Raw genomic sequence first — 45,137 nt, 5'->3', positions numbered from 1 at the left:
TGGTCGGTCGTAGTGACCGGGCTCGCCCGCCCGGTCACCGACCCCGAACGCATCGCCCGCTACGAGCAACTGCTCCACCCCTGGGTAGACCAGGTGACCGACACCGTCATCGAAATCGAGCCCTCCATCGTCACCGGTATCCGGCTCGTCGACAAGGCCACGTAAGCGGCCGGTGAGACGGCACCCGGTGTCCGCCGGTTCGGTGGTGCAGGTTTACCGCTGGTGACAGCGGCGCGAACGCCACCTGGCAGGACCGGGATCCGAGCGTCGGTCAGTCCCTGGGGCGGGCGATGATCACGGGGCAGTCGGCCGCATGCAGGACGGCCTGGCTGTTGGAACCGAGGGTCATGCCGGCGAAGCCGCCGTTGCCGTGGCTGCCGACCACGATCAGTTGCGCGCGTGCGGCGGTGGCGAGGATGCGCTTGGCGGGGCGATCCTCGGTGACCACTCGCTGGACGCGGACATCCGGGTAGTTCTCGGTGTAGCCCGCCAGGCTTTCGGCGAGCAGTTCCTCGGCCTCGTTCGCCATATCGGTGCGGGGGATATAGCGATTGAACTCGGACCAGGTGTGCACCGCTACCAGAGCCGCGCGGCGCCGCGACGCCTCATCGAAGGCGACGTCAAGGGCACGAGTGCCGCCCGGGGAGCCATCGACCCCAACCACGACCGGGCCGAGCGCCCGCTCGGGCGCCACGGTCTCCGGGATCACCGCGACCGGGCTGTGTGCATGCCGGGCCAGCGAGGTACTGACCGAGCCGAGCAGTCCGCGCCGGAACGCACCGAGGCCGCGAGTGCCGACGACCAGCAGCCTGGCCTCCTTCGATCGGTCGCACAGTACAGGGATGGGCGGTGCCTCGACGACGAATGTCTCGATATCGAGCGGGTGGATCGAATCCGATACGGCGACAGCGGTTTTGCGTGCGAGCGCTACCGAGGCCGCACCGGCTTCGCGATAGACGTCGTAGTCGATTCGATTGAAGGCGATACCCGGTCCATAGTCGACCGGTGCGCCGATCGCATAGATGATGTGCAGGGGCGCGCCATGCCGGGCCGCGTCGATGGCAGCCCACCGCACGGCTTCGATGGAATCGGCGGATCCGTCGGCGCCGACGAGGACGGGCGGATTGACGGTATTGGTGGACATGTGATTCTCGGCTTTCTGAAGCGGGACCAGCGCGGGCGAACGATCACGTCGACACCGACAACCACTGCGGCCGAGGCGATTCGGTGCGGATCGCTGCTGAGCGGGGTGGTCATGGGCTATCCCTCGGGTCCGACGATCGGTACCCGTAGGTTAGGAACTCCGCGGGGTCCCGCACGCCTGTCCAAAGTCACGAACCCTAGGGCCCAAAGGCGGTGGCTGCTCGACCCAGCGCGAAATATGCCAGCTTCGAAATATGCCTGTTTCGAAATATCTCAGGGCAGCGGCGCCGACCAGCGCAGCACCGCGCCACCACCGGGGCGGTTCTCGATGCTGAACGTGCCGCCCGCCTCCTTCGCCCGCGCCGCCATATTGGCCAATCCGCTGCGCCGGGCGATGTCATCGGGGACGCCGACGCCATTGTCGTTCACTTCGATGCTGACATCGTCACGCACCTTCAACTCGACCGACAAGGTGCTCGCCGACGCATGCCGCACCACATTGCTCACCGCCTCGCGCAATACCGCCTCGACATCGTCGGACAGCGGCGGCGCGAGCACTGTCACCGGACCGGCCAATCGCACCGTGGTGCGCAGCCCGGTATCCGCGGTCATATCGACGATGATCCCGTGCAGGTGCTTGCGATATTTGGACGAATCCGCGGCGGTATTGCTCTGCAGATCGAAGATCGAATGGCGGATATCCTGCACGATCGCCTGCACGTCGTCGATCGTCTCCAGCAGCCGAGACCGCACCTCGGGCGCTCGGGCCCGCTGCGCGGTGCCCTGCAGGGACAGCCCGACGGCGAACAGTCGCTGGATGACGTGATCGTGCAGGCCCCTGGCGATCCGATCGCGGTCGGAGAGCACGTCGAGTTCGCGCATACGCTCCTGGGTATCGGCCAGCCGCAAGGCAAGGGCGGCTTGGTCGGCGATGGCGGCCATCATCGTCTGCGCCGCGGTATCGAGCGGGGGCGCAGCGGCCGGACGCAGGGTGGCGAGCACTCCGATAACCGAACGTCCGGCTCGCAGCGGAAGTATCAGCGCCGGGCCGAATTCAGGGAAATCGCTGACCGGGTTGAATGACAGTTTCTGGACCGACAGCACCCGCCCTTGGCGAAATACCTCACCGGAATTCGATGCCGCGACCGGCAGCCGTTCGCCGGTGAGTGCTTCGGCGTCGATGCCCGCAGCCGCGACCACCACCAACTCGGTCACTTCTTCGGCCGGGACATCGGGATCCTCGGGCAGGGCGATGAAGGTGCACGCCGATTCGGTCAGGTCCAGGGCTCGCTGGACGACGAGTGCGAGAACCTCGCCCGATTCACTGGCGACCAGCAGTTCGGTAGCCACATCCCGGGTCGCTTCGAGCCACTGTTGGCGGGCGCGGGACAGCTCGTAGAGCCGGGCGTTCTCGATGGCGATGCCCGCGGCCGCGGCCAGCGCCTGCACCACTACTTCGTCGTCCTCGGTGAACTCCAGCCCGCCCGCTTTCTCGGTGAGGTAGAGGTTGCCGAACACTTCGCCACGGACCTGGACCGGAACGCCGAGGAAGGTGTGCATCGGCGGATGGTGTTCGGGAAAGCCGACCGATGAGGGGTGATCCGAAAGATTGGCCAGCCGAATGGGTTTCGGTTGCTCGATGAGCAGGCCCAGCACACCGTGTCCGCGTGGCAGATCGCCGATCAGGACGCGGGTGCGGTCATCGATGCCCTCGTACACGAATTCGGCCAGCTGATGGCTCATCGGGTCGGTCTCCCGGACACCCAGCGCGCCGTATTCCGCGTCGACCAGTTCGATGGCGGTATGCACGATCGTGCGCAGCGTGTTGTCGAGGTCCAGGCCGGCCGTGACGACCAGCATGGCCTCCATCAACCGGTCCATCCGGTCGCGCACATCGACGATCTGCGCGATGCGGTCCTGGACCTCGATCAGCAGTTCGCGCAACCGCAACTGAGACAATGTCTCCGTTACTGGTGGCCTACTACCGTGAGCCGCTCCGGATTCCAGGCCTTCCATAACAGACATTCTTTCACGATCGGCCCGCCGAGTCCGATCAGTGACCACGAATCGACCGTTCGCCTACTGTTCGTGCTCGTTCAGTTTCGAAGCCAACACAGCCGCCTGCGTGCGGCGTTCGACGCCGAGTTTGGTCAACAGCCGCGAAACGTAATTCTTGACCGTTTTCTCGGCCAGGAACATCCGGCTCGCGATCTGCCGATTCGTCAACCCCTCGCCGAGCAGGGACAAGAGCGTGCGTTCCTGTTCGGTAAGGCTCGCGAGCGGCCCGGTCTTCGCCTCGGCCTCCGCCCGTAGTTTGGCCATCAGCGCCGCGGCGGCCCGGTTGTCGAGCAGTGATTTACCAGCGCCGACCTCACGGATCGCATCGATCAGCTCGAGGCTCGTGATGTCCTTGACGACATAGCCGCTGGCTCCGGCCAGAATGGCGTTGAGCATGGCCTGCTCGTCGGTGAACGAGGTCAGGATCAGACAGCGCAGCGCCGGATTGGCGGACAGCAGTTCACGACACAGTTCGATACCGTTGCCATCCGGGAGGCGGACGTCGAGAACGGCGACATCGGGTCGCAGCGCGGGAATCCGGGCGAGTGCCTGCGAGAACGTACTCGCTTCGCCGACCACCTCGAGGTCTTCTTCGAGGGCGATGAGGTCGCCGATACCGCGGCGGACGATCTCGTGATCGTCGACCAAGAACACCCTGATCATGTCTTACACCTCTCCCGGAAACCGAATTCACTCAGCGTACGTAGCAGTCCGATCCAGTGGATCGGCATCGGACCCCACCTTGGTGACCAAAGGCCCTTGACCCGTTCGATTCGGCTGCTGCGCGGTCGTCGGTCCCCATTCTGCGCCGATTCGCCACGCACGGCATGCCGCATCGAGGGTGTCGGCGAGGGGCAGGCCGGTGTCCAGGGCGATAGCGTCCGGCCAAGGCGCATCGACGGTGGACATGGCGGCGGCGATGGCAGGGGTCGCATCCGAATCCCCGGCCGGGCGCTGCCGGATGCGCTCGTTCGCCAGCGATCGCGGGCAGTGGCATCGCAGTTGTACCAGCTCGGCACACACCTCCTCGGCGAGCACGGCGGCGAATCGTCGTTCGTCCGGATCGATCCAGCTCGCATCGAGGATCACCGAGCGGCCGGATTCGAGCAGTGCCCGAGCGCGCAGGCGCAATTCGGCGTAGACGCGGGCCTTGTCGGCCGGAGAGTACAGTCCGACGCCATATCCGCCGACCGGGCCGGTCACCTCGCCGACCGCGGACAATTCCCTGCGCACCGTATCGGTGCCGAGCGCCACCGCATCGGTGGCCAGCGAAAGGTGTTCGGCGACTGTTGATTTCCCGGTTCCGGGCAGTCCGCCGACCAGCGTGAGGCGGACCGCGGCCCGATCCAGATGGTGTGCCACGATCCGCAGATGGCGCCGGGTATGGTCGCGGGCCGTCGCATCGCCCTGCCCGAAGCGGATCACATTCACCTTGGCGCGGACGAGCGCGCGGTACGCGATGTAGTGATCTCGCAGGGACGGAGGCGCCGAATCCCCGGTCACGCGTTGATAATCGTCGAGCAGGCGAGTGCCCAGGTCGTCGTGGCCGAGGAATTCGAGATCCATCGCCAGGAAGGCGATATCGTCCAGGCAGTCGACGTGGCGCAGCCGATCGTCGAAGTCGAGGCAGTCGAGCACCCGGAAGCCATCGGGCAGATCGAAGATGTCCTGGGCTTGGAGGTCGCCATGTCCGTCCATAATGCGACCCTCGGCGATTCTGCGGGTGAGCAGCGATTTTCGGCCCTCCAGGTAGCGCATCGCATGCGCTTCGATCCGCGCGAGCAGCTCCGGCGCCACGAGATCGGCAGGTTGCTCCCGCAGGGTGCGCAGTAGCGCCAGCCATCGGTCGCGCAGCGCCTCCGGGGTTCCGGCCCGGTCGATCTCCGCGCCGCGGCGGGCCGAGTGGTGGAACTGCGCCAGCACTCCGACCAGCGCTGAGATTTCCGAGCTGGCCCCTGGATCGGCCAGGATGTTGGTGAGCCTGCGGTCGTCCGGCATTCGACGCATCACGAGCACCGGTTCGCTCGTGCCGCCGGTCGGGTCGCTCAGGTGAGCGACGCCGAGATACACGTCAGGGGCCATGCGGCGATTGAGCTCCAGTTCGCGCACACAGGCCCGCTCGCGCAGTTCCGGCGTGCTGAAGTCGAGGAAGTCGGTAGCGATCGGCTTCTTCACCTTGTATGCACGATCGCCACACAGCACCACGAGGCCGGTATGGGTTTCGCGCAGATCGGCGGGCGACCCTTCGGGCATGACGATCGGATCCTCTCGGGTGGGTACTGCTCCCAGAGTTGCGCACCGACCAGGTGTGCGGTGATGGCCGAAGGTCCTCGATCCGCAGAGTCCTCCGGTTTCGGTTTTCTCGCCTGGCACACACCTATAGGCGCCCGAAGTCCCGTCAAGAGGGGCCGTCGTGCTCTTATCGGTGGAGTGTGTCGGTGGGACCGTTGGTCGAAATCGACGAAGGAAGCGATATGAACCACGGACTGCCCGATTACAGCACCGTCAAGGCAGCACTGGCGCTCGCCGTGCGGGCGCCGTCGGTACACAATGTTCAGCCGTGGCGGTGGCGGATCGGTGACCGTTCCATCCACCTGTACCTCGACCCCGCGCGCGCACTGGCCGCGACCGATCCGGATCAGCGCGATCTGGTGCTGAGTTGTGGTGCGGCACTGCATCATCTGCGCATAGCGTGCGCGGCGCTCGGCTGGTCCGCGGTGGTGCATCGGCTGCCGAATCCGGCGGATCCGAACCACTTGGCCGCGGTCGAGTTGGTGCGGCATCGGCCGACACAACTGGATATCGCACTGAGCGCTGCCATTTCCAGACGCCAGACCGACCGCAGGCATTACTCGTCGTGGCCGATTCCGCACGGATATCTGGGGCTGGTGACCGAACGCGCCGCGGCACTGGGCGCCATCGTCACGCAGGCCAGTGACCAGCCACGCGAGGTGCTGATCGAGACAATGCGGACCGCTGCCGCCCGGCACGCCGGAGATCCGGAGTACCGCTTCGAATTGGCGAATTGGTCTGGTAGGCACAGCTCGGACGACGGGGTGCCCGCCAGGAATGTGCCACGCGTGCGGCCGCATGACGAACTGCCGGCCCGCGAGTTCGCGGCGCCCGCATTGGCCGACGGTGCACACGAACCCGACTACGCCGAACTGCTGGTGCTCAGCACCTCGGCCGACGACCGGCTGTCGCGGTTGCGCGCGGGCGAGGCGATGAGTGCGGTGCTGCTGACAGCCACCAATATCGGCCTGGCCACCTGCCTGCTCACCGAACCGCTGGAGCTACCGGACCTGCGCCGCAAGGTGCGTCTCGAGGTGCTCGACGATGTCGCCCAACCACAGGCGATCCTGCGAATCGGCTGGCTGCCGACCAGTGCACTGCCGTTGCCGGTGACGCCGCGACGGTCGGTGGATGATGTGCTCGATCCGTTCGAGTCGGCCGCCGCCAGCTGATCCCATTCGGGCCAGTAGATACCGCTCAAGCCGGTGCGGCGCAACGCTTGACGACCGCCTCCAAGGCGGCGGCCAAACCGGCGCGGGCTTCCTCTGCGATCGGCCGTAATGCGGGCTGTTGGGTATGGGCGACGAGGATATCGGGGTCGACGGCTTCGACGACGGTGGCATCGTTGTCGGTGCGCACCACCACATTGCAGGGCAGCAATAGGCCGATCTGCCGGTGGATGCTCAGCGCCCGGTGCGCGAGCTTCGGGTTGCAGGCGCCGAGGATGAGGTAGTCCTCCATTCCGACATCGAGTTTCGCCCGCAGGGTGGCGCGCACGTCGATTTCGGTCAGGACGCCGAAACCCTGCTCGGCCAATGCCGCGCGTACGGTGGCCACGGTGTCGGCGAACGGGGTCGGCACCCGCACGCAGAGTTCGGCGGATGCGACCGGAATGCGGATCTCGGTGATCAGGTCACGCGCATCGACGACCTCGTCGGGAGCGACCAGGTACACCTCGGTTGGCGGTCCGACGGGTTGGAACGACGAGGTGCGCAACCAATTCTCCAACGCTCGGTACGCATCGCCGATGTGCTGATAGTCGCCGCGATGGGTCGTGCGGGCGTAGTACCCCGGCTCGGTTCTGCGCACTGTCGCCTGGTCGCCGCCGTCGTCGACGGGCCCGACGGTGACCGGCAGGCCGAAGTCGACCTCGGTCGAGGTGTCCGCGCGGAAGTCACCGAGGTAGGTGGTCGACGGCGGCCCGATCGGTGCCAGTCCGGTGGCAGCCGCCAGTTCGTACAGCGCCCGCATCCCGGCGCCGATATCGTCGCCCGCATGGTCGGCGCGGATGGCGCGCCGCAGTTCGAGAACGGTCTGCGGGCGCGCTTCATCGATCAGGATGCGGTAGGGCATCGTCGTATCCTCCGATCTCAGACCCGACGCGTGATGCGATCGAGTTCGGTGTGTGCCAAGCGCTCGGCCCAAGCTCGAGCGCGTTCCAGCTCGCCTCGGGCAAGTGGGCCCTGCATGCCATCGACGAGAAAGTCCATCGGATCGTCGGCGAGTTCATAACCCAAGCGCCGCAATCGTTTTCCGGCGCCACGTGCGGCTGAGCCCGGCAGCCACCGCGGTTTGGCGGCCCTTGTGCCGAAGGCCGCGGCCCGGGAGCCCCTGGGCACCGGCAGCGCCGCGTCGAGCCATTCGCGGATTCCGATACCGACCGCGATCGGCGCGTCGGTCTGCTCGGCGGCAGCGCGGCGGGTTCGCGTGCGGCTCAGCCCGAAGGCGTGGGTGGGTCCGCCGACCACCAGCAGATTGAATGTCGGCTCCGGCATCTCTGCGGCGACGACGACGCTGAGCACCTCCACTTCGCTGTGTGCGCGCAAGCCGTCCGCGATGGCCCGGGCGATGGCGGCGGTATTGCCGAACATCGATTCGTATACGACCCGTGCCCGCATCTCGATCTCCTGAGATTCCTATGACCTGCGGAAACGATCACAACGATACGTCCGGGCCGCGGCGGCGCACAGAGCCGAACCGACGCTTCCCGAGTGACCTTCGACCGTTGGTGATCACCTGCGAACGCCGCCGCGTCGCAGCGGTGCGCCGCCGAGCAGCAGCACGGCGAGTCCGAAAGCGACACAGATCGGCTGCAACCAGCTGAATTCGCGAATAACAATGAGCTGCACCATGATCCAGCCGACGAGGTCGAGCACCCCAGTGATCAGGCCGAGCGCGCCAGCGACCACCCAGGTCGCCACGAGGCCGGACAGCAGGCCAGTACGGCCCGGCGGGCACCGAGTCCGCGGACATACTTGGCGATCATGTGTCGAGCCGACCACCCCGGACAGGGGCCGACGGCCCATAAGGTGGGATGGAAGTCGTGAAGGCCGCGGTCCTGGCCTCCTGGTCGGCGGATTGTTCCTGGCTTTCGGCTGCCTCACGCGGTGCTCTCCCCGCAATCCGCCGAGTCTCGCGGCGGTGCCGTTACCGTCCAGGTCCAGACGTGCTGGTTCGGCGCGGGCGATGTGGTGGTCAACGCGACTGAATAGGTGGGTAGTTTCGCGGCGAGCACCGCGAACTCGTCGGAGGTGGGCTCGGAAGCCACTGGTAGGCTTGCCGTTTCGCGTACGCTGATGCGCAAGTCGCTATCCGCGATGACGGTGACCTGGATTTCGTGGGCCACTTCGCGTGCGATGATCGTGGTCAGGATCGCACTCAGGGCCGACAGGCTGACATCGACAACTGCCGCCTCGACCCGGTCGGCGGGACCGTCGAAGGTGACCTCGGATACCACCCCCAACACCTCGGCCGCATCGCCGACCATATCTTGCACCTGCACCCGGAAACCGTCCGGCACCCCGGTTTCGGTTTCGAGTCCGGCGACGGTCGTGCGGATCTGCGCCATCACGGCATCGAGTTCGGCGATGGTCCCGTCGATGCGGGACGCCACGGCAGCCACACGCGCAAGCGGACGAACCGCACCCATTTTCAAACTGATATCGAACAGACGGCGCAGCACGGTCTTGTGCAGTTCTCGAGCGATACGCTCGCGTTCGTCGATCAATCGCACGGCCCGCACCTGCTCTTCGGCTCGTCGTAACCGCACCAGATTGTCGACGCGCGCACGGAGTTCGGCGACATCGAATGGCTTCTGGAGGTAGTCGTTGGCTCCGGCGTGCACCAATTCCAGTCGCGACTGGTCATCGGCGCGGGCGCTGATGATGAGTATCGGAGTATTCGCCAGATCAGGGTCGGAACGCACTCGACCCAGCAGCTCATCTCCGCTCATCCGCGGCATCATGATGTCGCACACGATCAGCTCCGGCCTACTGGCCTTCGCCAGTTCCAGCCCGGATTCTCCATCGAAGGCCGAGGCCACCTGGTAATTGTCCGAAAGTGATTCGCGGACAAGCTTGTTCAGGTCGGGATTGTCCTCGATCACCAGGATCGAGGACAGCTGGCCGGTACTCGGGGGCGGTCGGCTCGCCGCGGATACGTGCGTGTCGCCAACCGAGGTTGCCACCGCGGCGAGCACATTCGCCGCAGCGCCGGCTGTGTGCGCCGGCGCCCCGGTCCCGAGCACGGGCGTACCTGCCGGCGCGGCGCGCGGTATCTCGACGACGATGAGAGCGCCGCCCTCTGGTGCGTCGGCGATCGTGACGGCACCTCTGTGCAGCTGGGCCAGGTCTCGGACAATGCTCAGCCCCAGCCCGGTGCCACCCACCAACCGACTCGCACCACCATCGACCTGACGAAATCGCTCGAATACAGCATCGCGCTGGGCGACCGGTATGCCGGGTCCGCTATCGGCGATCTCGACAACGATACGGTCTTCGACACCACGAATCGTGCACCGGACGCTGCCGCCGTCCGAGGTGAACTTGAAGGCATTCGACAGCAGATTGACCAGAATCCGCTGTACGTGCTCCGGATCGACGTCGGCCCACACCGGCTGGTCCGCTGCCTCGACCCGGAACTCGATTCTCCGGTCCAGGGCGATCGTTTCGAAGAATGCCGCGGAAAGCCGCACCAAATCGACCACGTCGACACGGGCATATTCCAGCCGCAGCGCACCCGCCTCGAGCTGTGCGGCATCGAGCAAATCGTTGACCTGGCCGAGGAGCACCTGTGCGTTGCGCACGATCACCTCGAGGTCGTCATGTGACGGTTCATCGAGTGCGGCGTGCTCGAGCAACTTTCGCGCGGGTGCCAGGATGAGCATCAGCTGTGTGCGCAACTCGTGGCTGACATTGGCGAAGAATTGGCTCTTGAGGTCGTCGAGTTCCTTTGCTCGCGCATACATATGTGCGAGTTCGGCATTGGCTTCCTTGAGTTGGCGACTCGTCTCGGCCACCTCGCGAGCCCTCGCGAATACCTCCTGCTCCATTTGCCGCGCTGACGCGCGCAGCACCGAGCTTTCCTCCTGTTGCGCCGCGCCCGCGGCCTGTAACCGCATGAATTCCGTGACGTCTTCGACCCGATGGATGATGTATAGCAGCCGACCTGTTTCGTCGAGCACCGGCGAGTTGGTGGGACTCCAGAACCGCTGTTCGAATGAACCGTCGCGGCGGCGAATATCGTAGCGTTGTACGGGCATGGCATCGGCGATGCGATCGTGCACGACCCGTTCGAGGGATACACGCAGATTGCGCACACCCTCGGCTTCCGGGTCGTTCGGATCGTCCGGAAAGACGTCGAAAATTTCTCGGCCGAGGATATCCCGCCGTTCGGTCATCGTGGCCTGCACATATGCGTCGGTTACCGCGATAATCCGCAAAGAAGGGTCGAGCGCCAGATAAAGACCCGGTGCCGCCTCGAACAGGGCACGATAGTCGACAACCTCGTCCACAGCGGCATTACCCCGATTCGCGATGGGAAACGACGTACTTGGTACCGATGCGCCGTTGCAATCTTCCCATTCAAAATAACCTGCGCGAAAGACCTACACCGTATGTCCGACCGTCGTGGATACCGTCTGAACATCGGATCAGCCAATCGGTCGATCGCCGGCTTCCGGCGGAGGTCCTGTGGTGTCGAGTGGCATCGGTACCAGTGCCCGGCTATCTTTGCGCCACCCATCTGAGTCGAATGGTTTCGGCGTGTTCCTGTTCGTCGAGCTCGAGTTCCACTCGCCGGAGTTCGGTGCGCAGGGTGGGTATCCGGCGGCGGCGCAGGCCCTGCGCCCGTATTCGTGTCGCGGTGAGCTCGTCCTCGAGGGCGCGGACCGCCGCGACCGCCACGGCATGCTGTGCGGCGGCGGTTACGGCCGACCGGTACGCGGTCCGTGCGTGCGCCACGGCGGCGCTGTCGATGATCGCGGTGTCGTCGGGGCACGAAGGCAGTCGGCATTCGACGGTGCTGGGGTAGCTGATGCCGGTGCTGGTGGCGTTGCTGATGGTGATGTCGGCACCGCCGCTCGGCATGGCGTGCGACAGCGACAGTTGGCCGCCGAGCAGATTCGCGCACAGGAGCCGGTCTTGCGCCCGGATGCAGGACGCCTGCCAAACGTCGCGGGTCGCGTCGGCGCGGGCCTGTCCGCGCTCGAGTTCCTGTTCCAAGATGTGCCGCTTCTGCTCGAGCAGTGACAGTCCGCGCTCGGCGACCGCGAGCCGATCCCGAAGCCACATCCGGCCCGCCCTTCCCGGGGGTATTCGCAATGCCGCCAACCTGATTCACCTGGCCTCGTCGACCCGGGGCGGATGGTATCTCGCGATCAGTTCATCGGGCAGCATCGCGAGGGAGCCGCGGGGCAGCCGGTCGAGCACGCGCCAAGTTCGCTCGAGTGTCGATTCGAGATCGCGGACCTCATCGAGGCGTTGATCGACGAGGTCGGCGGCGAAGGCATTCGCGAGATCGAGGTGGGCGCGGTCGGTCGCGGTCAACGTATCGGCGCCGATCAGGTCGACCAGATCGCGGACCTGGCGGGCCCTGGCCAAGGTCGCCAGCAGTTGGGTCGCCAGCGGCAGATGGTCGGCACGAGTGCGTCCTGGGCCGGCACCGTGTCGCATCAGCCGCGACAGCGAGGACAGCACGTCGACAGGCGGATACACCCCGCGGGCATGCATATCGCCGGACAGCATGATCTGGCCTTCGGTGATGTAGCCGGTGAGATCCGGTACCGGGTGGGTGATATCGCCGCCGGGCATGGTCACGACCGGCACAAGGGTAATCGAACCCGGCTGGCCGGAAATCCGTCCACACCGTTCATACACCGTGGCCAGATCGCTGTAGAGGTAGCCGGGATAGGCACGGCGGGCCGGGATTTCGCGGCGCGCGGCCGAGACCTCCCGCAACGCTTCGGCATAGCTGGTCATATCGTCGAGCACGACGAGCACGTGTCGGCCGCCATCGTCGCCGAATGCGAGGTGTTCGGCGATCGTCAAGGCCAACCGCGGAGTCAACAGTCGCTCGATCACCGGGTCGTCGGCCAGATTGCGTAGCAGCACCAATTCGCCTGCGGCACTGCGCTCATCGAGCACCTCGGCGACATAGGCGGCATCGGTGTGGGTGAGACCCATGCCCGCGAAAACCACGTTGAACGGCTCGCCGCCAACCGTTGCCTGTGCCGCGATCTGGCAGGCCAGTTCGAGGTGCGGCAGGCCGGGCAGTGAGAACACCGGTAGTTTCTGGCCGCGTACCAGGGTGGTGAGCGCGTCTATGACCGAGATACCGGTCAGCACCGGGTCCGCCGGCGGGTCACGGCGGATCGGGTTCAGCGGCGCACCCGATACGGCCATCGGCTTTCCGGTGATCGGCGGGCCGCCGTCAACCGGCTCGCCGCGGCCGTTGCAGACGCGGCCGAGCCAACCGTCACCCACCGGGATTCGCAACGGCGCGCCGGTGAATTCGATCCGCAGGTGGTCGGGGTCGATACCCGCCGTACCCTCCAGCACCTCGACCACGGCGACGTCGCGGTCCACCTCGAGCACCAGGCCGTGCCGGAGCGTGCCGTCATCGAGCTCGAGTACGACGAATTCGTCCCAGCCCACCTCCGCGACGCCCGCTACCACGGCGAGCGGTCCGCGCAATTCACGTGCTTCGGTGTAATGGATCCAGCGGATCCCGCTGTCGTGGTTCATTTCCGCACCCCGGCCGATATTTCGTCCAGTTGAGCCAGCGTACTGTCGCGGATGCGGCGAGCGGCATCGCCATCGTAGGGTCCGGACGCTTCCCTGGCCCTGATGAGTGGCCCGAAATCCAGCTCCTCGATCAGTCCGGGGGGCGCACCGGCCTCGACCACCGCCAGACACTGGTCGATCACCGCAAGCACGGCGTCCACCAGGGCCGCGGTCTTCTCCGCCGAGCAGTAGGCGTCGTTGTCCGAGAGCGAGTTCTGCTGCAGGACCGCTTCGCGCAGCAGCTGTCCGGCCAGCAGCAGCATGCGTTCGGGTGCGGGCAGCGCGGCCACCCCGACCAGCTCGGTCAGCGCGGTGAGCCGATCGGATTCGGCGAGGAGATCGAACACTCGGCCGCGCCGCTGCCGCCACTCGGCGTCACCGGCGGCCGCGTGGGCCGCGCCGATCGCCTCGGCATCACGGGAGAAGGATCCCGACCAGGAAACCGCGGGATAGTTTCTGGCGTAGGCCAATTCGTGATCGAGCGTCCAACGGCAGCGAACGAACCGCTCGGTGTGCGCGGTAACCGGTTCGGAAAGGTCACCGCCCGGTGGGGAGATCGCACCGATCACGCTGACCGACCCGGGCCGCCCGCTCAGCGTCGTGACCGCGCCCGCGCGCTCGTAGAAAGCCGCGAGCGCCGAGGCCAGATCGGCCGGATAGCCCTCCTCCGCGGGCAGGTCCCCGGTTCGGGATGCGAACTCCCGCAAGGCTTCCGCCCATCGCGACGTGGAATCCGCGATTACTACGACGTCATAGCCCATATCCCGGAAGTATTCGGCCACCGCGACCCCGGTGTAGATGGACGCCTCCCGCGCCATCATCGGCATATTCGAGGTGTTGGCGATCGTCACGGTACGTTCGACCAACCGGCCCCCGGTGCGCGGGTCGGTGAGCGTGGCCATCTCGGCGATGATGTCGGCCATTTCGTTGCCGCGCTCACCGCAGCCGACGTAGACGATCACGTCGGCGTCGCACCACTTCGCCAGCTGTTGCAGCAATACCGTTTTGCCGGTGCCGAATCCGCCGGGGACACCCGCCGTGGCGCCCTTGGCCAACGGGAAGAGCAGGTCCAGCACCCGCTGGCCGGTGTGCAGCGGTTCGACAGCCGAGCGGCGGCTGAGGTAGGGGGGTTCGAGCCGGATCGGACGATCCGCCGCGATCGTGATCGGCGTGCCCGCGACGGTGGCCACCGGCGCATCATCGCGATAGCGACCCACGGCCGCGATTCCGGTGACCGATCCGGCGATCCCCGTCGGTACCAGGACCCGATATTCGACTGGACCGGAGTCGGTGACCACCCCAACCGTAGCGCCTGCGTGCACCTCGGTGCCGAGCTCGACGGTCGGGCGGAATGTCCACTGCCGCCCGTCTTCCCACCGATAAGTACCAGGGCCGAGCCACGTCGGTGCGTTCGACAGCGGTCGCAGCAACCCGTCGAAGACTCCGCCGAGCAGTCCCGGCGTCAGCCGTGCGGACAATGGTCGCCGCAGCGGCAGCACCGGATCGCCGGGGCCGAGTCCGCCGGTGTCCTCGTAGGCTTGGACAGTCAGCACGCCGTCGCGGATCGCGACCACTTCTCCCAGAATCGCATTCTCCCCGAGCGTCACCATTTCGTTCATGGCGACGCCGGTGCAGCCGGTTACCTCGAGTAGTGGTCCGGCGACTCGCAGAATCGTTGTGTCCGTGGTGGTTTCCGCCGCTACCGGCGTCGGACCGGTGCGTGCGGCGCGGTCGACGGCAAGCGCGTCACCGGCGGTGTTCATTCCCACAGACCGCCGATCTCCGGTTCGACGCGCTCGAAGGCGCGAGTCGCGATCGTGGTCAGGCGGAGGTCGACCAGTCGGTGATCGGCCGTGCCGAGGATCCCGCCATCGGGAGTCTCGGTGATGACCGCGGTGGGACCGAGCAATGCGATCGCCCGCTCGCGCAGCCCGTCTCGTACGCTGGGGTAGCCCGGCTGATTTCGGATCTTCAGCACCGCAGCGGTCGCCTCGGCGCGCAACTGTTCGTACATGTCCCGTTGGGCGGCAAGGATTTTCGCCCGTTGGGCGCGGTGCACCCGAGCTTGTTCGGCGGCCGATTCGGTTTCCGCGCGCCGTCTTCCGGTGTCCCGGGCGCGCGCGATGAGGTCATCGGCGGCGTCCTGTGCGCACGCGATGCTTCGGCCCGCCTCCGTCCGCGCCTGTTCGAGGGTCCGGTCGGCGTCGGCGTGCGCGCGACGCAACAGCGCCTCGCCCGTCGTCACCAGCGCCTCGTGGGCTCGATCGATGTCCATCGTGGTCATATCGGCATCACCACCGTCAGTGGCATCTCGCGGGCCAGCTCGTCACCGAGGTGGGCAGCCGCTGCGGCCGTCAGGATGACGAGACCGGTTGTCCGCACGAGTGATTCCCAGGCTCGCCGGACCTCGTCGGCGCCCTCGGCGGGCAACAGATCGACCCCGGCCAGGGCGTAGCCTTCGATGAGCGCGGGCTCGCCGATGGCGACGATCGCGCTCATCTCACGCCTTCCCGATCAGGATGACAGCGACGATGAGTCCGTAGATCGCGATGCCCTCGGCCAGACCGACGATCACCATCGCCCGGCCGAACAGCTCGGGCCGCTCGCTCAACGCCGCCAGTGCCGCGGCCCCGGTGTAGGCGACGGCGATCGCGGCTCCGATCGATGAACCAGCCACCGCGATGGCCGCGCCGAGCAGCGCCGCCCAGCTGGCGGATGACGCGTCCTGACCGGCGGCCAGGGTTTCGGCCGACGCGGGCCCCGAAAGCATGGTCGTGATGAGTACCGCCACGCTGGCGGCCAGCACCACCAAACTGGCGGTCAAGGCCAGTCGCCGTGCGAGCTTGTCGCGCCGACGCAGCAACATTGAGCTGGCGACGCTGGCGACGGCAAGTACCGGCAGGGCCACGATCCAGATCGTCATGAGGCACGCTCCGAGGAATGAGTGGGAACCCGCGGGGGCGGGGGAGAGGGAAGCGACAATGGACGGAAGGGGCGTCCTTCATCGATGAAAAGCCGGGAAAACAGTTCGTAGTAGGCCAACCGCAGCGCCTGCACACCCGCTATCAGGGTTTCCAGCGCGAATGCCACCACATTTCCGAGCGTGAAAATGACCACGGCGGCGACGATTCCGAGACCGCCCGCGCCGACGCAGGCAGTGGTGGCCTGCCAGATGACCGCGCCGAGCGCTGCGTGGGTGAGCCCGAATGCCGCCAGGCGGGCGAATGAAACGACGTTCGACCCGAGCCGCACCACTAGGTCGAATGCGCCCACCCCGGTCTGTGCGGCACCCGTTGCTCCGCCACCGGATTCGGCGAACAAGCCGATCACCGCCAGCGAAAGCCCGGCCACGGCCAACGCCGCACCGGCCGACAACAACGGCATGACCCCGCTCAGGGCTCCGGCGACCACTGCGGCGATGCCGAGAAATACTGTGGCACCGGCGATCCCGGAGGACGCGTACAGTGCCGTGCGCAGGCCGCCCTCGCGCCACCGGTTGACGGTGCCCAGACCATAGGCGACGCCGAGCAGTGCCGCACCGACCGCGACCGCCGCGCCGAGGAGCCGCATCGGATCCGTCAGCGGCGCCAGCCACACCACCGGCAGCACACCGGTCGGACCGAAGAACTCTCCGTAGAGGACACCGAATACCGTTGCCGCGACACCCCCGCCGGCAAGGAAGGGCCACATCCGCCGTACGCCGGCGAGCCGCCGCGGTCGACCGGAGCGCAGCAATGCCGCCGCCGCGATCAGCAGCAACCCGTGGCCCGCGTCGCCGAACATCATTCCGAACATCGCCACATAGGCGATGCCGGCCGGAATCGTGGGGTCGAGGTCACGATAGGGCACCACCCCGTAGGTGCCGACCAGCGGCGCGAAGGCACGTCCCAGTCGCGTCGCCCCGCCCAGCGTGGTCGGCGGGTCGATACCGGGCGGGGACGGCAGGGTGACCACCGCCGCATCGAGCACCGTCAAGTGCCGGATGAGCGCGGCCAGATCGGACGAGGGACACCAACCAGCTACTGCCGCAACATCATTGCGCCGCACCGCGGCGGAGGCGAGTCGCTCGAGACGCGCAGCGGTATCGTCGGTGGCCGGGGTGTCGGTGACCGGGTCGTCTAGTTGCACCAACCCCGTTTCCGCCACCGCCAGCAGTACCTCGGGCACCTCGTCGGCCGGTGCGACGACCGCAACACGATGCATCCGCACCGGTGTCAACGCGTCAGACCAGCGCATCGTAGACCTCCGGCGAGGTAGCGCCCGTGGCCGCGAATTGTATTGTGGCCCTTGCCTTCCAGGCGTCAAACGACAGCGCGGCCACCGCGCCGATCGTCGCGGCGGGGCCGAATCCGGGCCTGCGCAGCAGTTCCAGCCCCTCCTGCTCGACCTGCGACCACCACCGGAATTCGGCACGCCACAGCTGGTCGAGTTCGGTGAGATCCGCGGTCACCCAGCGTGCGCGCGCGGGCAGCGCAGCCTGGAACGCATCCCAGTCCCGTGCTCGGATTGCTGCTCGACCGAGGAGTTTCGTCGCGGTGTCGGCCGCCTGCCTGGTCAGGGGCCGGTGGTCGAGCAGTTGGTGCCGGGCAACCAGTAGTGCCGCATCGCCCACGGCCCACCGCGCCGCTTCCGGTACCGCCGTCGCGATTCGATGCGCCGATGTCAGGCGGATACCGGTCGCAATGTCGGCAGGTGTGTCCGAACCGGGATCACCCCAAACCGACCCGGCCAATACCGAACGCAACTCGGCGAGCGAATCGGTGCGCCGGACCCGAGACCACGCGACACTCAGCGCGCCGAGTTCGAATACCGGCACCGGCGTCGCACCCGCCAGCATGCGGGCATGAGCGACGATATCCGCGATGTCGAATCCGCCCGCCAGTGTTCGCACGATGGCGACGCCGCTCCTCGGCTGCCAGCCGGCCAGCACACGCAGCTGCCACAGCAGGTTCGCCCCGAGCCGATATTCGGTCTCCGCGAGCGCCTGGCCGGCGACAATGCCAGGCTGATGAACGGTTTCGCCGAGTAAGCGTTGTGCGGCGACCAGCGAACCCGATAGCGCCAGTTCACGTGCCCGCCTTGCTCCGAGACGTCGCTTCAACATCCCGCGCGCGCGAACGTTGCCCGCCACCCATCCCGCACTCATGGCCGCGCCTCGCTGACGCTTGGCCGCGCCGCACACGAAGCCGCACCATGGGCCTCGTTCACTCGCCGCCGCTCGGCTGTGTCCATTGTTCGCTCGCTCACGGCGCCGCCTCACCTGGACCCGGCGTTGGTGTTGTGCCCTCGGTCAACTCCGCGAGCAGTGCATGTGCCCGCAGCACGACTCGATCGACGTAGCCGGGAATCCGCTCAGCCGCGCGTGCCCGCAGTTCGTTCACCGCCGCCGCATCATCCGGGACCGCGCGCATCCGCGCCTGGGCGTACGCGTCGGCTTCGACAGCGTCGATCCGGGCTCGGGCCTCTTCGTCGATCTTTCTGGCCCGCTCAGCGCCATCTTGCCGAATCCGGAGCCCCGACGCCGCGGCATCTGCCCGAATCCGCTCAGCCTCGGCCTGCACGTCATCGAGTACCGCGAGCACCGGCAACAGTTCGGCCGCCACATCGGCGCCCCGATCCACCGGCACCCCGGCCCCCGCCCCTGGCGCACCGGCCGGGCGGAAACGTTCGAGAAAGTCTCGCCACTGCGGCATCGGCCCACCTTTCGTTCGCACCAGCAGCGGATGGCCGCCATACCTGCCCGCCGCAGGCGTATAGGGCCTACATTGCCCGCCCGCCGCGCCGGATTACTACGGCCTGATGTCTGTGGCAGGTGGTCTGAAGGGGCGCACCGTCAGGGACTTTCGACCCTTGGAGTGCTCTGTGGACACCCTGCGTCGTGGGGAGATGCGCATGGATGATCGACCGTGTACGAATCGACCGAGACGATGATGCGGGCGGCCGGCGTCGACGTGTGCTGACGCACCGGGCTCGAGGTTCATGGCCTCGTGCAGGGGCCGGATTCCGTCCGTTCGCCCATCGGCTCGCCGACGATGTCGGATCGAGCGGCGCTGCGCGTATTCGAACTGTGCCCGGCTTGTTCGCGCGAGTACCACGACCCCGCAAATCGATGATTCCACGCCGAGCCGACCGGCCGCCCGGCCAGCGGACCTGTTGGCGTGGCACGCTGACAACGAAATGTACAGTGCGGCAGGAGAAGACGCACTGTGAGCGGCCATGTGCGGTAATCGCCGCGGGCGGCATCGTCGCGATGAAGGGCATCGGTGGCAATCAGCTGGTGTGCGATGTCGGAAACGACGTGGTCGTGGCCCGGCTCCGGAAACCAGGCCGCGCCCGGCCGAACCGCGCGCGGTCATGGTGGCCGATATCGCCTGGCCCCGCTGCACATGGCCAATGTTGTCTGGTCGCGTTCGTCGCCGCAGCCGCCGCCGAACCGGCGCCGCCGCGATGCGGTCGGTGCCCGCTGGTATGCAGAACAGGGTGATCGGCCGGGTCACCGCGCGCACGCTGATCGGCGCGGGCCGCATCGTGGTCATGATCGTCGGCGCACAGTTTCCTCGCATCTGTTAGGGCATTGGCCTGCTGTAGGAAGGACCTTCGCCCCTCGTCGCCGGTATCGCGCCCGACAAGACTCGAATGCAGAACTCCGTGCCCCTACCGAAACGAGGCCCCGATGATGTCCGGCGATACCGAGGTGATCGACCGCGCCGGTCTCGACCGTCTGGTGGACGTGCTGCGTGATAACGGGTATCGAGTAATCGGGCCCCAGCTGCGTGACAGCGCGATCGTGCTGGACGAACTGGACTCCGGGACGCAGCTACCCGGCGGTTGGGGAGTCGAAACCGCACCCGGCCGATACCGGGTGTACCGCCGCGCCGACGCTGCCGTATTCGCGCATTCGGCCGGACCGGGGTCGTGGAAGCAGTTCCTGCTTCCACCGCGGCGCAAGGTATGGGAGACCGGGCCGGACCTGAATCCGCGACCGGCCGAGCAGGTTCCGGTCCGGATGGCATTTCTCGGCGTCCGCGGCTGCGATCTCGCCGCCATCTCGGTGCTCGGGCGCGTGCTGGGCGGCGGCGCCCATCCCGACCCCGCGTACGTCGGACCGTCCGGAACGCGGGCGGCCGGGCCCGCCGACACCGCGGTGCCGGGTGCGGAGCCCCGGGATGACCGTGGCCTACCCGGCGCCGACCAGACGCCCTTCATCGTCGCGGTGAACTGTACCGAGCCGGGCGGCGTGTGCTTCTGCGCATCGATGGGCACCGGTCCGGGGGTGGCGCCGGGATACGACCTCGCCCTCACCGAGCGCCTCGATGCGGACGGTCACCGGTTCCTTGTCGATATCGGCAGCGAGGTCGGCGCCCGAATTCTCGCCCAAGTCACCACTCGTCCGGCCGATGCGACGGAGGTTTCCGAGGCGCGCGCTGCGGTATCGGCGGCCGCGGGCCGGATGGGCCGCACCATGCCGGATACCGATATCCGCACCCTGGTCCGCGATTCCCGGGAGTCGCCGCACTGGCAGGATGTCGCGAGCCGCTGCCTGGCCTGTGCCAACTGCACCATGGTGTGCCCCACCTGCTTCTGCACCAGCACCGAGGATGTCACCGACCTCACCGGCGAACACGCCGAACGCTGGGAGCGGTGGGCGTCCTGCTTCGAACTGGACTTCTCCTATCAGCACGGGGGCAGCGTGCGGCAGTCCGGCGCGGGCCGGTACCGGCAGTGGCTCAGCCATAAACTGGGCACCTGGTACGACCAGTTCGGCAGTTCGGGATGCGTCGGGTGTGGGCGGTGCATCGCCTGGTGCCCGGCCGGTATCGATCTGACCGCCGAGGTCGCCCGGCTCGCCGAACTCGCCGCAGGTGTCGGCGATGACCACGGTTGACGAGTTGTCCGAGTTCGCCCAGCTGGGTTCATTGAGCCGGGCGGAACTGACCGCGCTGGCCGCGACCGGACGCGAGGTGTCCTATCCGCGTGGACACCGACTTTTCGTGGAAGGCCAACCGGCGCAACGATGCTGGCTGATCCGCCGGGGACGGATCCTGCTGGACTCGCCGGTTCCGGGGCGCGGCGATATCGTCGTGCAGACCCTCGGCAGCGGTGATCTACTCGGTTGGTCCTGGTTGGTGCCGCCCTACCGCTGGCACTTCGGCGCGGTGGCGGGTGAACCGGTGGATGCGATCGAGTTCGATGCGGCGGCACTGATCGAATTGGCCGACGCGGACCCGAAATTCGGGCATGCGCTGACCTTGATGCTGTTCGAAGCCTTACTCGATCGGCTGCAGGCCACCCGGGCCCGACTGCTCGATCTCTACCACAATCCCGCCGAAGCGTGCGCCGACTACGCATGCCGCATAGGCGCCGGGCGGGGTGAAACATGAATCAAGCATCGTGTAGCGATTTCATGGGGGTTGGTGGTCGGGCGACGGGTGGACGCGTCGACGCGCTGGCCCGCCCGACACCGGACGGCGAGGCGATGCTGCCGTACCGGGTTACCCACCGCACCCAGCAGACACGGGACACGGTGACACTGCGGCTGGAACCGGTTGATGTTGCGGCGCAACGCTTTCAGGCCGGTCAGTTCATGATGCTGTACAGCTTCGGTGTCGGTGAGGTCGCGATGTCGGTCAGCGGAGATCCGGCTGCGAACAGCGATGTGCTGGAACACACGATCCGCGCGGTCGGCGCGGTCAGCGGGGCGTTGCACGACACCGGAATCGGCGGTGTGATCGGCGTGCGCGGGCCCTTCGGCGTCGGTTGGGATCTGGCGTCGGCGGCCGGGAACGACCTGGTCATCGTCGGTGGCGGGGTTGGGCTCGCACCATTGCGCCCAGTGGTCCTCGGCGCGCTCGCGGCCCGTGCGGACTACCGGCGCGTCATTCTCGTCACCGGCGCGCGCACGCCGTCGAACATCCTGTTCGGGCGCGAGCAGAACGATTGGGAGGCCACAGGTTCGGTCGAACTCCACCAGACCGTCGACCATCCCGAGCCCGGCTGGTCGGGGCGGATCGGTTTCGTGACCGAGCCACTTGCACAACTGCGGCTGGAACCGGGCCGCACCACCGCGTTCCTCTGCGGGCCGGAACCGATGATGCGATTCTGTGCGCAGACCCTGTTACGCAAGGGAATTACCGCGACCGACATCAGGGTGTCGCTGGAGCGCAATATGCAATGTGGCGTCGCGCGATGCGGTCACTGCCAACTCGGTCCATTGCTGGTCTGTCAAGACGGCCCGGTCGTCGACTACGCGGTGGCCGGACCATTGCTATCTATCCGGGAGTTGTGATGGCTACCCCGACCCTCGCGGTATGGAAATTCGCCTCATGCGATGGCTGTCAGCTGACGCTATTGGACTGTGAGGACGAACTGCTGACCCTGGCGGGCCGGATCCACATCACGCATTTCACCGAGGCGTCCAGCGCGGTCGAGCCGGGACCCTACGATGTGTCGCTGGTGGAGGGGTCGATCACCACCACCGAGGACGTGCGCCGGATCGCCGATATCCGTGCGCAATCCCGGATTCTGGTGACAATCGGCGCGTGCGCGACGCACGGCGGGATCCAGGCGCTGCGCAATTTCGCCGATATCGCCGAATTCACCTCGGTGGTCTACGCCAGCCCGGAGTATATTTCGACACTCGCCACCTCGACCCCGATCTCGGCGCATGTTCCGGTCGATTTCGAACTGCGCGGCTGCCCGATCGACCGCCGCCAGTTACTCGAAACCCTCGGTGCTTTCCTGGCCGGTCGCGCACCCGATATTCCGAACACCAGCGTCTGCACCGAATGCAAACGCCGCGGCACCACCTGTGTGTCGGTCGCCGACGGTATCCCGTGTCTGGGACCGGTCACGCAGGCCGGATGTGGTGCGGTGTGCCCGGCCTACCACCGCGGCTGCTTCGGCTGCTTCGGACCGATGGCGAATCCCAATATCGGTGCGCTACTTCCCATCCTGCGCATCAACGGCATGGACCAGCCCGATATCGACCGGGTTTTCACGACATTCGCGGCGGCGGCACCGGCCTTCGCGGACAGGAGCCGCGATGAGTCACCGCAGTAGGCAATTGAAGGTCAGTTCGCTGGCCCGGGTGGAAGGCGAAGGCGCGCTGCGGGTCGTCATCGCGGACGGGGTAGTCGAGCGCGCGGAGCTGAATATCTACGAGCCACCCCGGTTCTTCGAGGCATTCCTGCGTGGCCGCGCCTACACCGAGCCGCCCGATATCACCGCCCGCATCTGCGGCATCTGCCCGGTGGCCTACCAGACCAGCGCGTGCAGCGCGATCGAGCAGGTCTGCGGCATCCGGTTGGACGAACCGCTGGCCAACCTGCGGCGGCTGCTGTACTGCGGTGAGTGGATCTCCAGCCACACCCTGCACATGCACCTGCTGCACATTCCCGATTTCCTCGGCTATCCGGATGCGATCACCCTCGCCGCGGACCACCGTGAGCTCGTCGAGCAGGGCTTGGCCTTGAAGAAGGCCGGGAATATGCTGCTCGAGCTCATCGGCGGTAGGCCGATCCACCCGATCAATGTCCGGGTCGGCGGCTTCTATTCGGTTCCCGATCGCGGCGATTTCGCGCGGGTGGCCGAACAATTGCGCCGCGCACAGGACTATGCCGTGCACACCGCTCGTTGGGCCGCGGCCTTCGACTTTCCCGAAGTCGAACTCGACCACGTACTCCTGGCCACCACCGAACCGGACCGATACGCCATCGAAGGTGGCGACGTACATACCACCGACGGTCTCCACTTTCCCGCAGCCGAATTCCTGGCGCACGTCGTCGAGCAGCAAGTACCGCATTCCACCGCACTGCACGCCCGGCTGGACGGCAAACAGTATTTGACCGGACCACTAGCCAGATACACGCTAAATTCCCAGCAGCTCTCGCCGACCGCTCGGCAAGTCGCGGCGGAAATCGGGCTCGGCGCGCAATGCCGTAACCCGTTTCGCAGTATCTTGGTTCGCGCCGTGGAGGTCGTCTACGCCGTCGACGAGGCGCTGCGGCTGATCCAAGGCTACGAACGCCCGGCCCGCCCCGCCGTAGCCACCGAAGCCCGTGCGGGCGTCGGTCACGGTGTCAGCGAAGCGCCACGCGGGTTGCTCTACCACCGATACGAGGTCGACGCCGACGGGATCGTCCGTGCCGCCACCATCGTTCCGCCGACCTCCCAGAACCAGGCCGCCATCGAGGACGATCTGCGCCGCGTCGTGGCGGCCAACCTCGACCTCGACGACACCGCGCTCACCACGCTGTGCGAGCGCACCATTCGCAACTATGACCCATGCATTTCCTGTGCCGCGCACTTCCTCGAGATCAATGTGGTGCGCCGGTGAGTGGGGTGCGCGCGATTGTCATCGGCGTCGGCAACGAATTCCGCAGCGACGACGCAATCGGTCCAGCGGTGGCCACCGCCATCGCGGAACTGGGATTGCCGGGCGTGTCGGTGACCGTGTGTGACGGCGAGCCGGCCGGCTTGCTGGATGTGTGGACGGATGTGGAACTCGCGATCGTGGTCGATGCGGTGCTGTGCGAACCGTGCACTCCTGGCCGCATCTGGCGCACCACCGTCGATGCGCTGCGCGGGGTCTCCCGGGCCGCCAGCTCACATGCTCTCGGCATCCCGGACGCTCTGCCCCTGGGCCGAGCCCTTGGCCGCCTGCCCGGCGAACTCGTTGTTATCGCCGTCGAAGCGGCCGGCCTCGATCTCGGCGTCGGCATGTCCGAACCGGTCGCGGCCGCGGTGCCGCAGGTGGTCGACGCCGTGCTGACGGAGCTGGCTCGACTGGGCATCACGACCGGGCAGGTCGGCACCGCTCGCCCGCCCGCTCAGGCTGGGAGTCCTGTCCGGGATCATGGGAGCACCCCGCGCCCGGCAGGAAACTCCTGATCAAAGGCTGTACATGGATGCTTGCGGTTATCTCTAGGGCCGATCGGCCCTCGAATCCAGGGACCGGTGGCCCTGCCCGGATGTGACCACCCGGCAATACCGTTGGGAACAACGTGATCCACGAGCAAGGCAGCCGCACATGACATCGGTGAGATCCGAGCACACCACCGCCGACGACGTCGAACCGACCGATGCGGTCGAGCACCTCCGCCACGACTTTCCCGCCGTTCCGGCCGAAGCACTGTCTGCCGCGGTCAGCGGTGCCGAGCGCGAGCTGAACGGTGTGCCGCCCGAATGGCTGCCCGAACTCGCCGAACGATTGGCGTGGTGGCGGATCAGCACGGCCAACGGGGCCGCACATTCATGGACTCCGGATTTGTCCTCTAACGGCTCGGCGAGGTGATCGGCGTAGCGTGATCTGACCACGGCGGCGCATGATCCGGCCGGGTGGGTCAGTCTCGACCAGCCGAGCGGGCGTGCTCGAGTAGCAGGCGGCGTTCGGCGGCGGCGACGGCTCGGCGGGCCGTGCGGACCGCGTCGGGGGTGACCGAGATCGAGGTGATTCCGAGGCGGACGAGGTGTTCGGCGAATTCTGGGTGGTTGGATGGCGCCTGACCGCACAGCGATGAGGTGATGCCGAGCCGGCGGGCGGTGGTGACGATGCGGGCAATAGCGTCCAGGACGGCAGGGTCGGATTCGTCGAAGAGTTCGGCGCATTCTTCGGAGTCCCGGTCCACACCCAGCATGAGCTGGGTGAGGTCGTTGCTACCGATGGAGACACCGTCGATGCCGAGGCCGACGTATTCGGGGAGCCAGTGCATGACGGAGGGAACCTCGGCCATGACCCAGCGGTGCAGGCCGCGCTGGCGACCGAGGGGGCTCGCGTCGACGAGCTCGAGACACGCCACCAGTTCCCAGCGGGTGCGGACGAAGGGGATCATCAAGTGCAGGTTGGGGGTGCGCTCCCGAACCTGGGCCAAAGCGGCCAGTTCCAGTGCGAACATTTCCGGTTCGCGGATGTAGCGGTAGGCGCCGCGGTAGCCGATCATCGGATTGTGTTCCACCGGTTCATATCTGGCGCCACCGGTGAGGGCGCGGAATTCATTGGTACGGAAGTCGGTGGCGCGGTAGATGACTGGGCGCGGCTGGAATGCCGTAGTGATGCGGTGCAGCGATTCGGCCATGCGCTCGACGAAGAGGTGTTCCTCGCCGCGCGCGATCAGATCGCGGGGGTGTCGCCCGCCGAGCGCCTGGGTCAGCAGGGTTTCCGCGCGCAGTAGGCCCACGCCGTCGACGTCGGCGGCGGCGACGCGTTCGGCTGCTTCAGGAAGTCCGAGGTTGACATAGATCCGGGTTGCCGTGGCTTCGGCGCCGCCGGTCGCCGTGACGGGCGCGGTGGTTGTCGGTCTCGATTTCGGTTGTCCGGCACGGACTTCGCCCGCCGAACCGTCCACAGTGACCACGGTGCCGTCGATGAGTGTGCTGGTCGCGGTGCGCGTGCCGACCACGCACGGAACACCGAGTTCGCGGGCGACGATGGCGGCGTGACAGGTCATTCCGCCGCTGTCGGTGACCACCGCAGCCGCGCGAGTGAGGGTGGGCAGCCAGTCCGGGTTGGTCATCGGCGCGACGAGCACCTCGCCGTCGCGCAACGACTGCCCCTGCACAGGCGAGGAAAGATTGCGCACGGCCCCGGTCGCGCTGCCCGGTGCGGCGGCGAGCCCGCGCACCAGCAGCTGCAGCTGCGTGGGCATCGGGCCAGCGACGCGATGTTGGGCCGGACCGTTGGGCAGCGTCGTGATCGGGCGGGCCTGTACCAGCCAGAGATCGTTATCGTCGAAGGCCCATTCGACATCCTGGGGCTTGCCGCCGTGGTGCTCCTGTACAGCCAGCGCGAGGCGGGCGACGGCCAACGCCTGCTGTTCGTCCAGTACCGGTCCCTCGGCTTCGGAACCGGTCAATTCCACCCGACGATCCCCGTCGGGTCCCGCAACGATCGCGAAGCTCTGATGGCCGACGCGGGTTTCGAGCAGGGTCGGGCCGGCCGCGTCGAACAGGTAGGTATCGGGTTCGGTCGCACCGGAGACGACTACCTCGCCCTGACCGCGGGCGGCGTCGATCACGATCCGGTCCCTGCGTCCGGTCGCGGGGTCGGCGGTGAATGTCACGCCGGATCGCCGTGCGGTCACCATGCGCTGCACCACGACTGCCATGACCGGACGCTGACGCATGCCACGCCGCGCCCGATAGGTCACCACTCGTGGCGTGAACAGGGAAGCCCAGCAGTCGATGACCGCAGCGAGCAGTTGCGCGTCGCCGCGCACATTGGTGCGGGAGATGTTCATGCCCGCGAACGAGGATGTCGCGCTGTCCTCGCCGACGGCGGAGGAGCGCACGGCGACGGGAACCTGATCGCCGAGTGCGTGATACGCGGTCAGGATGGTGTCGCGAATGCCGCCGTCCAGGACGGCCTTGTATACGAGTTCGCGCATGCGGCGACACAATTCGGCCACCCGCGGGGTGTCGGCGCTCGACGCGAGTGCCGCACTGTGCAGGCGATCCAGCTCAGCGCCGTCGGGACCGTCCGAGATCACTTGCTCATAGCAGGCCCGCAGGATCACGAAACCCGGCGGCACCGGCAGCTTCGCCGACACCAGCTCGCCCAGGTTCGCACCCTTGCCACCGGCTCGATCCGTATCGTCGAGCCGCAGATCGTCGAATCCGGCCACATAGTCGCCCATCTCGGCTCCCGTCACTTTCGATGTCTCGAGATGTCTTTGTTCTCACCGTGTCCGGTCCGGCGGCGACGGCTATGGCCGAAGGTCCCGGCGTTGGACCCGCCGGACGGCGATCAGGCTCGGCTCCGGTTACGGGACAACGGTGTTCGACTGTGCCGCGGGCAGACCGAGTGATCGCGCGATGCTCGTGGACCAGGCGCGGATGGCGGCCCAGTCGCGCAGATCGCCGTAGCGGCCACCACCCATCAAGCGGTACAGGATTCTGGCTTTCAGCGAGACGCCGACGTGTTCGTAGTGTCCGGAGAACGCCTGGTAGTCCCGCGGCGATATCGAGTCGCGCAGCGCGGCGATCTTCTTCGGCACGATCCGGCCGATACGGCTTCCGATGGGCCCGCCGAGTGCGGGGCCAAGGCCGACGCTGAAAAGCCAGACGTTCTTGTTCCGCAATGCCTCGCGGTGCGTTCGCACGAAGGTGACGCCCGCGGGCAGGAAGTCCATATCGTGGATCGCGCTACCGAGCACGACGGTGTCGAAGTGGGACAGCTCTGGTGCGTGCTCGGCGTCACTCAGTTCCACTTCGGCGCCCTGATCCTTTAGTTCGGCGGCGATGAACTCCGCGATATCGCGGGTCGATCCCATTTCGGTCGCGTATACGACCGCGATGCGAGGTGCCTTCGATTCCATACCCTCAGCGTCGCGTAGGAGCCGGACCGGTGGTCAGAGCCGTGATGCCCGTTGGTCGGGGACCAACGTCCCCATTCAGTCTGGGTCATTCGCTGGCCGATATGGATGCGGCGGCCGGACCGGCAGGCCGAGTGCGCCGCGCAAGATGTCAGCGCGCCTGTGCGGCGGTGTGCACCGGTCCCTCGGTGAGCAGAATCCGGTGTGCCTCCTGGGCCGCGGCGGCTGTTCGGTTCGCATTCGAGGCGTCGATGGGCAGCCGCTCGAGACCGTGGGCGAGTGCGGCGACCGCATCGCCGAGCGCGCGAACCCGATTCTCCAAGGCGGTGAACCGATCGATCGGCGGATCCTCGCCGTGGGACAGCTGCGCCGATGGGGCGTCCGCAATGGGTGTTCGCCCGCCGCACAGCACCCCGTAGAGGTGCATCGGCAGTACCGCGAACACTCGGTTCAGCTGACCCGGGGCGAACAGATCCGACAGCGCGGCGGTGACGGCGCCCGCGACCGGTCCGACCTCGTCCGGATCGATGTCGGCCGCCCTGGCGAACTGGGTGACGAATTCGGAACGGCCATGGCGCACCGGCACGTGTCCCGGCACCCAGCCCTCGTAGTAGACGCCGCGCAGGATCTCCGGCAGTTGCGCGCTGAGATGAGCGGAACCGGTAACGCTGATCCGGTCGCGGATGGTGTGCATCCAGGCCCGCAACACTCGATAGGCGAAGGCGCGGTCGTCGGTGTCGAGCCCGTCCGCGACGGCGCGCACCCATGCCCGGGCGGTGTGCACGGCGGATGCGAAGGGATCATCGGAATGTGACATGGTGTGCTCCTCGGTGTTCACCTGGTGCGAGTCGGGATTGCCTACCGCCCAGCCTGCGATGTCGGCGAGCCGGGTCCAAGGGGCGAAAGTTGCCGCGATGTGGGGCGATGGTCACGGTATCGGCCCCCGAACGGCCCCAAGCATCATCTCCTGCCACTACAGAGTCGAAAGTCCCTTCGGCCGAGGACTTTCCGCCGCAGAACCGGCGACACCTGCGGGTCAGGGGACTCTGCCGCTCGGCGCGTGTGCCGCAGACGATCTGCTGGAATCGGCATCGCGCACCCACCGCCTGGTGATTGTCGACGAGGGGCTGGCGCAATGTCGGCATCGCCGCCGAAATCGCCGCGCACGCAGCCGAACAGAGGTATTGCGAACTCGATGCCCCGGTGCAGTGGGTGTGCACCGCCGAGGTCCCGATCCCCGTACGCCGATCACCGGGAAGAGGCCGCGCTACCGCAGGAAGCGGATGTGGTTGCGGCGGTGCGCCGAGTGGTGAGCTGACGCTTCCATGCAGATGTCTACGGTCGGATTCAGCGTGACGGTCAGATTCGATGACGTGGAGCGGTCTGGATTACCGGAAGCCATATCCCTCGAGGTCCGCCGATGTCGCGGCGGGATATAGGGCAATTAGGCGTTTCGACTGTCGACCTTTGTCCCTCACCCACAGCGGTACGCGCGCGCGAGGATTATCGAGTGGCAGTGCCACACTGTCCCATCCGCGGGTACCGGCTGCCACCATCGATCTGTTCGAGGTTGACCATGACCGAGCTGGGCCCGTTGGATTCAGGTTTCATGGAGTTGGAGGACACCGACCGGCATATCAGCCTGGGCATCGGCGCCGTGGCGATCGTTGCGGGCCCACCGCCGACGCGCGAAGAGTTCAGCACTGGAGTCGCCGCAGGGCTCGAGCGTAACGCCCGCCTCCGCCAGCGGGTGCGCAGGGCGCCGCTCGACCTGACCGCGCCGGTATGGGAAGACGACCCGAATTTCGATCTGGCGCACCATATTCGGTGGACCGCGCTGCCCGAGCCCGCCGACGAGTCGGCGCTGCGCGAACTGATCGCTACGGAGCTGGAGGAACGGCTCGACCGAGATCATCCGCTATGGCAGTGCGTGGTCGTCGAGCGCTTGGCCGGCGATCGCTGGGCGATGATCGTCAAGGTCCATCACAGTATGGTCGACGGCATTTCGGGGATCACGTTGTTCGAGTGTCTCTGCGACCAGCCGGGGGAGGACCACAGCGTGCGAGGCCCTCGTGCGGAGGATCGTTCAGGTAGCGGCCTCTCGGGTCTGGTGGCGAAGGGGATCCGGCTGCCGCTGGTGGCGCCGCGGTTCGCAGTCTCGGTGGTGCGTGGTCTGGTACCGGTGGTGTACGCGGCCATCGCGCCGACTACCGCGACCTCGTTGAACGGGCCGATCGGACGGCAACGACGCTATGTGGTCGCCCGCGCTTCGCTACCGGAAATCCGGGAGATCGGCGCGGCCTTCGATGCGACGGTCAACGATGTCGCACTCGCGGCCATCGCCTCGGCTTACCGAGCCGTATTGCACAAGCGCGGCGAGGAGCCCACACCGGACAAGCTCCGCATCCTGGTGCCGATATCCGTGCGCCCGTCGGACGCGAAATATGTCATGGACAACAGGGTTTCGGCCATGCTCCCATACCTGCCGATCGACATCGAGGATCCGGTGCGGCGACTCGCGGCGGTGCACGACCGGATCTCCGAGCATCGTGCGAAAGGGGAGGCCGAGGCCGAGAAGTCGATGCTGTCGATGGCCGAATGGCTGCCCTTCGCCGTCGTCGCCTGGGCATTCCGGCTGGCCGGACACTTCCCGCAGCACAGCGTCGGCGCCCTCGCCACCAATGTCCCCGGACCGCGCCGACCACTGACCGTGCACGGCCGTGAAGTACTGGAAATCCTGCCCTGCATCCCCATCGCCATGCGCCTACGCACCACGATCGCGATCCTCAGCTACCACGACCGGCTCGTCTTCGGCATCACCGGCGACTACGACACCACCCCCGACATCGACCTGATCGCGGAAGGTATCGAACAGGGTATCGCCGAACTGTTGGCCGCGTCCCGCGTCCCGCGCATCCCATGAGAAGGTGCCGCGACCGTCTCCGTCCTCCGCTGCTGCTTCTTTTCGGACAAGTATGTGGCGACGATGACCATTACCCCGATGAGTACGGCAGCGGTCGGCCAGTCCATGACAACTCCTTCGAATGCGCGGGATCCGATTCCCCTGGCGTCGTCGAGCCGTGCGGTCATGTAGGGAATTCGGACCTGCGAAGGTGCCTTTCGGCCTCGCTCGCACGGCCCACATCGGATGCGACGGTCGAAACGCCGCAAGCGATCAGGAGCGCCTACATGAGTTCTTCCACCTCCGGCCATCCCGTCCACCTGCGCGGTGACCTGGGCTGATGCTTCGGCAGGCATTGCTGGGATACGTGATCGGAGCACTGGTGGCGGCGGGGCTGGTCGCGCGACCGTTCAACACGGGCGCCGCGGATCTGCTCTGGCTGGCGGCGACCGTGATCGCACTGCTGCCGGCGTTGTGGTGGGTCGTGGTCGACCTTCGCAAAGGACGGTACGGCGCTGATCTGCTCGCCGTGGTCGCACTGATAGGTGCGGCCGCGGTCGGTGCGTACTTCGCGGGTGCGCTGATCGCGTTGATGGTGGCCACCGGCCGGGTGCTGGAGGCCTACGCCGGGCGACGGGCGGGGCGAGATCTGTCCGAGCTGTTGCGGCGGGCCCCGGTTCGTGCGCATCTGCGGCGGGCGAAGGGAATCGAGACGGTTGCGGCCGCCACGGTGGAGCCTGGCGATGTGGTCGTGGTGTTGCCGGGGGAGACCGTCCCGGTCGACGGTGTGCTGAGCACCGAGGGGGTGTTCGACGAGTCGACGTTGACCGGTGAGCCAGTGCCCGTCGTCCGCAAGGTGGGCACGGATGTGCGCAGCGGGGTGACGAATGCCGGTGCCGCTGTGGATATTCGGGCCGCCGCCACGGCAGAACAGAGCACTTATGCCGGAATCGTGACGCTGGCCGGCCAAGCGGCCGCGGCCGCGGCGCCAGTCGCGCGATTGGCCGATCGGGTCGCGGTGTGGTTCCTGCCCATCGCACTGGTCCTCGCGGGCATCGCGTGGGTGGTCACCTGGGACCCGGTCCGTGCGGTCGCCGTGATCGTCACCGCGACACCGTGTCCGCTGCTGCTCGCGGTGCCGGTGGCGGTCACCGCGGGGATGTCGCGGACGGCACGGGCGGGAGTGGTCGTCAAGGATGGTGCCGCCCTGGAAACGCTCGGGCGCGCACGGTGTCTCGCGATGGACAAGACGGGCACCGTGACCGTCGGCCACCCCGAGGTAATCGATATCGTCACCGCTCCGGGCGTGTCCGAGGAGGTGACACTGCGTCGTGCGGCTGCGGTCGAACAGTATTCGCCGCATGTGCTCGCCAAGGCCGTGCTCGGCGCTACGGCGGCGCGAGGACTGAAACCTGCTGTGGCCGTGGATATTTCCGAAGAACCCGGGCAGGGGGCAACGGGTACGGTCGAGGGAGATCGGGTGCGGGTCGGCAGGCTGCCCGCGGCTGCGCACCCTGCCCCATGGGTCGATGCCGCGTCCCGGCGCGCGCACTTGGATCTGGCTGGCATCATCTGGGTTTCGGTGAACGATGCCCCGGTCGCGGCGCTGCTGGTGCGTGACCGTATCCGTGTCGATGCGGCACGGACCATGCGCCGACTACGGGGAGCCGGCCTGCACAGGTTGCTCCTGCTCACTGGGGACCGGGTCGACAACGCGACCGAGGTCGCCCGCATGCTGGGCCTCACCGAGGTCGTCGCCGACGCCGATCCCGCCGATAAGATCGCGGCGATCCGCGCCGAACAGCACGACCGCGTCACGGTGATGGTGGGTGACGGTGTCAACGACGCACCGGCCTTGGCCGCGGCGGATGTCGGTGTCGCGCTCGGCTCACGCGGGTCTACCGCCGCGGTACAGGCCGCCGACGCGGTGATCGTGGACGACCGCATCGACCGGCTGGCCGATGCCGTGGACATCGCCCAGCGAACGCATCGGCTGGCCGTGCAGAGTGCGCTCACGGGCATGTCGCTGTCGCTGGTAGCCATGATCGCGGCGGCGTTCGGATTCTTGGTGCCCGCCGCCGGAGCGCTCGTACAGGAGGGGATCGACGTAGCGGTGATCCTGAACGCGCTGCGGGTGTTGCGCACCGGTCGTGGTCGACGCAGCGCCGCGATCGACCCGCTGGTGGCGCGCTTCGCGCGCGAACACGAACGGCTGCATGCCGCCCGTTCCTCGGTGCGCGATGCCGCCGACGCCTTATCGCGCGGGCCGGTACCCGATGCCGACGCCGCACTGCACCGGGCCCTGGATGTGCTCACCGCCGACGTTCTGCCGCATGAGCACGCCGAGGAGGCACAGCTGTATCCGGCCCTGGCGAACTATCTGCGCGACTCGGAGGCGATGGTGACCATGAGCCGCGAGCACACCGAAATCGATCGGCTGGTCGAGCGGATCCGCCGCCATCTCGCCGAGTCGCCCGACGGCATCCGCGCCGACCAGATCGATGACCTGCGCGCCACCCTGTACGGCTTGGACGCGATCCTCACGCTGCACTTCGCGCAAGAGGACGAGGCGTTGTTCACGTTGGCGCGCAATCCGGGTGAGCACGATTCGGGTGTCGCTCGCTAGCGTCGCGCTTCGTCTCGGGGCTATGACGGGTGGACCACCATGACCGCGCAATACGCCTGCTGCACAAGCCAATTGCTCGTCGAGCCGAGCAGCGGTCCCCGGAAACCGCCGCCCCCGCGGCTGCCGACGACGCTCACCTGAGCCGACTTCGACCAGACCAACAGGTGCCGGCGTGGGCCGGCGGCGAAGATTTCGACTCTGTCCACAGCGGCACTGCGCCGATGGTCTGAGGCCGAATCCGGGCGTGTGGAGAGCCAAGCCATCAGGGCGGCGGGGACCAATGTCCACGGTGGGAGGGCCGCCCGACTCTGTCCAGGCCGAAGTCCGCGCAGCACAGTTGACGGAGCCGGTTTCGGACCCCGCCGCAACCGGAAAGTCGCGCAAGGTGGTTTCGTCGATGATCGAACTGGACGGGCTTACCAAGTCCTACGGCCGCAAGCAGGCGCTCGCGGAGGTGACATTGCGTGTCCCCGCCGGAGTCGTCTTCGGCTACGTGGGCCCCAACGGTGCGGGCAAGACGACAACGATCCGTATCCTCGTTGGGCTCATGCGTCCCACCAGTGGTTCGGCGCGGGTGTGTGGTGCGGACACGGTCCGGGAGCGCGAGGCAGCGCAGCGCCATATCGGTTACCTCCCAGGACAATTCGTCGCCTATCCCGATATGACGGCGGAGCGCTATCTGACGTATCTGGCCAATTTGCGTGGCGGCGTCGATCCCACCGTCCGTGACGCACTGATCAAACGGCTGGATCTGGATCCCACCATCCGAATAGACGCGATGTCACATGGCAATCGCCAGAAGGTCGGCATCGTGCAAGCTTTCATGTCCGAACCCGATCTGCTCGTGCTGGACGAGCCGACGACCGGACTGGATCCGCTGGTGCAGCGCGAATTTCTCACCATGATCCGGGAGGCGCGCGACGCGGGACGGACGGTTTTCCTTTCCTCACACGTCCTTTCGGAGGTGCAGGCCGTCGCCGATACGGTCGGGCTGTTGCGGCAGGGTCGCTTGATCGAGGTGCGATCGGTCGCCGACCTCACCGGCCGGGCGCCGCACCAGATCGATCTGCGATTCGCGGGCGAACCGCCCAACACCGACGCATTGCGCCGGATCGCGGGCGTGCGGGAGGTCCGGCGCGACACCAACACCGTGCATATCGAACTGTCGGGATCGACCGCGGAACTGCTGAAAGCCGTCGCACCGTACGACGTCGTCGACATCATCAGCCGCGAACCCGATCTGGAAGAAATCTTCCTCTCCTACTACGGACAGGCGTGAGGCGATGCTGCGCAATGTATTTCTGAAGAGTCTGTATGATCAGCGCCGGGGACTGCTGGGGTGGGGTATCGGCATCGTCGCCGTCGTACTGCTGGAATCGGCACTGTGGCCGTCGATCTCGAATATGGCGGGTCTGCATGAGTTCCTGAACAGCTTTCCGGAGCCGATGGCCAAGCTGTTCAATATGGATCAATTCATGACGGGCACCGGATTTCTCAACGCGGAACTCTTCAGCATGCTGCTGCCGATCCTTTTCCTCGTATTCGCGATCGGCCGGGGTGCCCGAGCGGTCGCGGGTGAGGAAGAAAGCGGTGTACTGGAGGTGCTGCTGATCACCCGGCTCTCGCCGATACGCCTCGCCCTGGACAAGGCCGCCGTGCTGGCCACCGCCGTGCTCGCCCTCGCCGCGATGTTGTTCGGAGCGATCGTGGCGGGTTCGGCGGTATTCGGTCTCGGCATCTCGATCGCGGCTGCTGCGGCCGGTGCGCTGTCCATGGCGCTGATCGGTATCGAATTCGGTTGGCTGGCACTGGCTCTCGGCGCGGCCACCGGTCGTAGGATCGTTGCGCTCGGTGGTGCGACGGTCTTCGCCGTCGCCGCCTATGTCCTCTATGTCGCGAGCAAGATCGTCGACAGTGTGCGCCCATGGGGCCCGTTGTCACCGTTCCATCAGGCGATCGAGGGCGGACCCATCGGGGCGGGACTCTCCGTGGCGTACATATGGCTGGTGGTAGCCGGCGCGGCGGCCGTACTCGCGGCGCTGCCGGTGTTCGATCGGCGTGATATCGCGGGCGTCTGAGCGCCGAGCCGAATCGGTCGTCGTCGACCCGAGTAGGCTGCCGGATGTCGAGTGACGATCTCGGGAGGCGGGTGCCGGTGATGGGGTCGGAACGATTCTCATAGACGCGGCTGCTGCGCGCGGATGGGTCACCGGCGGTGATCTGTATCCGTCTGGCGGTCGGGTTGGTCTTCCTGAGCGAAGGAATACAGAAGTTTCTGTACCCGGACAAGCTGGGCCCGGGCCGATTCGACAAGATCGGGATACCGGCGGCGACGTTCTTCGCCGACCTCGACGGCGTGGTCGAAATCGCCTGCGGCGCATTGGTTGTCGTCGGCCTGCTGACCCGGCTGGCGGCGGTCCCGCTGCTGATCGATATCAGCCTGGCGATCGTGCTGACCAAATTGAGGGAGCTGCGGCCCGGCGGTTTCCAAGGCGTGCAAGGCTTCTGGGGCATGGCCCACGACGCCCGCACCGACTTCGCCATGCTGCTCGGCCTGATCTTCCTGCTGTGGACCGGACCCGGCCGCTGGTCACTCGACGCCAGACTCACCAATAACGCTCACGCCGCACGCAACACTGCCTCGAACCCGTAGCTGCCTGCGACAGTGCCGCAGCAAACGTCGACGCCGGGATGTGCTCCTGTGACGTGGTGTCGGTTGGTGAAGACCTCACTGCAGGTGCCTGGCCTATCGACCGCCCAGCCGTGGGAAGAGGATGTACCCGGTGCGACCGCGACACTACCTCGAATGGATATACCAGAGGGCCTCTCTGAACTTTCGATACTGATCGCCCACGAACTGCGGAAAGCCGGTGTGCCGGATAGCAAACCAGACCATTTGGGCGCAAGCGAAGCTGGAGGTTTCTCGCTCGGCGCTGGAGGCTCCTGGCTCGGCCAAGGATTCACCACCCCACCCCATGTTGCGGTGGGGTGGGCTACATCCAGAGATCTTGAAGTCGAAGCCCGTCGGGCGCAGTCTCGTTTGCTCTACTCGTCCGAGCATAGAGACCGAACCGTGCGAGAACGACTGGATGAACTGGCGGCGACCGCCTCACCTTTCGGCTATCGCGGCCGAATTTGTCAAATCATGGCCAGCGCGATACTGGAGATCCTGTTGTTGGCGGGGTTCGATGCTCAGATGAGCATCGACGATTTCGACGATCCTGCTGTGTGGACCGTGCTGGTGTTCGGCCGGACCGAATCCACGGAACCTCGCAATCCAGTCTGAACACCTGTGGGCGTCATTGGTCACATGCTGTAGCTGCCGTCCCATGGCCAACGAAGCCCAGCCGGTCCGAACAGCGCTCCGTCGTGCGTATCGGTGAACGGTGAGACCAGGAAAAGCGGACACCGGTAGGGCCGCGATTTCGAATTGGACCGACGCCCACCAGTGCGCCTGGCTGAACCGCTAGTGTTCTCCGACGTCGGAGTCGGGGTCGAAGGTCCCTTGTGGGGCGAACACAGAGCAACCGACGATGGTTGGGTATCACGAAGTGTCCGAAGCGCTCGTTTATCACGCTTCTTTCTCCCGCACCTTTGCTGGTGCGCAGTTCAAATGAGAAGGAATGATCAGATGCTTACCAAAATCGCCGGCTCCCTCGCCGCAACCGCAATGATTCTGTCTCTTGGCGTCGTCGGGGCTACCACCGCATCCGCGAGCCAGACTTCGGCTTCGCCCGCTGAAGGATCGATTGGACTGTGCTTCGCCCTCCCATTCCCGGGATCGGCCTCCTTGGTCTGGTGCCTCTGAATCAGCCGCGCCCGACTGAGGATATTCGGCTCTGTTCATCCCTTTGATCGCGACGGTGGCACCGAACTCCACCATCGCACCCAACGTGTCATCCATTGTCGCAGTGGAGGTTTCGCCAAGGAAGCCAAGTGAACCGGCGGCGAAGGCCGAGGTGTACCGGCACCGTCGGTGACCCGGGTTCTTGCCGGTGTGGCCGGCCGCGGCCGCACCGCGCTGGCGGGAATGCCGATCGGCGCGGCGATCATCGCCGCCACTCGCTGACACTGACACGTATGGACGACCCGTATCGAACGCTATCCAGTGACCGAATCCGATCAGACCATCAGCCGCCATCATGCCGAGCTGATCGGCGAGGAGTTCGGTGGCATCTATGAGATCCCGGAATGGGTGGTGGAGCCGACTTTCGCAGGAGGGCGGACTACGCGCAGTCACGAGTGCTCGACGAGCCAGCCCAACCGTTACAGCCTTGCGGCTCGACCTTCATTCCGGCACAACGTTGTTCGTCGATGAGCCGACCGGTGTGGACGCGATCGTCTACCGCGGTGATCCGTCGGGAGTCCGCTTCGCCGACTAACCGCGAAGGACGCGTTCCGACCCGCATGCGGTAATGCCTCTGACCATTGATCCCGTGTCTGCCCCGCTGCTGTCCGAGGCGCAGGCAGTCGACCTGCTGTGCCGCGACGGCCTGGCCTTTCTGTTCTTCACCGATTCCAGGAGCGGACGCGGGCATTTGCTCTACCGCCGCTACGACGCCGACCCCGGACTCATCACCCCGGTCGGTCCTGGCCTTGTTACTGAATGACCTCTACCAGTGGCCGATGGTGCAGACCGAAGTCAGGATCACGGTGGCGAAGAGTCGCAGTCGGCGATAGGAATCTATTGTCCGGCACCGATCGCAACCCGTCGGTCGCCGTTGGGCTCGATTCGCCCCGTGCAGTGCCGGTTTGTTTCAAGAAGGGGGGAGTTGCGAACGTCTGGGGGTCAAGCACGTCCGTGGCGACGTTCGTAGTCGAGACGTGCTGCTTCGGAGCGTCGGCGGGAATCGGCGTCGGCCAGTGCGGGGTCGAGGCCGTGCTTGATCAGGCGGCTGCGTCGGTAGACATACATCAGGGCCACGGTGAAGTAGATCAGCGGCAGATAGAGCAGCGCCATCATTGCCATGCCTATCCATTTCGGGCCCGGGATAAGCAGGAACAGCATGAGCGGCGGGATGACCGGGATGAGGAAGCGCATCAGGTAACGCCGTGCCGCACCGGGCCCGGTCAGGTCGTTGCGCACCCATTCCGACATCGACGCGGGCAGGGTTCGGCCGAAGATGTAGCCGATCCGCTGGGGCAGGGTCGGTGTCGTGCGTTCGCTCATCGGGCCAGTATCCCTCACAAGGTGTGCTGTTTGCTAAAGTGCGCAATCACCAGATCAGTCATTGGTGCCGATGCCACACAGGGCGGGAGGTTGGTTCGGGGGTGCCGGGAACGAGTTCGCCCCTTTCATAGATGAAGGCCGGCTTCCTCGACACGTGCTGAAACCGCGTGGTGGGCATTGTCACAGTCCTATCGCCAGCCAGCTGATTGCATAATTTCTAAACTAGATACCTAGCAAGTTCGAAGGAGAGCAGCTGTGACCGATATCGGCGCATCCCCCTTGTCCGTGCAGGACCCGACCGATCATCCCGGCATCACCGAGTGGGTGCGCGAGGTTGCCGAGCTGACCGCGCCGGAGCGTGTCGTCTGGTGTGACGGCTCGCGGGCTGAGTGGGACCAGTTGACCGGGGAGTTGGTGGCCAAGGGCACCTTCGTGCCGCTGACCGGTAAGCCGAATTCGTTCTGGTGCGTATCAGATCCCGACGATGTGGCGCGGGTGGAGGACCGCACGTTCATCTGCTCGGAGGACCAGAACGACGCGGGCCCGACGAACAACTGGGTCGACCCGGTCGATATGCGCACGGTGATGACCGAGCACTACCGCGGCGCGATGGCGGGTCGGACGATGTATGTGATCGCGTACTGTATGGGTCCTTTGGATGCCGCCGAGCCGAAATACGGTGTGCAGATCACCGATTCGGAGTACGTCGCGGTCTCGATGCAGATCATGACCCGCTCCGGCGCGGCGGTGTGGGAAAGGCTCACCGACGGTGTCGAATTCGTGAAATGTCTGCACTCGGTCGGCGTGCCCTTGGCGGCAGGGGAGACCGATGTGGCGTGGCCGTGCGATAAGACCAAGTACATCGCGCATTTCCCGGAATCACGCACCATCTGGAGTTACGGCTCGGGCTACGGCGGCAACGCCCTGTTGGGCAAGAAGTGCTTCGCGCTGCGGATCGCTTCGGTACTCGGCCGCGACGAGGGGTGGCTGGCCGAGCACATGCTGATTCTGAAACTGACTTCCCCGCAAGGCAAGACGCATTACATCGCGGCCGCGTTCCCGTCCTCGTGCGGCAAAACAAATCTCGCCATGCTCGAACCAGCGCTGCCCGGTTGGCAGGCCGAGACCATTGGCGATGACATCGCGTGGATGCGTTTCGGCGCCGACGGCCGGTTGTACGCGGTCAATCCCGAGGCCGGGTTCTTCGGAGTCGCACCCGGTACCGGGGCGAAGACCAACCCGAACGCGATCGCCACCATCGATATCGGTAATTCGATCTTCACCAATACCGCGCGCACCGACAGCGGCGACGTGTGGTGGGAAGGCTTGACCGACCAGCCGCCCGCACACCTGACCGACTGGCATGGCCGAGACTGGACACCGGAATCGGGAACCCCTGCCGCGCACCCGAATTCGCGCTACTGCACCCCGATCGAGCAGTGCCCGTCGGTGGCCCCGGAATGGAACGACCCGACCGGTGTGCCGATTTCGGCGATCTTCTTCGGCGGCCGTCGTGCGTCGACGATCCCGCTGGTCGCCGAATCGTTCGACTGGCAGCATGGGGTGTTCACCGCGTCGGTGCTGTCGTCGGAAACCACGGCCGCGGCCGCGGGCAAGGTCGGTGTCGTGCGCCGCGATCCCATGGCGATGCTGCCGTTCCTCGGTTACCACGTCGGGGACTACTTCGCGCACTGGCTGTCCCTCGGCGTCGGCGCGGATGCCGCGAAACTGCCGAAGATCTTCCAGGTCAACTGGTTCCGCCGCGACGCGGACGGCACATTCCTGTGGCCGGGATTCGGCGACAACGCCCGTGTGCTGAAGTGGGCGCTGGAGCGGATCGAGGGCACCGCGCCTGCGGAATGGACCCCCATCGGTCATGTGCCGTCCGCCGATGCGCTCGACCTGTCCGGGCTCGACGAGGACGTCCGCGACCTGGTCGAGGCCGCCCTTGCGGTCGACATCGACGAGTGGGTGGCCGAGACGCGCTCGATCGATGAGTGGTATGCCACCATCGGCGGCAACCGGCTGCCGGAGGAACTACGCGAGCAGCAGGCCGCGCTGAAACTGCGCTTGCTCGACGCCCGCCGAGCATGAGGGCGCTACTTCCCACCTGGCCGGAATGGAAGCCCGCGGTTCGCGCCCCCGGCGCGGACCTGCTGGCCGGTCTGATCGTCGCCTTGGTGGCGTTGCCGCTAGCGCTCGGATTCGGGATCAGCTCCGGGCTGGGTGCGGCAGCGGGCCTGGCGACGGCGGTGATCGCGGGCGCGCTGGCCGCGGTGTTCGGCGGCTCCCGGTTCCAGGTGTCGGGACCGACCGGCGCGATGACGGTTGTGCTGGTGCCGATCGTGCACGCGCACGGCGCGAGCGGTGTGCTGACAGTCGGGCTGATGGCCGGGATCATGCTCGTCGTGCTCGCTGTCGCGGGCGTCGGGCGCGCGGTGCGGTACATGCCCGCCCCGGTGATCGAGGGATTCACCGCCGGCATCGCGGTCGTGATCGCGCTGCAACAGTTCCCGGCCGCACTGGGGATCGCCGACGCCGAGGGTGACAAGGTGTGGCAATCGGCCCTCGATGCCGTGCGCAGGTTCGCGGTGGAACCGAGTCTGGCGACCCCGGCAACCGCGCTCGTGGTGGCCGTCGTCATCCTGATCGGTGGCCGTTATCTGCCCAAGCTGCCGTTTGCGTTGGTCGCGGTCGCCATCGCAACGGTGATCACCGGCGTATTCGATCTGAACCTGTCATTGATCGGGTCCATCCCGTCCGGATTGCCCGCGCCGTCGCTGGGCTTCGTGCACCTGAACCAACTCGGATCGCTGCTGGCGCCCGCGCTGGCGGTGGCGGCACTGGCCGCGCTCGAATCGCTGCTGTCGGCGACCGCCGCGGACTCCATGTGCGTCGGCACCCGGCACAACCCGGACCGCGAACTGTTCGGCCAAGGCCTGGCCAACATCGCGGCACCGCTGTTCGGCGGTGTCCCGGCTACCGGCGCGATCGCCCGCACCGCTGTCAACGTCCGCTCCGGCGGCCGCACCCGCCTGGCCGCGCTTACCCATGCGGTGATCCTCGCGGGGATCGTCTACCTCGGCACGTCACTGGTCGCCGACATTCCCTTGGCAGCGCTCGCGGGCGTGCTGCTGGCGACAACCGTGCGGATGGTGGAAACCGCATCGCTGACCGCGATCGCGCGGGCCTCGCGCGGCGACGCGATCATCATGGTCGTGACCTTCCTGGTCACCGTCGCACTGGACCTCGTCACGGCGGTCGCGGTCGGTGTCGGATTCGCGATCGTGCTCGCGCTGCGGGCGGTGGCCCGCGAGGCCCGCCTGGAACAGGTGCCCCTCGATGACACCGACCACCTCGCCGAGGAACTCGACCTACTGCACGACCACATCGTCGCCTACCGCATCGAAGGACCGCTGTTCTTCGCCGCCGCACACCGGTTCCTCCTGGAACTGGCCGAGGTTGCCGACGTCAAGGTCGTGATCCTGCGCATGTCCAAGATCACCGCGCTCGACACCACCGGCGCACTGGTGCTCAAGGACGCCATCGGCAAACTCGAGCACCGCCACATCACCGTGCTGCTGTCCGGGCTGCGCCTCGATCACCGCCGCCGCATCTCGGCCATCGGAGCGCTGCCTGGCGGTGGCGCCGATGCCCTCTTCGCCAACACCCGCGAGGCGATCGATCATGCCCGCCGCTTCGTGCCGGTGAGCCATCCGAAGTTCCTCGCACACCACGCGGCCGCCGGGGCCGACCACGATGAGCCGACAGCATCCGACGCCGAGGACAGCGGGGCACTCATCCGCTGAGCGCAAGGGCATTCGAAGACCGTGGTGTCCCAATGGTTTTCGTCAAGCTCCACGTGGCCGCCGTGCGGCTGACGAACTGGAGTCGCCACATCGGATCTGGGTTCCCAAGCCCAGCAGGATGCGACACATAATGCCCGGAAGGTTGGCGAGGGTACCTATGTTTGGGGCAGGCAGACGCTGGTGGCCGACACGATGATGGATTGGTGGCCAATACACGAGCGAACGATCTCGGCGGGTTTCTGCGCAGCCGCCGCGAACGACTGACTCCAGAAGAAGCGGGCATCGAACCTGGCGTCACTTATCGGCGAGTCCCTGGCCTGCGCAGGGAGGAGCTGGCCGAGCTGGCCGGGGTCAGTGTCGGTTACTACACGCGCCTCGAACAGGGGGGCAGCGATAGCGCTTCTGCCGCAGTCATCGACGCGCTGGCCGCGGCGTTGCGGCTCGATTCTGCCGAGCATGAGCATCTGCGGATTCTCGCTGTGCCGAGACGGCTGACTCGGTCTCGTTCCCGCAGCAGTAAGCTGCGGCCCTCGGTACGGGAGTTGCTCGCCGTTATCCCTGGAGTACCAGCGATCGTGATCGACCACCGCGCCGACATCCTCGCATGGAATCGCCTCGGTCACGCTCTGCTGGCCGGCCATGTCGACTTCGACGCCCCGGACACGAGGATCCGGCCGAACATCGCCCGAATGCTGTTCCTCGACCCCCACCACCGCGCGTTGTATTGCGACTGGCACGCCAAAGCGCAGGTCACAGTCGCGGCCCTGCATCAGGCGGTGGCGCGGCATCCGGCCGACCACATGCTCGAACAGATTGTCGGCCAACTTGCCGTCGACAGCCCGGAGTTCGCGAGAATGTGGGCGCGGCGCCCCGTCCAAACCTGCTCGTACTACGTGCGCGAACTCGACCATCCAGTCGTCGGGCGAGTGACCTTGGCGAACGAGACGGTCACCTTGACTGACGATGACCAGCAGATCGGGCTGTTCTACGCGCGTCCCGGCACATCCGATGCCGACGCGCTCACCTTGCTGACACAGAGCCTCGGACCAAGCCTCGCACCAGCAATAACCCCATCTCGGAAGGAGAACCCACGGTGAGAATCATTGTTGTCGGCGGCGCGGGCACCATCGGACGACGGTTGGTACCCGCGCTGCGATCGCACGGCCATGACGTTGTCGTGGCCGGACGCACCACGGGTGACATCCGCGTCGATCTGACCGCACACGAAACCATCGAGTCCATGTACCGCGAGGTCGGGGCGGTCGACAGCGTCGTGAGCATCGCAGCGCACGGCGCGCTCGACGAGTTCAGCACGCTGACATCGGACGCGCTGTACGACAACATGCAAGCCAAGTTCTTCGGGCAAGTTGATCTGGTCCTCACCGGACAGCATCACTGTGCCGACGGCGCGTCCTTCACCCTGACATCCGGTATCTTCGCCGACCAACCGTGGCCGCACGTCACTGGCGGCGGCGTCATCAGTGGAGCCTTACACAGCTTCGTCCTCTCGGCCGCGATCGAGCTACCGCGGCGTATGCGGATCAACGTGGTCAGCCCCACCATGATCGGTGATTCCGTCGACGCCTTCGCCGGACACTTTCCTGGTATGCGTTCGGTGCCGATGGACGAACTCGTCGACCACTACCTGCGCTGCATCGAAGGCGAAGACACCGGCGGCGTCATCCGCGCATATGGATGACCGTTCACTCACCGGCGCCCGCCTGGCCTGGGCACTCGGCGCCGCGATGCTGCTGATCGCGATCGCCTTCGCCTTCGATTCAATCTGTCAACGCAACACATTCCGCGGGCGTGCGGTAGTCGAGGCATTTGCGCGGCCGGTTGTTGAGGCGGTCGGCGATCGCGTCGAGGTCTGCCTGGCTGTAGATGCTGAGGTTGGTGCCCTTCGGTAGGTACTGGCGTAGCAGTTTGTTGATGCTTCTATGTCAAGCAGCGGGCTGGTGGCGGGTGATGTGGTGCTGCCAGGAAGCTTGATCGGCGGTCATGGCGCGATGGACGACGTCGACGAGATGGCGTTGGAGGATCCGGCG

41 protein-coding genes and 4 pseudogenes are annotated in these 45,137 nt (G+C 66.6%); 20 read left to right on the top strand and 25 right to left on the bottom strand.

The features are described 5' to 3' along the window. Positions 1-165: pseudogene (locus AB0J29_RS32225) on the top strand (pyridoxamine 5'-phosphate oxidase family protein); the annotation flags it as partial. Between the two features lie 106 nt (positions 166-271). On the opposite strand, the gene AB0J29_RS32220 reads toward AB0J29_RS32225, so the two are convergent. The 4 genes from AB0J29_RS32220 to AB0J29_RS32205 all read right to left on the bottom strand — a co-directional run bounded on the left by AB0J29_RS32220 (position 272) and on the right by AB0J29_RS32205 (position 5,454). Then, positions 272-1,144, bottom strand: coding sequence for a universal stress protein (locus AB0J29_RS32220; protein ID WP_364794297.1), 873 nt, complete (start codon positions 1,142-1,144; stop codon positions 272-274). A 272-nt stretch (positions 1,145-1,416) separates the two neighbouring features. Continuing rightward, entirely contained in the window at positions 1,417-3,159 is a 1,743-nt protein-coding gene (locus AB0J29_RS32215) for a GAF domain-containing protein (RefSeq protein WP_364794304.1), read from the bottom strand. Between the two features lie 63 nt (positions 3,160-3,222). Further along, entirely contained in the window at positions 3,223-3,864 is a 642-nt protein-coding gene (locus tag AB0J29_RS32210) for a response regulator transcription factor (RefSeq protein WP_364794296.1), read from the bottom strand. Positions 3,865-3,891: 27 nt separating this feature from the next. Beyond that, positions 3,892-5,454: an AAA family ATPase gene (locus AB0J29_RS32205; RefSeq protein WP_364794295.1), complete on the bottom strand. Its 1,563-nt coding sequence runs from the start codon at positions 5,452-5,454 to the stop codon at positions 3,892-3,894. 221 nt (positions 5,455-5,675) lie between these two features. Between AB0J29_RS32205 and AB0J29_RS32200 the strand changes: the two genes are divergently transcribed. After that, the gene (locus AB0J29_RS32200) at positions 5,676-6,665 is read left to right on the top strand and encodes an NAD(P)H nitroreductase (protein WP_364794303.1); all 990 of its coding nucleotides are present in this window, start codon (positions 5,676-5,678) and stop codon (positions 6,663-6,665) included. Positions 6,666-6,690: 25 nt separating this feature from the next. Here AB0J29_RS32200 and AB0J29_RS32195 read toward each other — a convergent pair whose 3' ends face one another. The 14 genes and pseudogenes from AB0J29_RS32195 to AB0J29_RS32130 form a co-directional block, all read right to left on the bottom strand. Beyond that, positions 6,691-7,080: a DUF302 domain-containing protein gene (locus tag AB0J29_RS32195; protein WP_364794302.1), complete on the bottom strand. Its 390-nt coding sequence runs from the start codon at positions 7,078-7,080 to the stop codon at positions 6,691-6,693. Positions 7,081-7,110: 30 nt separating this feature from the next. Next, positions 7,111-7,566: pseudogene (locus AB0J29_RS32190) on the bottom strand (GyrI-like domain-containing protein); the annotation flags it as partial. Positions 7,567-7,583: 17 nt separating this feature from the next. Further along, entirely contained in the window at positions 7,584-8,111 is a 528-nt protein-coding gene (locus AB0J29_RS32185; RefSeq protein ID WP_364794294.1) for a hypothetical protein, read from the bottom strand. A gap of 114 nt (positions 8,112-8,225) precedes the next feature. Continuing rightward, positions 8,226-8,414: a hypothetical protein gene (locus AB0J29_RS32180; RefSeq protein WP_364794293.1), complete on the bottom strand. Its 189-nt coding sequence runs from the start codon at positions 8,412-8,414 to the stop codon at positions 8,226-8,228. A gap of 179 nt (positions 8,415-8,593) precedes the next feature. Beyond that, positions 8,594-11,005 (bottom strand): response regulator, encoded by a 2,412-nt coding sequence (locus tag AB0J29_RS32175; protein ID WP_364794292.1) that lies wholly within the window; start codon positions 11,003-11,005, stop codon positions 8,594-8,596. 211 nt (positions 11,006-11,216) lie between these two features. Then, a complete protein-coding gene (locus AB0J29_RS32170; RefSeq protein WP_364794291.1) occupies positions 11,217-11,783 on the bottom strand; it encodes a V-type ATP synthase subunit D in 567 nt (188 codons plus the stop codon). Positions 11,784-11,828: 45 nt separating this feature from the next. Next, positions 11,829-13,235 carry a V-type ATP synthase subunit B gene (locus AB0J29_RS32165; protein WP_364794290.1) on the bottom strand — a complete coding sequence of 469 codons (1,407 nt, stop codon included), beginning with the start codon at positions 13,233-13,235 and terminating at the stop codon, positions 11,829-11,831. Further along, entirely contained in the window at positions 13,232-15,037 is a 1,806-nt protein-coding gene (locus AB0J29_RS32160) for a V-type ATP synthase subunit A (RefSeq protein ID WP_364794289.1), read from the bottom strand. The genes AB0J29_RS32165 and AB0J29_RS32160 overlap by 4 nt, the downstream gene beginning before the upstream one ends. Further along, entirely contained in the window at positions 15,034-15,558 is a 525-nt protein-coding gene (locus AB0J29_RS32155) for a V-type ATP synthase subunit E family protein (protein WP_364794288.1), read from the bottom strand. The genes AB0J29_RS32160 and AB0J29_RS32155 overlap by 4 nt, the downstream gene beginning before the upstream one ends. Next, complete coding sequence (locus tag AB0J29_RS32150) at positions 15,555-15,773, bottom strand: V-type ATP synthase subunit F (RefSeq protein ID WP_364794287.1); 219 nt, start codon at positions 15,771-15,773, stop codon at positions 15,555-15,557. The genes AB0J29_RS32155 and AB0J29_RS32150 overlap by 4 nt, the downstream gene beginning before the upstream one ends. Before the next feature lies 1 nt (position 15,774). Then, positions 15,775-16,197, bottom strand: coding sequence for an ATP synthase subunit C (locus AB0J29_RS32145; RefSeq protein ID WP_364794286.1), 423 nt, complete (start codon positions 16,195-16,197; stop codon positions 15,775-15,777). Next, positions 16,194-17,510: a V-type ATPase 116kDa subunit family protein gene (locus tag AB0J29_RS32140; RefSeq protein ID WP_364794285.1), complete on the bottom strand. Its 1,317-nt coding sequence runs from the start codon at positions 17,508-17,510 to the stop codon at positions 16,194-16,196. Before AB0J29_RS32140 ends, AB0J29_RS32145 begins: the two co-directional genes overlap by 4 nt. After that, positions 17,497-18,420, bottom strand: coding sequence for a hypothetical protein (locus AB0J29_RS32135; protein ID WP_364794284.1), 924 nt, complete (start codon positions 18,418-18,420; stop codon positions 17,497-17,499). Before AB0J29_RS32135 ends, AB0J29_RS32140 begins: the two co-directional genes overlap by 14 nt. A gap of 97 nt (positions 18,421-18,517) precedes the next feature. Beyond that, positions 18,518-18,967 (bottom strand): hypothetical protein, encoded by a 450-nt coding sequence (locus tag AB0J29_RS32130; RefSeq protein WP_364794283.1) that lies wholly within the window; start codon positions 18,965-18,967, stop codon positions 18,518-18,520. Between the two features lie 980 nt (positions 18,968-19,947). On the opposite strand from AB0J29_RS32130, the gene AB0J29_RS32125 reads away from it, so the two are divergent. From AB0J29_RS32125 to AB0J29_RS32095, 7 genes are all read left to right on the top strand, one after another. Next, positions 19,948-21,159, top strand: coding sequence for a 4Fe-4S dicluster domain-containing protein (locus tag AB0J29_RS32125; protein WP_364794282.1), 1,212 nt, complete (start codon positions 19,948-19,950; stop codon positions 21,157-21,159). After that, complete coding sequence (locus AB0J29_RS32120) at positions 21,146-21,655, top strand: cyclic nucleotide-binding domain-containing protein (RefSeq protein ID WP_364794281.1); 510 nt, start codon at positions 21,146-21,148, stop codon at positions 21,653-21,655. Before AB0J29_RS32125 ends, AB0J29_RS32120 begins: the two co-directional genes overlap by 14 nt. Positions 21,656-21,750: 95 nt before the next feature. Continuing rightward, positions 21,751-22,560 (top strand): FAD/NAD(P)-binding protein, encoded by an 810-nt coding sequence (locus AB0J29_RS32115; protein WP_364794301.1) that lies wholly within the window; start codon positions 21,751-21,753, stop codon positions 22,558-22,560. Continuing rightward, positions 22,560-23,333, top strand: coding sequence for an oxidoreductase (locus tag AB0J29_RS32110; protein ID WP_364794280.1), 774 nt, complete (start codon positions 22,560-22,562; stop codon positions 23,331-23,333). Before AB0J29_RS32115 ends, AB0J29_RS32110 begins: the two co-directional genes overlap by 1 nt. Continuing rightward, positions 23,317-24,609: a Ni/Fe hydrogenase subunit alpha gene (locus AB0J29_RS32105; RefSeq protein ID WP_364794279.1), complete on the top strand. Its 1,293-nt coding sequence runs from the start codon at positions 23,317-23,319 to the stop codon at positions 24,607-24,609. The genes AB0J29_RS32110 and AB0J29_RS32105 overlap by 17 nt, the downstream gene beginning before the upstream one ends. Further along, positions 24,606-25,163: a hydrogenase maturation protease gene (locus AB0J29_RS32100; protein ID WP_364794278.1), complete on the top strand. Its 558-nt coding sequence runs from the start codon at positions 24,606-24,608 to the stop codon at positions 25,161-25,163. Before AB0J29_RS32105 ends, AB0J29_RS32100 begins: the two co-directional genes overlap by 4 nt. Positions 25,164-25,302: 139 nt before the next feature. Continuing rightward, positions 25,303-25,566, top strand: coding sequence for a hypothetical protein (locus AB0J29_RS32095; RefSeq protein WP_364794277.1), 264 nt, complete (start codon positions 25,303-25,305; stop codon positions 25,564-25,566). Between the two features lie 49 nt (positions 25,567-25,615). On the opposite strand, the gene ppsA is transcribed toward AB0J29_RS32095, so the two are convergent. The 3 genes from ppsA to AB0J29_RS32080 form a co-directional block, all read right to left on the bottom strand. Continuing rightward, entirely contained in the window at positions 25,616-27,904 is a 2,289-nt protein-coding gene (gene ppsA / locus AB0J29_RS32090) for a phosphoenolpyruvate synthase (RefSeq protein WP_364794300.1), read from the bottom strand. Positions 27,905-28,030: 126 nt separating this feature from the next. Next, complete coding sequence (locus AB0J29_RS32085) at positions 28,031-28,585, bottom strand: flavodoxin domain-containing protein (RefSeq protein ID WP_364794276.1); 555 nt, start codon at positions 28,583-28,585, stop codon at positions 28,031-28,033. Between the two features lie 148 nt (positions 28,586-28,733). Then, positions 28,734-29,399, bottom strand: coding sequence for a DUF2267 domain-containing protein (locus AB0J29_RS32080; protein WP_364794275.1), 666 nt, complete (start codon positions 29,397-29,399; stop codon positions 28,734-28,736). Positions 29,400-30,158: 759 nt separating this feature from the next. Here AB0J29_RS32080 and AB0J29_RS32075 point away from each other — a divergent pair. Then, the gene (locus tag AB0J29_RS32075) at positions 30,159-31,505 is read left to right on the top strand and encodes a wax ester/triacylglycerol synthase family O-acyltransferase (protein ID WP_364794274.1); all 1,347 of its coding nucleotides are present in this window, start codon (positions 30,159-30,161) and stop codon (positions 31,503-31,505) included. A gap of 319 nt (positions 31,506-31,824) precedes the next feature. Continuing rightward, positions 31,825-34,110 carry a heavy metal translocating P-type ATPase gene (locus tag AB0J29_RS32070; protein ID WP_364794273.1) on the top strand — a complete coding sequence of 762 codons (2,286 nt, stop codon included), beginning with the start codon at positions 31,825-31,827 and terminating at the stop codon, positions 34,108-34,110. A gap of 20 nt (positions 34,111-34,130) precedes the next feature. Here the strand turns inward: AB0J29_RS32070 and AB0J29_RS32065 are convergent. Then, positions 34,131-34,316: pseudogene (locus AB0J29_RS32065) on the bottom strand (universal stress protein); the annotation flags it as partial. A gap of 191 nt (positions 34,317-34,507) precedes the next feature. Between AB0J29_RS32065 and AB0J29_RS32060 the strand changes: the two are divergent. From AB0J29_RS32060 to AB0J29_RS32045, 4 genes are all read left to right on the top strand, one after another. Continuing rightward, positions 34,508-35,389, top strand: coding sequence for an ABC transporter ATP-binding protein (locus AB0J29_RS32060; RefSeq protein WP_364794272.1), 882 nt, complete (start codon positions 34,508-34,510; stop codon positions 35,387-35,389). A 4-nt stretch (positions 35,390-35,393) separates the two neighbouring features. Continuing rightward, complete coding sequence (locus AB0J29_RS32055) at positions 35,394-36,188, top strand: hypothetical protein (RefSeq protein ID WP_364794271.1); 795 nt, start codon at positions 35,394-35,396, stop codon at positions 36,186-36,188. 113 nt (positions 36,189-36,301) lie between these two features. Continuing rightward, positions 36,302-36,763, top strand: coding sequence for a DoxX family protein (locus AB0J29_RS32050; RefSeq protein ID WP_364794299.1), 462 nt, complete (start codon positions 36,302-36,304; stop codon positions 36,761-36,763). Between the two features lie 153 nt (positions 36,764-36,916). After that, on the top strand, positions 36,917-37,396 hold the full coding sequence (locus AB0J29_RS32045; RefSeq protein WP_364794270.1) for a hypothetical protein: 480 nt from the start codon (positions 36,917-36,919) through the stop codon (positions 37,394-37,396). A gap of 285 nt (positions 37,397-37,681) precedes the next feature. On the opposite strand, the gene AB0J29_RS32040 is transcribed toward AB0J29_RS32045, so the two are convergent. Then, positions 37,682-38,014: a hypothetical protein gene (locus AB0J29_RS32040; RefSeq protein WP_364794269.1), complete on the bottom strand. Its 333-nt coding sequence runs from the start codon at positions 38,012-38,014 to the stop codon at positions 37,682-37,684. Positions 38,015-38,546: 532 nt separating this feature from the next. On the opposite strand from AB0J29_RS32040, the gene AB0J29_RS32035 reads away from it, so the two are divergent. Then, positions 38,547-38,720 carry a hypothetical protein gene (locus AB0J29_RS32035; protein ID WP_364794268.1) on the top strand — a complete coding sequence of 58 codons (174 nt, stop codon included), beginning with the start codon at positions 38,547-38,549 and terminating at the stop codon, positions 38,718-38,720. 179 nt (positions 38,721-38,899) lie between these two features. Here the strand turns inward: AB0J29_RS32035 and AB0J29_RS32030 are convergent, their stop codons facing one another. After that, positions 38,900-39,280 carry a DUF5313 family protein gene (locus AB0J29_RS32030; RefSeq protein WP_364794267.1) on the bottom strand — a complete coding sequence of 127 codons (381 nt, stop codon included), beginning with the start codon at positions 39,278-39,280 and terminating at the stop codon, positions 38,900-38,902. 264 nt (positions 39,281-39,544) lie between these two features. Here AB0J29_RS32030 and AB0J29_RS32025 point away from each other — a divergent pair, with 264 nt between their 5' ends. From AB0J29_RS32025 to AB0J29_RS32010, 4 genes are all read left to right on the top strand, one after another. Then, a complete protein-coding gene (locus AB0J29_RS32025; RefSeq protein WP_364794298.1) occupies positions 39,545-41,374 on the top strand; it encodes a phosphoenolpyruvate carboxykinase (GTP) in 1,830 nt (609 codons plus the stop codon). Continuing rightward, a complete protein-coding gene (locus AB0J29_RS32020; protein ID WP_364794266.1) occupies positions 41,371-43,089 on the top strand; it encodes a SulP family inorganic anion transporter in 1,719 nt (572 codons plus the stop codon). The genes AB0J29_RS32025 and AB0J29_RS32020 overlap by 4 nt, the downstream gene beginning before the upstream one ends. Positions 43,090-43,292: 203 nt before the next feature. Next, on the top strand, positions 43,293-44,186 hold the full coding sequence (locus AB0J29_RS32015) for a helix-turn-helix transcriptional regulator (protein WP_364794265.1): 894 nt from the start codon (positions 43,293-43,295) through the stop codon (positions 44,184-44,186). After that, positions 44,183-44,788 carry a short chain dehydrogenase gene (locus AB0J29_RS32010; RefSeq protein ID WP_364794264.1) on the top strand — a complete coding sequence of 202 codons (606 nt, stop codon included), beginning with the start codon at positions 44,183-44,185 and terminating at the stop codon, positions 44,786-44,788. The genes AB0J29_RS32015 and AB0J29_RS32010 overlap by 4 nt, the downstream gene beginning before the upstream one ends. A gap of 79 nt (positions 44,789-44,867) precedes the next feature. On the opposite strand, the pseudogene AB0J29_RS32005 reads toward AB0J29_RS32010, so the two are convergent. Further along, a pseudogene (locus tag AB0J29_RS32005) lies at positions 44,868-45,032 on the bottom strand (IS30 family transposase); the annotation flags it as partial. Between the last annotated feature and the right edge of the window lie 105 nt (positions 45,033-45,137).

Source organism: Nocardia sp. NPDC049707 (assembly GCF_040674855.1).
In the GTDB taxonomy this organism is placed as follows: Bacteria; Actinomycetota; Actinomycetes; order Mycobacteriales; family Mycobacteriaceae; genus Nocardia.
The sequence above is the reverse complement of the archived record's forward strand: the minus strand, read 5'-3'. Positions and strand labels throughout refer to the sequence as shown.

Coding starts and splice junctions, on each gene's coding strand:
- AB0J29_RS32220 (WP_364794297.1), bottom strand. CDS start 1,144: ATGTCCACCAATACCGTCAATCCGCCCGTCCTCGTCGGCGCCGACGGA.
- AB0J29_RS32215 (WP_364794304.1), bottom strand. CDS start 3,159: ATGGAAGGCCTGGAATCCGGAGCGGCTCACGGTAGTAGGCCACCAGTA.
- AB0J29_RS32210 (WP_364794296.1), bottom strand. CDS start 3,864: ATGATCAGGGTGTTCTTGGTCGACGATCACGAGATCGTCCGCCGCGGT.
- AB0J29_RS32205 (WP_364794295.1), bottom strand. CDS start 5,454: ATGCCCGAAGGGTCGCCCGCCGATCTGCGCGAAACCCATACCGGCCTC.
- AB0J29_RS32200 (WP_364794303.1), top strand. CDS start 5,676: ATGAACCACGGACTGCCCGATTACAGCACCGTCAAGGCAGCACTGGCG.
- AB0J29_RS32185 (WP_364794294.1), bottom strand. CDS start 8,111: ATGCGGGCACGGGTCGTATACGAATCGATGTTCGGCAATACCGCCGCC.
- AB0J29_RS32170 (WP_364794291.1), bottom strand. CDS start 11,783: ATGTGGCTTCGGGATCGGCTCGCGGTCGCCGAGCGCGGACTGTCACTG.
- AB0J29_RS32165 (WP_364794290.1), bottom strand. CDS start 13,235: ATGAACCACGACAGCGGGATCCGCTGGATCCATTACACCGAAGCACGT.
- AB0J29_RS32160 (WP_364794289.1), bottom strand. CDS start 15,037: ATGAACACCGCCGGTGACGCGCTTGCCGTCGACCGCGCCGCACGCACC.
- AB0J29_RS32155 (WP_364794288.1), bottom strand. CDS start 15,558: ATGACCACGATGGACATCGATCGAGCCCACGAGGCGCTGGTGACGACG.
- AB0J29_RS32150 (WP_364794287.1), bottom strand. CDS start 15,773: ATGAGCGCGATCGTCGCCATCGGCGAGCCCGCGCTCATCGAAGGCTAC.
- AB0J29_RS32145 (WP_364794286.1), bottom strand. CDS start 16,197: ATGACGATCTGGATCGTGGCCCTGCCGGTACTTGCCGTCGCCAGCGTC.
- AB0J29_RS32140 (WP_364794285.1), bottom strand. CDS start 17,510: ATGCGCTGGTCTGACGCGTTGACACCGGTGCGGATGCATCGTGTTGCG.
- AB0J29_RS32135 (WP_364794284.1), bottom strand. CDS start 18,420: ATGAGTGCGGGATGGGTGGCGGGCAACGTTCGCGCGCGCGGGATGTTG.
- AB0J29_RS32130 (WP_364794283.1), bottom strand. CDS start 18,967: ATGCCGCAGTGGCGAGACTTTCTCGAACGTTTCCGCCCGGCCGGTGCG.
- AB0J29_RS32125 (WP_364794282.1), top strand. CDS start 19,948: ATGATGTCCGGCGATACCGAGGTGATCGACCGCGCCGGTCTCGACCGT.
- AB0J29_RS32120 (WP_364794281.1), top strand. CDS start 21,146: ATGACCACGGTTGACGAGTTGTCCGAGTTCGCCCAGCTGGGTTCATTG.
- AB0J29_RS32115 (WP_364794301.1), top strand. CDS start 21,751: ATGCTGCCGTACCGGGTTACCCACCGCACCCAGCAGACACGGGACACG.
- AB0J29_RS32110 (WP_364794280.1), top strand. CDS start 22,560: ATGGCTACCCCGACCCTCGCGGTATGGAAATTCGCCTCATGCGATGGC.
- AB0J29_RS32105 (WP_364794279.1), top strand. CDS start 23,317: ATGAGTCACCGCAGTAGGCAATTGAAGGTCAGTTCGCTGGCCCGGGTG.
- AB0J29_RS32095 (WP_364794277.1), top strand. CDS start 25,303: ATGACATCGGTGAGATCCGAGCACACCACCGCCGACGACGTCGAACCG.
- ppsA (WP_364794300.1), bottom strand. CDS start 27,904: ATGGGCGACTATGTGGCCGGATTCGACGATCTGCGGCTCGACGATACG.
- AB0J29_RS32085 (WP_364794276.1), bottom strand. CDS start 28,585: ATGGAATCGAAGGCACCTCGCATCGCGGTCGTATACGCGACCGAAATG.
- AB0J29_RS32080 (WP_364794275.1), bottom strand. CDS start 29,399: ATGTCACATTCCGATGATCCCTTCGCATCCGCCGTGCACACCGCCCGG.
- AB0J29_RS32075 (WP_364794274.1), top strand. CDS start 30,159: ATGACCGAGCTGGGCCCGTTGGATTCAGGTTTCATGGAGTTGGAGGAC.
- AB0J29_RS32070 (WP_364794273.1), top strand. CDS start 31,825: ATGCTTCGGCAGGCATTGCTGGGATACGTGATCGGAGCACTGGTGGCG.
- AB0J29_RS32060 (WP_364794272.1), top strand. CDS start 34,508: ATGATCGAACTGGACGGGCTTACCAAGTCCTACGGCCGCAAGCAGGCG.
- AB0J29_RS32055 (WP_364794271.1), top strand. CDS start 35,394: ATGCTGCGCAATGTATTTCTGAAGAGTCTGTATGATCAGCGCCGGGGA.
- AB0J29_RS32045 (WP_364794270.1), top strand. CDS start 36,917: ATGGATATACCAGAGGGCCTCTCTGAACTTTCGATACTGATCGCCCAC.
- AB0J29_RS32040 (WP_364794269.1), bottom strand. CDS start 38,014: ATGGATGACACGTTGGGTGCGATGGTGGAGTTCGGTGCCACCGTCGCG.
- AB0J29_RS32030 (WP_364794267.1), bottom strand. CDS start 39,280: ATGAGCGAACGCACGACACCGACCCTGCCCCAGCGGATCGGCTACATC.
- AB0J29_RS32020 (WP_364794266.1), top strand. CDS start 41,371: ATGAGGGCGCTACTTCCCACCTGGCCGGAATGGAAGCCCGCGGTTCGC.